This window comes from Azospirillum sp. NS33, from assembly GCF_059703765.1.
Window position 1 is genome coordinate 388,953 of record NZ_BAAKJB010000001.1, and the last position, 55,384, is coordinate 444,336.

54 protein-coding genes (2 of these 54 only partly in view) are annotated in these 55,384 nt (G+C 72.4%); 20 read left to right on the top strand and 34 right to left on the bottom strand.

All coding sequences use genetic code 11. The features are described from left to right. The 3 genes in view from AC6H2I_RS01805 to dnaQ are tightly spaced (at most 7 nt apart) and all read left to right on the top strand, a layout consistent with a single transcriptional unit that may run on beyond the window. Positions 1-312, top strand: the 3' portion of a protein-coding gene (locus AC6H2I_RS01805) for a shikimate dehydrogenase (RefSeq protein ID WP_497498840.1). It extends 528 nt beyond the left edge of the window; the window shows 312 of its 840 coding nt (coding positions 529-840); the start codon falls outside the window, past its left edge; it ends in the stop codon at positions 310-312. A gap of 7 nt (positions 313-319) precedes the next feature. Continuing rightward, the gene (coaE, locus tag AC6H2I_RS01810) at positions 320-964 is read left to right on the top strand and encodes a dephospho-CoA kinase (RefSeq protein WP_497498841.1); all 645 of its coding nucleotides are present in this window, start codon (positions 320-322) and stop codon (positions 962-964) included. Beyond that, on the top strand, positions 957-1,637 hold the full coding sequence (gene dnaQ, locus AC6H2I_RS01815; RefSeq protein ID WP_497498842.1) for a DNA polymerase III subunit epsilon: 681 nt from the start codon (positions 957-959) through the stop codon (positions 1,635-1,637). The genes coaE and dnaQ overlap by 8 nt, the downstream gene beginning before the upstream one ends. A gap of 33 nt (positions 1,638-1,670) precedes the next feature. Here the strand turns inward: dnaQ and AC6H2I_RS01820 are convergent, their stop codons facing one another. The 3 genes from AC6H2I_RS01820 to AC6H2I_RS01830 are packed head-to-tail and all read right to left on the bottom strand — an operon-like array spanning position 1,671 to position 5,182. Continuing rightward, positions 1,671-2,648: a quinone oxidoreductase family protein gene (locus tag AC6H2I_RS01820; protein ID WP_497498843.1), complete on the bottom strand. Its 978-nt coding sequence runs from the start codon at positions 2,646-2,648 to the stop codon at positions 1,671-1,673. Positions 2,649-2,694: 46 nt separating this feature from the next. Then, on the bottom strand, positions 2,695-3,159 hold the full coding sequence (locus tag AC6H2I_RS01825; protein ID WP_497498844.1) for a methylated-DNA--[protein]-cysteine S-methyltransferase: 465 nt from the start codon (positions 3,157-3,159) through the stop codon (positions 2,695-2,697). A gap of 4 nt (positions 3,160-3,163) precedes the next feature. Then, positions 3,164-5,182, bottom strand: a complete 2,019-nt coding sequence (locus AC6H2I_RS01830) for a thioredoxin domain-containing protein (RefSeq protein WP_497498845.1) — start codon at positions 5,180-5,182, stop codon at positions 3,164-3,166. 219 nt (positions 5,183-5,401) lie between these two features. On the opposite strand from AC6H2I_RS01830, the gene AC6H2I_RS01835 reads away from it, so the two are divergent. From AC6H2I_RS01835 to AC6H2I_RS01865, 7 genes are all read left to right on the top strand, one after another. After that, positions 5,402-5,653, top strand: a complete 252-nt coding sequence (locus AC6H2I_RS01835; RefSeq protein ID WP_497498846.1) for a DUF6489 family protein — start codon at positions 5,402-5,404, stop codon at positions 5,651-5,653. Further along, positions 5,650-6,009, top strand: coding sequence for a (2Fe-2S) ferredoxin domain-containing protein (locus AC6H2I_RS01840; RefSeq protein ID WP_497498847.1), 360 nt, complete (start codon positions 5,650-5,652; stop codon positions 6,007-6,009). The genes AC6H2I_RS01835 and AC6H2I_RS01840 overlap by 4 nt, the downstream gene beginning before the upstream one ends. A 19-nt stretch (positions 6,010-6,028) precedes the next feature. After that, entirely contained in the window at positions 6,029-7,354 is a 1,326-nt protein-coding gene (gene mnmE, locus AC6H2I_RS01845; RefSeq protein ID WP_497498848.1) for a tRNA uridine-5-carboxymethylaminomethyl(34) synthesis GTPase MnmE, read from the top strand. An 88-nt stretch (positions 7,355-7,442) separates the two neighbouring features. Further along, on the top strand, positions 7,443-9,311 hold the full coding sequence (gene mnmG / locus AC6H2I_RS01850; protein ID WP_497498849.1) for a tRNA uridine-5-carboxymethylaminomethyl(34) synthesis enzyme MnmG: 1,869 nt from the start codon (positions 7,443-7,445) through the stop codon (positions 9,309-9,311). Then, on the top strand, positions 9,311-9,928 hold the full coding sequence (gene rsmG / locus AC6H2I_RS01855; RefSeq protein WP_497498850.1) for a 16S rRNA (guanine(527)-N(7))-methyltransferase RsmG: 618 nt from the start codon (positions 9,311-9,313) through the stop codon (positions 9,926-9,928). The genes mnmG and rsmG overlap by 1 nt, the downstream gene beginning before the upstream one ends. Before the next feature lie 55 nt (positions 9,929-9,983). Next, positions 9,984-10,763: a ParA family protein gene (locus tag AC6H2I_RS01860; protein WP_497498851.1), complete on the top strand. Its 780-nt coding sequence runs from the start codon at positions 9,984-9,986 to the stop codon at positions 10,761-10,763. Then, complete coding sequence (locus AC6H2I_RS01865; RefSeq protein ID WP_497498852.1) at positions 10,763-11,692, top strand: ParB/RepB/Spo0J family partition protein; 930 nt, start codon at positions 10,763-10,765, stop codon at positions 11,690-11,692. Before AC6H2I_RS01860 ends, AC6H2I_RS01865 begins: the two co-directional genes overlap by 1 nt. Positions 11,693-11,749: 57 nt before the next feature. Here the strand turns inward: AC6H2I_RS01865 and holA are convergent, their stop codons facing one another. The 7 genes from holA to AC6H2I_RS01900 form a co-directional block, all read right to left on the bottom strand. Then, entirely contained in the window at positions 11,750-12,772 is a 1,023-nt protein-coding gene (holA, locus tag AC6H2I_RS01870) for a DNA polymerase III subunit delta (RefSeq protein WP_497498853.1), read from the bottom strand. A gap of 19 nt (positions 12,773-12,791) precedes the next feature. Beyond that, positions 12,792-13,310, bottom strand: a complete 519-nt coding sequence (lptE, locus tag AC6H2I_RS01875) for an LPS assembly lipoprotein LptE (protein WP_497498854.1) — start codon at positions 13,308-13,310, stop codon at positions 12,792-12,794. After that, positions 13,297-15,867, bottom strand: a complete 2,571-nt coding sequence (gene leuS, locus AC6H2I_RS01880; protein WP_497498855.1) for a leucine--tRNA ligase — start codon at positions 15,865-15,867, stop codon at positions 13,297-13,299. Before leuS ends, lptE begins: the two co-directional genes overlap by 14 nt. A 68-nt stretch (positions 15,868-15,935) precedes the next feature. Next, positions 15,936-16,472: a DUF3576 domain-containing protein gene (locus AC6H2I_RS01885; RefSeq protein WP_497498856.1), complete on the bottom strand. Its 537-nt coding sequence runs from the start codon at positions 16,470-16,472 to the stop codon at positions 15,936-15,938. Between the two features lie 114 nt (positions 16,473-16,586). Continuing rightward, positions 16,587-17,090 (bottom strand): invasion associated locus B family protein, encoded by a 504-nt coding sequence (locus tag AC6H2I_RS01890; protein WP_497498857.1) that lies wholly within the window; start codon positions 17,088-17,090, stop codon positions 16,587-16,589. A gap of 171 nt (positions 17,091-17,261) precedes the next feature. Continuing rightward, complete coding sequence (locus AC6H2I_RS01895; RefSeq protein WP_497498858.1) at positions 17,262-18,323, bottom strand: porin; 1,062 nt, start codon at positions 18,321-18,323, stop codon at positions 17,262-17,264. 493 nt (positions 18,324-18,816) lie between these two features. Continuing rightward, positions 18,817-19,884 carry a porin gene (locus tag AC6H2I_RS01900; protein WP_497498859.1) on the bottom strand — a complete coding sequence of 356 codons (1,068 nt, stop codon included), beginning with the start codon at positions 19,882-19,884 and terminating at the stop codon, positions 18,817-18,819. Between the two features lie 332 nt (positions 19,885-20,216). Here AC6H2I_RS01900 and AC6H2I_RS01905 point away from each other — a divergent pair, with 332 nt between their 5' ends. Continuing rightward, on the top strand, positions 20,217-20,918 hold the full coding sequence (locus AC6H2I_RS01905) for a YggS family pyridoxal phosphate-dependent enzyme (RefSeq protein WP_497498860.1): 702 nt from the start codon (positions 20,217-20,219) through the stop codon (positions 20,916-20,918). A gap of 1 nt (position 20,919) precedes the next feature. Here AC6H2I_RS01905 and AC6H2I_RS01910 read toward each other — a convergent pair whose 3' ends face one another. The 3 genes from AC6H2I_RS01910 to ribA form a co-directional block, all read right to left on the bottom strand. Continuing rightward, the gene (locus AC6H2I_RS01910) at positions 20,920-21,462 is read right to left on the bottom strand and encodes a L,D-transpeptidase family protein (RefSeq protein ID WP_497498861.1); all 543 of its coding nucleotides are present in this window, start codon (positions 21,460-21,462) and stop codon (positions 20,920-20,922) included. Then, positions 21,462-22,496: a hypothetical protein gene (locus tag AC6H2I_RS01915; protein ID WP_497498862.1), complete on the bottom strand. Its 1,035-nt coding sequence runs from the start codon at positions 22,494-22,496 to the stop codon at positions 21,462-21,464. The genes AC6H2I_RS01910 and AC6H2I_RS01915 overlap by 1 nt, the downstream gene beginning before the upstream one ends. 210 nt (positions 22,497-22,706) lie before the next feature. Further along, positions 22,707-23,849 carry a GTP cyclohydrolase II gene (gene ribA / locus AC6H2I_RS01920; protein ID WP_497498863.1) on the bottom strand — a complete coding sequence of 381 codons (1,143 nt, stop codon included), beginning with the start codon at positions 23,847-23,849 and terminating at the stop codon, positions 22,707-22,709. 238 nt (positions 23,850-24,087) lie between these two features. Here ribA and AC6H2I_RS01925 point away from each other — a divergent pair, with 238 nt between their 5' ends. The 5 genes from AC6H2I_RS01925 (at position 24,088) to AC6H2I_RS01945 (ending at position 28,255) form a co-directional block, all read left to right on the top strand. Then, a complete protein-coding gene (locus AC6H2I_RS01925; RefSeq protein ID WP_497498864.1) occupies positions 24,088-24,969 on the top strand; it encodes a RibD family protein in 882 nt (293 codons plus the stop codon). A 7-nt stretch (positions 24,970-24,976) separates the two neighbouring features. Beyond that, the gene (locus tag AC6H2I_RS01930) at positions 24,977-25,963 is read left to right on the top strand and encodes a zinc-dependent alcohol dehydrogenase (RefSeq protein WP_497498865.1); all 987 of its coding nucleotides are present in this window, start codon (positions 24,977-24,979) and stop codon (positions 25,961-25,963) included. A gap of 40 nt (positions 25,964-26,003) precedes the next feature. After that, entirely contained in the window at positions 26,004-26,408 is a 405-nt protein-coding gene (locus AC6H2I_RS01935) for a 6-pyruvoyl trahydropterin synthase family protein (protein WP_497498866.1), read from the top strand. After that, the gene (locus tag AC6H2I_RS01940) at positions 26,405-27,475 is read left to right on the top strand and encodes a glycosyltransferase family 4 protein (protein ID WP_497498867.1); all 1,071 of its coding nucleotides are present in this window, start codon (positions 26,405-26,407) and stop codon (positions 27,473-27,475) included. The genes AC6H2I_RS01935 and AC6H2I_RS01940 overlap by 4 nt, the downstream gene beginning before the upstream one ends. Before the next feature lie 90 nt (positions 27,476-27,565). Further along, positions 27,566-28,255: a response regulator transcription factor gene (locus tag AC6H2I_RS01945; protein WP_497498868.1), complete on the top strand. Its 690-nt coding sequence runs from the start codon at positions 27,566-27,568 to the stop codon at positions 28,253-28,255. A 30-nt stretch (positions 28,256-28,285) separates the two neighbouring features. On the opposite strand, the gene AC6H2I_RS01950 is transcribed toward AC6H2I_RS01945, so the two are convergent. Continuing rightward, positions 28,286-29,011, bottom strand: coding sequence for a hypothetical protein (locus AC6H2I_RS01950; protein WP_497498869.1), 726 nt, complete (start codon positions 29,009-29,011; stop codon positions 28,286-28,288). 183 nt (positions 29,012-29,194) lie between these two features. On the opposite strand from AC6H2I_RS01950, the gene AC6H2I_RS01955 reads away from it, so the two are divergent. Beyond that, the gene (locus AC6H2I_RS01955; protein WP_497498870.1) at positions 29,195-30,067 is read left to right on the top strand and encodes an MBL fold metallo-hydrolase; all 873 of its coding nucleotides are present in this window, start codon (positions 29,195-29,197) and stop codon (positions 30,065-30,067) included. A 208-nt stretch (positions 30,068-30,275) separates the two neighbouring features. After that, on the top strand, positions 30,276-30,773 hold the full coding sequence (locus tag AC6H2I_RS01960; protein ID WP_497498871.1) for a YcbK family protein: 498 nt from the start codon (positions 30,276-30,278) through the stop codon (positions 30,771-30,773). Here AC6H2I_RS01960 and AC6H2I_RS01965 read toward each other — a convergent pair. Further along, positions 30,770-31,300, bottom strand: coding sequence for a hypothetical protein (locus AC6H2I_RS01965; protein ID WP_497498872.1), 531 nt, complete (start codon positions 31,298-31,300; stop codon positions 30,770-30,772). The two genes, AC6H2I_RS01960 and AC6H2I_RS01965, sit on opposite strands and share 4 nt — an antisense overlap. 16 nt (positions 31,301-31,316) lie before the next feature. Then, positions 31,317-32,111 carry an exodeoxyribonuclease III gene (gene xth / locus AC6H2I_RS01970; RefSeq protein WP_497498873.1) on the bottom strand — a complete coding sequence of 265 codons (795 nt, stop codon included), beginning with the start codon at positions 32,109-32,111 and terminating at the stop codon, positions 31,317-31,319. Positions 32,112-32,670: 559 nt separating this feature from the next. On the opposite strand from xth, the gene AC6H2I_RS01975 reads away from it, so the two are divergent. After that, complete coding sequence (locus tag AC6H2I_RS01975; RefSeq protein ID WP_497498874.1) at positions 32,671-33,096, top strand: MarR family winged helix-turn-helix transcriptional regulator; 426 nt, start codon at positions 32,671-32,673, stop codon at positions 33,094-33,096. Between the two features lie 42 nt (positions 33,097-33,138). Here AC6H2I_RS01975 and AC6H2I_RS01980 read toward each other — a convergent pair whose 3' ends face one another. The 18 genes from AC6H2I_RS01980 to AC6H2I_RS02065 form a co-directional block, all read right to left on the bottom strand. Then, positions 33,139-33,900: a gamma-glutamyl-gamma-aminobutyrate hydrolase family protein gene (locus AC6H2I_RS01980; protein WP_497498875.1), complete on the bottom strand. Its 762-nt coding sequence runs from the start codon at positions 33,898-33,900 to the stop codon at positions 33,139-33,141. 140 nt (positions 33,901-34,040) lie between these two features. Continuing rightward, positions 34,041-34,652 (bottom strand): HdeD family acid-resistance protein, encoded by a 612-nt coding sequence (locus tag AC6H2I_RS01985; protein ID WP_497498876.1) that lies wholly within the window; start codon positions 34,650-34,652, stop codon positions 34,041-34,043. 91 nt (positions 34,653-34,743) lie between these two features. Next, the gene (locus tag AC6H2I_RS01990) at positions 34,744-35,382 is read right to left on the bottom strand and encodes a LolA family protein (RefSeq protein ID WP_497498877.1); all 639 of its coding nucleotides are present in this window, start codon (positions 35,380-35,382) and stop codon (positions 34,744-34,746) included. Positions 35,383-35,643: 261 nt separating this feature from the next. Then, positions 35,644-37,773 (bottom strand): polyribonucleotide nucleotidyltransferase, encoded by a 2,130-nt coding sequence (gene pnp, locus AC6H2I_RS01995; RefSeq protein WP_497498878.1) that lies wholly within the window; start codon positions 37,771-37,773, stop codon positions 35,644-35,646. Between the two features lie 334 nt (positions 37,774-38,107). After that, positions 38,108-38,377 (bottom strand): 30S ribosomal protein S15, encoded by a 270-nt coding sequence (gene rpsO / locus AC6H2I_RS02000; protein WP_497498879.1) that lies wholly within the window; start codon positions 38,375-38,377, stop codon positions 38,108-38,110. Positions 38,378-38,394: 17 nt separating this feature from the next. Next, complete coding sequence (truB, locus tag AC6H2I_RS02005) at positions 38,395-39,333, bottom strand: tRNA pseudouridine(55) synthase TruB (RefSeq protein WP_497498880.1); 939 nt, start codon at positions 39,331-39,333, stop codon at positions 38,395-38,397. After that, positions 39,323-39,907 (bottom strand): 30S ribosome-binding factor RbfA, encoded by a 585-nt coding sequence (gene rbfA, locus AC6H2I_RS02010; protein ID WP_497498881.1) that lies wholly within the window; start codon positions 39,905-39,907, stop codon positions 39,323-39,325. Before rbfA ends, truB begins: the two co-directional genes overlap by 11 nt. 206 nt (positions 39,908-40,113) lie before the next feature. Next, the gene (infB, locus tag AC6H2I_RS02015; protein ID WP_497498882.1) at positions 40,114-42,855 is read right to left on the bottom strand and encodes a translation initiation factor IF-2; all 2,742 of its coding nucleotides are present in this window, start codon (positions 42,853-42,855) and stop codon (positions 40,114-40,116) included. A 21-nt stretch (positions 42,856-42,876) separates the two neighbouring features. Further along, positions 42,877-43,590 carry an RNA-binding protein gene (locus tag AC6H2I_RS02020; RefSeq protein WP_497498883.1) on the bottom strand — a complete coding sequence of 238 codons (714 nt, stop codon included), beginning with the start codon at positions 43,588-43,590 and terminating at the stop codon, positions 42,877-42,879. A 54-nt stretch (positions 43,591-43,644) separates the two neighbouring features. Next, positions 43,645-45,177 (bottom strand): transcription termination factor NusA, encoded by a 1,533-nt coding sequence (nusA, locus tag AC6H2I_RS02025; protein WP_497498884.1) that lies wholly within the window; start codon positions 45,175-45,177, stop codon positions 43,645-43,647. A 59-nt stretch (positions 45,178-45,236) separates the two neighbouring features. After that, positions 45,237-45,722, bottom strand: a complete 486-nt coding sequence (rimP, locus tag AC6H2I_RS02030; protein ID WP_497498885.1) for a ribosome maturation factor RimP — start codon at positions 45,720-45,722, stop codon at positions 45,237-45,239. Between the two features lie 171 nt (positions 45,723-45,893). After that, the gene (gene trmB / locus AC6H2I_RS02035; protein WP_497498886.1) at positions 45,894-46,691 is read right to left on the bottom strand and encodes a tRNA (guanine(46)-N(7))-methyltransferase TrmB; all 798 of its coding nucleotides are present in this window, start codon (positions 46,689-46,691) and stop codon (positions 45,894-45,896) included. Between the two features lie 87 nt (positions 46,692-46,778). Beyond that, positions 46,779-47,948 carry a methionine adenosyltransferase gene (gene metK, locus AC6H2I_RS02040; RefSeq protein ID WP_497498887.1) on the bottom strand — a complete coding sequence of 390 codons (1,170 nt, stop codon included), beginning with the start codon at positions 47,946-47,948 and terminating at the stop codon, positions 46,779-46,781. A gap of 200 nt (positions 47,949-48,148) precedes the next feature. Further along, positions 48,149-48,616: a helix-turn-helix domain-containing protein gene (locus AC6H2I_RS02045; RefSeq protein ID WP_497498888.1), complete on the bottom strand. Its 468-nt coding sequence runs from the start codon at positions 48,614-48,616 to the stop codon at positions 48,149-48,151. Positions 48,617-48,695: 79 nt separating this feature from the next. Continuing rightward, a complete protein-coding gene (gene lnt / locus AC6H2I_RS02050; RefSeq protein WP_497498889.1) occupies positions 48,696-50,315 on the bottom strand; it encodes an apolipoprotein N-acyltransferase in 1,620 nt (539 codons plus the stop codon). Positions 50,316-50,412: 97 nt separating this feature from the next. After that, on the bottom strand, positions 50,413-53,076 hold the full coding sequence (gene mutS, locus AC6H2I_RS02055; protein ID WP_497499007.1) for a DNA mismatch repair protein MutS: 2,664 nt from the start codon (positions 53,074-53,076) through the stop codon (positions 50,413-50,415). Positions 53,077-53,193: 117 nt separating this feature from the next. Beyond that, on the bottom strand, positions 53,194-54,405 hold the full coding sequence (locus tag AC6H2I_RS02060) for an MFS transporter (RefSeq protein ID WP_497498890.1): 1,212 nt from the start codon (positions 54,403-54,405) through the stop codon (positions 53,194-53,196). After that, on the bottom strand, positions 54,405-54,950 hold the full coding sequence (locus AC6H2I_RS02065; RefSeq protein WP_497498891.1) for a TetR/AcrR family transcriptional regulator: 546 nt from the start codon (positions 54,948-54,950) through the stop codon (positions 54,405-54,407). Before AC6H2I_RS02065 ends, AC6H2I_RS02060 begins: the two co-directional genes overlap by 1 nt. Positions 54,951-55,179: 229 nt before the next feature. On the opposite strand from AC6H2I_RS02065, the gene AC6H2I_RS02070 reads away from it, so the two are divergent. Next, positions 55,180-55,384: the 5' portion of a hypothetical protein gene (locus tag AC6H2I_RS02070; RefSeq protein ID WP_497498892.1), read on the top strand. 296 nt of this gene lie beyond the right edge of the window; only the first 205 of its 501 coding nucleotides appear in the window; it begins with the start codon at positions 55,180-55,182; its stop codon lies beyond the right edge, outside the window.

The window sequence follows — 55,384 nt, forward strand, 5'->3', positions numbered from 1 at the left end:
GTGGCCGATTGGGTTTCACGTGAAACGGCGCTGGAGGGCGCGGCCCTGGTGGTCAACACCACGACCCAGGGGATGGCGGGGCAACCGCCGCTCGATCTCGACCTGCGCGCCCTGCTCCCGACGGCGGTGGTAACCGACATCGTCTACACGCCGCTGGAGACGCCTTTGCTGGCGGCGGCCCGGGCCGCCGGTCATCCGGTGGTCGACGGGCTGGGCATGCTGCTGCACCAGGCGCGACCCGGCTTCGCCGCCTGGTTCGGGCAGGAGCCGGAGGTGGACGAGGCGTTGCGGCGGGCGGTCCTGACGGGGTGAGGCGGCGATGATCGTCCTCGGCCTGACCGGGTCCATCGGCATGGGCAAGAGCACGGCGGCGCGGATGCTCGAGGGGATGGGCGTGCCGGTCTGCGATTCCGACGCGGCCGTCCACCGCCTGTTGGACCGTGGCGGCGGCGCGGTGGCGGCCATCGACGCGGCGTTTCCCGGCGTCGTCCGGGGCGGCGCGGTGGACCGCCGCGCCCTGGGCGCCGCGGTGTTCGGCGACGGAGCGGCGCTGCGCCGGCTCGAGGCCATCCTCCACCCCAAGGTGCGCGGCGCCCAGGAACGGTTCCTGGCCCACGCCGCGCGCCGCGGTGTCGCCGTCGCCGCGTTGGACATACCGCTGCTGTTCGAGACCGGCGGCGAGCGCCGGGTCGACCGCACCATCGTCCTCTCCGCCCCGCCTTTCGTGCAGCGGGCCCGCGTCCTGGCCAGGCCGGGCATGACGCCGGCCCGCTTCGCGGCTATCCTGGCCCGCCAGATGCCGGACGCGGAGAAGCGGCGGCGCGCCGACCACGTGGTTCCCACCGGGGCCGGACGGCGCCGCACCCGGATGGCGCTGGCGGCGATCCTTGCCGACGTGAAACAGCGGCGCGGCCGTCATTGGCCGCCGCCGGGCTACCTGCCGGGGAAAGCGACCCATGCGTGAGATCGTTCTGGACACCGAGACGACCGGCTTCAAGCCCGAGGAGGGGCACCGCATCGTCGAGATCGGCTGCGTGGAGCTGGTGAACCACGTCCAGACCGGGGAGAAATTCCACGTCTACCTCAACCCGCAGCGCGACATGCCGGCGGAGGCCGCGGCGGTGCACGGGCTGACCGAGGAGTTCCTGGCCGACAAGCCGCTGTTCACCGAGGTGGTGGGCGATTTTCTGGGCTTCGTCGGCGACGCGCCTCTGGTCATCCACAACGCCGCCTTCGACATGGCGTTCCTGAACGCCGAGCTGACACGGGCCGGCTTCGGGGTGCTGGCTGGCGGCCGGGCGGTCGACACGCTGGCGATGGCGAAGCAGCGCTTTCCCGGCTCGCCGGCGACCCTCGACGCGCTGTGCAAGCGGTTCGGCGTCGACAACTCCGGCCGGTCCTACCATGGCGCCCTGCTCGACGCCCAGCTCCTGGCCGAGGTGTACCTGGAGCTGCGGGGCGGCCGCCAGGCGGGGCTGGCCCTCGCGGCCGGCCCGCTGGGCCCGGAGAGCGCCGCGGCGGTGCGGATCGCCCGCCCGCGCCGCGCGCCGCGCCCGCACGCCCCCAGCGCCGAGGAGCTGGCCGCGCATGACGAGCTTCTCGGCGCCCTGAAGGCGCCGGTCTGGCTCGCCGAATAGGCGGCGTCCGGGGGGCGGCGTCCGCGGGGCCGCTCAGGGAATCAGCACGGTGGATCCCGTGGTGCGGCGGGCCTCCAGGGCGCGATGGGCCTCGGCGGCGTCGCGCAGGGGGAAGGTCTGGCGCACGGCGATGGTCACGGCGCCGGTGTGCACCACCTCGAACAGGTCGGCGGCGCTGGCCATCAGCTCCTCGCGCTTGGCGGTGTAGGAGAAGATGGTCGGCCGGGTCACGTAGAGCGAGCCCTTGGCGGCGAGCACCTGGAGATCGAGGGGCGGCACCGGGCCGGAGGCGGCACCGAACAGCACCATCAGCCCGCGCGGCCGCAGGCAGTCAAGGCTGTCCATGAAGGTGGTCCGCCCGACCCCGTCATAGACCACCGGCACGCCGGCGCCGTCCGTCAGCGCCTTGACCCGCTCCACGAAGCTGTCCCGGGTGTACACGACGGGATGGTCGCAGCCGTTGGCCCGCGCCAGCTCGGCCTTCTCGTCGGAGCCGACGGTGCCGATCACGGTGGCGCCGAGGTGTTTGGCCCACTGGCACAGGATCAGGCCGACGCCGCCCGCGGCGGCGTGGACCAGCACCGTCTCCCCGGCCTCGACGCGGTGCGTCGAGCGCAGCAACGCCTGCGCCGTCATGCCTTGCAGCAGCATGCCCGCGGCCTGCTCGTCGGAGATCCAGCTGGGCAGCGGGATCAGCCGGTCGGCCGGCAGGAGGCGCGCCTCTGCGTAGGAGCCCATGGGGCCGGGGGCGTAGCCGACGCGATCGCCGGGCACCAGCGTGGTGACGCCGGGGCCGACCGCCTCGACCACCCCGGCGCCTTCGACGCCGGGCACGGCGGGCATGGACGGCAGCGCGTAGACGCCGCCGCGGTGGTAGGTGTCGATGTAGTTCAGGCCGACGGCGGTGTGGCGCAGGCGGACCTCGCCCGGGCCGGGCTCGCCGACGGAGACCTCCTCCCAGCGCAGGACCTCGGGTCCCCCGTGCTCGTGGATGCGGATGGCGTGAACCATGAGAGTGTCCCCCCCGTTCGGGCGTGGCGGTTCGTGTCAGGGTCGCTCAGGCCGGGCCCAAGGCCGCGGCGCGCTCATGGTCGAGCAGCCAGGCCTTGGTGTCCAGGCCGCCGTGGCCGGAGTAGCCGCCGGGGCCCGCCCCGGCGACCACGCGATGGCACGGGACGATGATCGGCAGCGGGTTGCGTCCGCAGGCCGTCCCCACGGCCCGTGCGGCCGTCCCCAGGGCGCGGGCGAGATCGCCGTAGCGGGCGACGGTGCCGAAGGGGATGCCGTGCATGGCCTCCCAGACGCGGCGCTGGAACGGCGTTCCCCGCGGGGCGAGGGGCACGGTGAACATCCGCAGGGTGCCGGCGAAATAGGCCGCGAGCTGGGCCGCGGCGGCGTCCAGCGCGGCGTCTCCCCCGCCCCCGCGGGATGCCCCGGGACACCAGTCCAGCGCCACCAGGGACCCGTTGGTGGCGGTGAGGAGCAGGGGGCCCAGCGGGCTGTCGACGACGAGGGTCGGCATCGGCTCACGTCCCGCGCAGCAGGGCGAGGAGGCCGTCGGCGTCGGTGATCGGTGGCGAGCACGCGGTGCCGGAGCACACATAGGCGGTCGCCCGCCCGTCCAGCATCCCTTTGCCGTGGGCCGGGTGGGCGGCCGGCAGGCCGGCATCCGGCGCGACCACCTGGAGGATGCGGTTGGGCAGGCTGGTTCCCAGCACGGCACGCCGCAGCGCGGCGAGACCGGCGTCGCCGGGAACCCCGGTCAGCACGACCTGCACCGGGTCCTGGAGCAGCTCGCTGGCGTTCAGCAGGGTCGGCAGCGGAAAGAAGTTCCGCGCGAGCTCCCCGGCGAAGGCGCCGACCACGGCGTCGGCCCGCGCCCGGCGGGTGTCGTCCCCGGTCAGGTGCCAGAGCCGGGCGAGCACCGCGACCATGGCGCCGTTGCCGCTGGGCACCGCGCTGTCATGGGCGTGCTTGGCCCGGACGATGAGGTTTTCGGCGTCGTCGGCGGTGAGGAAGTAGCCACCGGCGGCGGCGTCCCAGTGGTGGCGGTCGAGCGCGTCGACCCAGCTCTGGGCGGCGGCGAGGTACGCGGTCTCCCCCGTCGCCTCGGCCAGCGCCAGGGCCGCGCGGGCCATCTGCGCGTGGTCGTCGAGGGTGCCCGGGTGCTTGAGCTGGCCGGCCCGCCAGCTGTGGCCGAGGCGGCCGTCGACCGTCATGGTCTGGGCCACGAAGGCGAAGGCCCGCCGGGCCGCGTCCAGCCAGGACGGCTCGTCGAACACGGCGGCCGCCTCCGCCAGGCTGGCGATCATCATGCCGTTCCAGTCGGCCAGCACCTTGTCGTCCCACCCCGGGCGCACCCGCCCGGCGCGGTGCCGGAACAGGACGTCGCGCTGGGCGGCGAGCGCCGTTTCGGCGTCGTCGTCGCCCAGCGTCATGGTGTCGAGCCGGTTGAGGATGGTGGCGCCCTCGAAGTTGCCCAGGGGGGTGACGCCGTAGACGGCCTTGAAGGAGGCCGCGCCGTCGCCGAGGAGGCGGTCGATCTCGGCCTCGGTCCAGACGTAGAAGCGGCCCTCCTCCCCTTCGCTGTCGGCGTCGAGGGTGCTGGCGAAGCCGCCGCCGTCCGCCACCATCTCGCGCAGCACCCACCCGACGGTCTCGCGCACCCGGGCCTCCAGCAGCGGGGCGCGGGTCTCCTGCCAGACCAGGGTCATCAGCTCGAGGAGCTGGGCGTTGTCGTAGAGCATCTTCTCGAAATGCGGGACCAGCCAGCGGTCGTCCACCGAGTAGCGGGCGAAGCCGCCGCCGAGATGGTCGTAGAGTCCGCCTTGCGCCATGTTGGTCAGGGTGGTCAGGACCGCCTCGCGGAATGGCTCGCGGCCGGTGCGGCGCCAGGCGCGCCACAGGAGCGTCAGCATGGCGACCTGGGGGAATTTCGGGGCGCCGCCGATGCCGCCGTGCCGCGGGTCGACCTCCTGGGCCAAGCGCTCGGCGACCTGGTCGAGGACGGCGCGGTCGATGCCCTCCCCGGGTCGGCTCTCGCCGAGCTTCGCCAGGGCCTCGCCGAGCGCGCTGACGTTGCGGTGCACCTTGTCGGGCTCGCTGCGGTAGGTGTCCGCCACGCCGCGCAGCACGTCCACCAGCCCCGGCCGGCCGTAGCGTGCCGTCGGCGGGAAATAGGTCCCACCCCAGAACGGCGCGGCGTCCGGGGTCAGGAACATGGTGAGCGGCCAGCCGCCGGGTTGGCCCAGCATGGACAGCGCGCTCTGGTAGATGTGATCGATCTCGGGGCGCTCCTCGCGGTCGACCTTCACATTGACGAAGAGGTCGTTCATGACACCGGCCACCTCCGGATTCTCGAAGCTTTCATGGGCCATCACGTGGCACCAGTGGCAGGCGGCGTAGCCGATCGACAGCAGGACGGGCTTCCCCTCGGCCCGGGCCCGCGCGAAGGCGTCGGGGCCCCAGGGCATCCAGTGGACGGGGTTGTCGCGGTGCTGGAGCAGATAGGGGCTCGTCTCCCGGCCGAGAAGGTTGGCGGTCATGGCGGGCATCCCTGTGCAGGTCTGGAGGAGGATGGCGGCGCGGTGCCTGGGGCGGACCGCCGATCCGCCAATAAGGTGGCGCGGCGCTGCGGTTTGCGCCAGGGGAACCTATCTGTATACTGTGCGGGCGCGCGGTCGCGCGCACGACCCCCGGACAATACGGCGAACAGATGCCCGCCCCGGCCGCACCCGGGGCGGGCGCGGTGGAGGGGACGCCCCATGAAGATCACCATCGATGTCGACTGCACCCCCGAGGAGGCCCGGACCTTTCTCGGCCTGCCGGACGTGAGGCCGATGCAGGAGGCGCTGATGCGGGAGGTGCAGAACCGGACCATGGCCGGCCTCAACGCCATGGATCCCGAAACCATGATGAAGACGTGGCTGCCCGCCGGCATCCAGGGAGTCGAACAGCTTCAGAAGATGTTTTGGACCCAGATGGCGGCGGCCATGGGCAAGGATGGAAAGAAGTGAGCGATCCGAAGCCGTATTTCGAAGCCCATGTGTTCTGCTGCACCAACCGGCGGCCCGATGGCCACCGCCGGGGCAGCTGCGCGGCCCGTGGGGCCGAGAAGCTGCGCGACTACATGAAGGTGCGGGCGCGTGAGCTGGGACTGGATGGCCGCGTGCGCGTGAACGCGGCCGGCTGCCTCGACCGCTGCGAGTTGGGGCCGACCCTCGTCGTCTATCCCGAGGGCGTCTGGTACACCTACCGGTCGCCGGCCGACGTCGATGCGATCCTCCAGACCCATCTGGTCGAAGGCCGCCGGGTGGACCGGCTGATGCTCGCGCCGGAGCAGCGGGAGCTGCGGCCGGACCAGATGGGATGAGGGGCGCTGCCCCGCGACGATGATGGACACCATCTTCGCTCTCGCCACCGCCCCCGGCCGCTCCGGTGTGGCGGTGGTTCGCGTTTCGGGTCCTGGCGCCGGCGTGGCGCTGGCCGCCCTGACGGGCCGGCCCCTGCCCCGCGCGCGCGAGGCGACGCTGCGCCGTCTTCGGCACCCGGTGGGCGGCGAGCGCCTCGACGAGGCGCTGGTGCTGTGGTTCGCGGCACCCCGCAGCTTCACCGGGGAGGACGTGGTGGAGCTTCACCTTCACGGCGGCCGGGCGGTGATCGCGGGGGTGATCGACGCGCTGGCGGCGTGTCCCGGCCTGCGGCCGGCGGAGCCCGGCGAGTTCACGCGGCGCGGCTTCGAGAACGGCAAGCTCGACCTCACCGCGGCCGAAGGACTGATCGATCTGATCGACGCGGAGACGGCGGCCCAGCGCCGCCAGGCGCTGCGGCAGATGGCCGGCGAGCTCGCCCGCCTGTGCGAGGCGTGGCGCGGCAGGCTGGTCCGTGCCCTGGCCCACATGGAGGCCGACATCGACTTCCCCGAGGAGGACCTTCCGGACGGGGTGTCGGCGGCGGTGCGGCCGGCCTTGGCGGCCCTGGCGGCGGAGATCGGCGCCCAGCTCGACGACGGAGGCCGGGGCGAACGCCTGCGCGAGGGACTCCACGTCGCCATCGTCGGCGCCCCGAACGCCGGCAAATCGAGCCTGCTGAACGCCCTCGCCCGGCGGGACGCGGCCATCGTCTCGGAGCGGGCGGGGACGACCCGCGACGTGATCGAGGTGCATCTCGACGTCGCCGGGTATCCGGTCATCCTGGCCGACACCGCCGGGTTGCGCGACACCGGCGACGAGGTCGAGGAGGAAGGGGTGCGGCGCGCCCTCGGACGGGCGGCGGCGGCCGACGTCAAGATCGCGGTGTTCGACGCCGGGCGTGGCGCCGACCTCGATGCCGCGACGTTGGCCCTGGTCGACGCGGCGGCGATCCCGGTGGTCAACAAGATCGACGTGGCGGCCGCGCCCGCCACGATCGCCGGCCGCCCGGTGTCCGCGGTGTCGGCGCGCACTGGGGCCGGCCTGGCCGAGCTGGAGCGGCGGCTCGGCGAGGAGGCGGCGGCGCGTCTGACGGGGGCCGGCGCTCCGGTGCTCACCCGCGCCCGCCACCGGGCGGCGCTGCTGGAGTGCCAGCTCGGCCTGCGCCGGGCGCTCGACGCCGATCTTCCCGAGCTGGCGGCCGAGGACGTCCGGCTGGCCGCCCGGGCGCTGGGCCGCATCACCGGCCGGGTCGGGGTGGAGGACGTGCTGGACGTGATCTTCCGCGACTTCTGCATCGGCAAGTGAGGCGGTCCTGTTTCACGTGAAACATCGGACCGCGGGGTCGGCGCCAAGCCCCTTGGCAGGGCGTCGGCCGTCGCTTAGATTGCCGCCCATGCGGATCTTCGATGTCATTGTGGTCGGCGGCGGTCACGCCGGCTGTGAAGCGGCGGCGGCGGCCGCGCGCATGGGCGCGCGCACGCTGCTGCTGACCCATTCCCTCGCCACCATCGGCGAGATGTCGTGCAACCCGGCGATCGGCGGGCTCGCCAAAGGGCACCTGGTCCGGGAGATCGATGCCCTGGACGGCGTCATGGGGCGGGTCATCGACCGCGCCGGCATCCAGTTCCGCGTCCTCAACCGCAGCAAGGGCCCGGCGGTCCGCGGGCCGCGCGCCCAGGCGGATCGGGCGCGCTACCGCGCCGCCATGCAGGCCGCCCTGGCCGAGCAGCCGAACCTCTGGCTCGCCGCCGACGGGGCGGAGGACCTGGCGCTGGACGACGCCGGCCGGATCACGGGGGTGGTCACCGCCACCGGCGAGACGCTGCGCGCCGGTGCCGTCGTGCTCACCACCGGCACCTTCCTGCGCGGCATGATCCACATCGGCGACGAGACCACTCCCGCCGGCCGCGTCGGCGAGGCGCCGGCGGTCGGCCTCGCCCGCACCCTGGACCGGCTCGGCTTTCCCCTTGGCCGGCTCAAGACCGGCACCCCGCCGCGGCTCGACGGCCGCACCATCGACTGGGCGGCGCTGGAGTCCCAGCCCGGGGACGAGCCGCCGCCGCCGTTCTCGTACCTGACGGAGCGGATCGAAACGCCGCAGGTGGCCTGCGCGATCACCTGGACCACGCCGCAGGCCCACGCCCTCATCCGTGCCAACCTCCATCGGGCGCCCCTGTACTCTGGCCAGATCCAGGGGGTCGGACCGCGCTACTGCCCGTCCATCGAGGACAAGGTGGTGCGGTTCGCCGACAAGGAGCGCCATCAGGTGTTCCTGGAGCCCGAGGGCCTGGACGACCCGACGGTCTACCCCAACGGCATCTCGACCTCCCTGCCCCGCGACGTCCAGCTGGCGGTTCTCGCCAGCATGCCCGGTCTGGAGCGGGCGGTCATGCTCCGCCCTGGCTACGCCATCGAGTACGACTACGTCGACCCGCGGGAGCTGCGCCCGACGCTGGAGACGCGGCGCGTTCCGCGCCTCTTCCTCGCTGGCCAGATCAACGGGACGACGGGCTATGAGGAGGCGGCGGCCCAGGGCATCATGGCCGGTCTCAACGCCGCCCTGCGGGCCGGTGGCGACGACGACGGGTTCGTCCTCGACCGTGCCGACGCCTACATCGGCGTCCTCATCGACGACCTGATCTCCCACGGGACCAGCGAGCCCTACCGCATGTTCACCTCCCGCGCCGAGTACCGTCTGGTGCTGCGCGCCGACAACGCCGACCAGCGCCTGACGGCCAAGGGCATGGGCGTGGGCTGCGTCGGCGGGCACCGGGAGGCGGTGTACGTGGCCAAGATGGCGGCGCTGGAAGCGGCGCGGGCGGTGGTCGCCGCGCTGCAGGCGACGCCGGCGGAGCTTCTGCGGCACGGCATCGCGGTCAACCAGGATGGCGTGCGGCGCACGGTCGCGGATCTCCTGCGCTACCCGGACGCCAGCGTCGAGCGCCTGTCCCGGGTGTGGCCGGTGCTGGCGGCGATCCCGGCGGCGGTGGCTGAGCAGTTGGAGATCGACGGCAAGTACGCGGGGTACCTCGACCGCCAGGAGGCCGATGTGCGGGCCTTCCGCCGGGACGAGTCGCTCGCCCTGCCGCCTGACCTCGACGTCGACGCGGTGGGCAGCCTCTCGGCGGAGATCCGCTCCAAGCTGCGCAGCGTGCGCCCGGAGACCCTGGGGGCCGCGGCGCGCATTCCCGGCATGACTCCGGCGGCTCTCGTGGCGTTGCTGCGTCACGTGAAGCGGCGGCCGGCGGCGGCGGTGGCGTGATGTCCGGCGCGCTCACGCCCGAGGCGTTTTGTCAGGCCGCCGCTGTTTCACGTGAAACATGCGAGCGCCTCGCCCTCTACGATTCGCTTCTGCGGAAGTGGCAAGCGTCGATCAACCTGGTGGGACGATCGACCCTCGGCGACGTGTGGCGCCGCCATTTCCTCGATTCCGCCCAGATCCTCCCACTGATCCCCGAGGGGACCCGCACCCTAGTCGATCTCGGAAGCGGCGCGGGGTTTCCCGGTCTGGTGCTGGCGATCCTCGGCGTTCCTGACGTCCACCTCGTGGAGAGCGACACGCGCAAGGCCGCCTTCCTGCGGGAGGCGGCGCGGCAGACGGCGGCGCCGGTCACCATCCATGCCCGGCGACTCGAGGCCGTCGTGCCCTTCCCCGCCGAGGTGGTGACCGCGCGGGCTCTGGCGCCGCTCGCCGATCTGTTGGCCTGGAGCGCCCCTTTCCGCACCGAGGAGACCGTCTCGGTGTTCCTCAAGGGTCAAAATCTGGAAGACGAATTGACCCTTGCCACCAAATCTTGGAAGATGCGGGCGGAGCGCTTTGACAGCGCCACAGACCCGCAAGGGACCATCCTGCGCGTGAGTGGCATCGCCCGTGTCTGATACCGCCGTCCAGACCCTGCCCCTGCCCCGCTCACCGGCTTTTCGAGAGGCCACCATGACCGTCCGCGTCATCGCCGTCGCCAACCAGAAGGGCGGCGTGGGCAAGACCACGACCGCCATCAACCTTGCCACCGCCCTGGCGTCGGTCGGCAAGCGCGTGCTGGTCGTCGACCTCGATCCCCAGGGCAACGCGTCGACCGGGCTGGGCATCGCCCGCGCCAGCCGACGGGTCGGCTCCTACGACGTCCTGTTCGACGGGATGCCGCTGGAGAAGGCGGCCGTGCCCTCCGACGTCCCCAACCTGTCGATCGTCACCTCGTCGGTCGACCTGTCCGGCGCCGAGATCGAGCTGGTGGCGGCGCCGAACCGCGAGTTCCGCCTGCGCGAAGCGATCGGCCGCAGTGCCCTGGAATACGACTACGTGCTGATCGACTGCCCCCCCGCCCTCGGCCTGCTGACGCTCAACGCCCTGGTGGCGGCCAACGCCGTCATGGTGCCGCTGCAGTGCGAGTTCTATGCGCTGGAAGGCCTGAGCCATCTGGTGCGCACCATCGAGCGGGTGAAGCGCACCTTCAACCAGGACCTGGACATCCACGGCGTCGTGCTGACCATGTTCGACAAGCGCAACAACCTGTCGGACATGGTGGCGGCGGACGTCCGCGGCTTCTTCGGAGAAAAGGTGTTCGAAACGGTGATTCCCCGCAACGTCAAGGTGTCCGAGGCGCCGTCCCACGGCAAGCCGGTGCTGATCTACGACATGCGCTGCCCGGGTGCCCAGGCCTACATCAACCTGGCGGGCGAGGTTCTGCGGCGCGAAAAGAGGCTGGTGGCGTGATGGACGAGTCGAAGCGCTCCGGCGAGGGCGGTCGCCGCACCAATCTGGGTCGTGGCCTGTCGGCGCTGTTCGGGGAGGAGACCGACGACTACTCCGCCCTCGACAAGGTGCGGCAGTCCAAGCAGGTGCCGATCGAGTTCCTGCGCCCCGGCAAGTACCAGCCCCGCCGGTCGTTCGACGAAACGGCGATCCAGGGCCTGGTGGAGTCGGTGCGGGAGAAGGGCATCCTTCAGCCTTTGCTGGTGCGCCGTCTGCCGGACTCCGCCAACGACTACGAGATCATCGCCGGCGAGCGGCGGTGGCGGGCGGCGCAGATCGTCGGCCTGCACGATGTGCCGGTGGTCATCCGCGACCTCAGCGACCGCGACGCGCTGGAGATCGCCCTCATCGAGAACATCCAGCGGCAGGACCTCACGCCGCTGGAAGAGGCGGAAGGCTACCGCCGTCTGATGGAGGAATTCGAGCACACGCAGGAGGACCTCTCCCGCGCGGTCGGCAAGAGCCGCAGCCATGTGGCCAACATGATGCGGCTGCTCTCGTTGCCCGAACCGATCAAGCAGATGGTCCAGGCCGGGGAGATGACCGCCGGCCACGCCCGCGCCGTGCTCACCGCCGACGATCCGGTCGGGCTGGCGCGCGAGGTGGTCAAACGCGGCCTCAACGTCCGCCAGACGGAAGAGCTGGCACGGCGCAGCGCCGAGGGCGCGCGGAGCAGTGCGGGGGGCGCGCCGGCGAAGGACGTCGACCTCACCAATCTGGAGGAGGAGATCTCCGCCCGCATCGGGCTGCGCGTGGCCATCAGGCCGCAAGGCAAGCGCGGCTCCATCACCATCCACTACCAGTCCCTCGACCAGCTCGACGACGTGTTGCGACGGCTGGGCGAGGACGGCGGGGAAGGCGATCCGGGCGCCGGCGCGCTGGACGGGTGAGGCGGCCCGGTGATCGGCGGCCCCGCGGCCCCGCGGTCAGGGGGGAGGCCGGACGGGTCAGCGGCGGGCCAGCGACGCCACCTGGAACAGGGCGCGTGCGCAGACGGTTTCGTCCGGCATATGGGTGCGTTTGCACTCCGCCTCCGCCTCGACCAGGCGCTCCAGGGCCTGGCGCACCGCCGTCGGCGACCAGCGCCTGGCCTGGTTGGTGAAGCGCCCCCGCATCTTGAAGAAGATCGGCGGCCGCAGCGCGGCGATGGTGGCCTCCAGGGGCCGCCCCCTGGTGGTCTGGGAGCCGACCAGATGCAGCCGCTGGAAGTGGCGCTGGGCGTTGCGCAGGATGGCGACCGGGGAGGTGCCCTCGGCGAACAGCCGGCCGAGGGCCCGGTCGAGCCCGGCGAAATCACCGTCGCCGGCCGCCCACACCGGCTCGTCCATGTCCAGGGCGCCGCTGTCGCCGACGCAGGCCTGGGCGTCCTCCAGGTGGACACGCCGGCCCTCCCCCATGTAGAGCGCCAGCTTCTCCATCTCGCCACGGGCCACCATCCGGTCGCCCACCAGGTTGGCCGAGAGGAAGGCCAGGGCGTCGGGATCGGCGGTCAGCCCGTGGCCACGCAGCAGGTCGGCGATGACCTGGCCGAGCGACGCCTCGTCCTCGACGTAGCACGCGATGGCGGCGCCGGTGTCGGCGTCCTCGAAGGTCAGGCGCAGCTTGGAGCGCGCGCCGAGGTCTCCCGACTCGACCACCACCAGGCTGTCGCCGGGCGGCGGCGCGGCGAGGAAGGCTGCGAAGACGGTGGCGGTGGCATCCTCGGCGTCGCGGATGCGGACCAGGCGGCGCCCGCCGGTCAGGGCGATTGCCGCGGCCTCGTCGGGGAGGCGGGCGGGGTCCTCCACAAGGCCGCGGCCGTAGAGCTCGGCGACCCGGAACGGGTCGCTCAGATCCTCCACCACGGTGCGCGACAGGGTGGTGGCACGGTCGCGCACCAGACCGCTGTCCGGTCCGTACAGCAGGACGGCACGGACCCTGGGATCCGGCCGGCGGAGGAATCCGTCGACGGCGCGGGGCTGCAGCTTCACGGAGCCGCCCTGCCCGGCCTCAGGCGCCGCGCACCAGGACCATCGCGGTCCGCGAGGTGATCTCGTCGGCGACCTGGCGCAGCGCCCGCTCATAGGCGTCGTCGACGGTCGCCAGCGCCGCGAAATGCTCCTCCAGAAGATTGTAAGAGATCAGCGCCCGGGCGCTCGACGTCAGCACCCCCCGGCCGGTCGCCACCTCGATGAGGCGGAATGGCACGGTGACGATGAGCTGGGCGCGCTCCGCCGAGGCGTCCTTGCGGATCGCCAGCTTCTGCTCGTGCGCCTGGATGGTGGCGTCGAGTCGGTAGGGCTGCTGGCCCGCCGCCTCGGTGGCATAGAAGCGGTCGATCAGCAGGTTGCGGAGCTGCTGGCCGCGCCGGTCGGGGATGTTGGCGATGGCGACGCCGGAGAGCTGCGCCGCGGCGCCGCCGGTCGGGCTGTTGTCGCCGTACAGCGGCTGGAAGCCGCAGGCGGAGAGCGCGGCCGCCGACGCCAACGCGCCGCCGGCCACGAGGAAGTTGCGTCTAGATGACGACATTGATCACCCGGTTCGGCACGACGATCACCTTTCGCACGGGCTTGCCGTCGACGGCGCGGACGACATTGTCGTCGGCGAGGGCGGCCTGTTCGGCCAGCGTCGCGTCGGCGTCCCGGGGCAGTTCGAGCTTGGCGCGGAGCTTGCCGTTGACCTGCACGGCCACGGTCACGCTGTCGTCCACGGCCAGGGCGGCATCGGCCTGGGGCCAGGGCTGCTCGGCCAGCAGGGTGGCGTGGCCGAGGCGGGTCCACAGCTCCTCGGCCAGGTGCGGCATCATCGGTGCGACCAGCCGCACCACCGCCTCGTAGCCCTCGCGCAGCACCCAGGGCTCGCCGGCGCCGGCGCCGTCGATCTCGGCCAGGGTGTTGGTCAATTCGCGCACCCGGGCGACCGCCTTGTTGAAGCGGAACTTCTCCAGGTCGTCGCCGACGCCGGCGATGGCCTTGTGGACCGCCTTGCGGGTCGCCACGGCGCGCTCCGACAGGGAGGCGGGGGGCGGGGTGCCCGGGCCGGGCAGGGCCACCGGCGGCTCCACCACCATGCGCCACAGGCGGTTGATGTAGCGCCAGGCACCGTCGATGCCGGCCTCGGTCCACTCCAGGTCGCGCTCGGGCGGGCTGTCGGACAGCATGAAGAGGCGCGCCGCGTCGGCCCCGTAGGTGCCGATGATGTTGGTGGGGTCGACCACGTTCTTCTTGGACTTGGACATCTTCTCGACGCGGCCGACGGTGACCGCGCCGCCGCCCTCGGTCCTCACCAGCGCCCCGGACTCGTCGCGGGCGATGTCGGCCGGCGACAGCCAGGCGCCGGTGGCGGCGTCCTTGTAGGTCTCGTGGTTGACCATGCCCTGGGTGAACAGCCCGGCGAACGGCTCGTCGAGGTCGAGGTAGCCGCACTGCTTCATCGCCCGCGTCCAGAAGCGGGAGTAGAGGAGGTGCAGGACGGCGTGCTCGATGCCGCCGATGTACTGGTCGACCGGCAGCCAGTAGTCCACCGCCGGGCGCTCGAACGCCGTCGCGTCGCTGGTCGGCGAGCAGAAGCGCGCGAAGTACCAGGAGGATTCGATGAAGGTGTCGAAGGTGTCGGTTTCCCGCAGCGCCGGCTGTCCGCAGGACGGGCAGGCCGTGTGCTTCCAGGTCGGGTGGTGGTCCAGCGGGTTGCCCGGCGTGTCGAAGCTCACGTCCTCCGGCAGCACCACCGGCAGGTCGGCCTCGGGCACCGGCACGGCGCCGCAGGCGGCGCAGTGGATCACCGGGATCGGGCAGCCCCAGTAGCGCTGGCGCGACACGCCCCAGTCGCGCAGGCGGAACTGGGTCGTGCGCTCCCCCTGCCCCGCCGCCTCGAGCCGGCGGCCGACCTCCTGCTTGGCCGACTCGACGTCCATGCCGTCGAGGAACCGGGAGTTGCGCAGCACGCCGGGGCCGGTGTAGGCCTCGGTCCCCACCGTGAAGGCGGCGGGGTCCTGGTCCTCGGGCACCACCACCGGCGTCACCGGGAGCCCGTACTTGCGGGCGAAGTCGAGGTCGCGCTGGTCGTGGGCCGGGCAGCCGAAGATGGCGCCCGTGCCGTAGTCCATCAGCACGAAGTTCGCGACATAGACGGGCAGGGTCCACGCTGGATCGAAGGGGTGGGCGACGGTGAGCCCGGTGTCGTAGCCCCGCTTCTCCGCCGTCTCGATGGCCTCCTCGCTGGTGCCCAGGCGGTTGCACTCGGCGACGAACGCGGCCAGCGCGGGGTCGCCGGCGGCCAGCTCGGCGGCCAGCGGGTGGTTGGGCGAGATCGCCGCGAAGGAGGCGCCGAACAGGGTGTCGGGCCGGGTGGTGAAGACCTCCAGCGTCCCGTCGCGCCCGGTGACGGCGAAGCGCAGGCGCACCCCCGTCGATTTGCCGATCCAGTTCTCCTGCATCAGGCGCACCCGCTCCGGCCAGCGGTCGAGCGTGGCGATGCCGGCCAGCAGCTCGTCGGCGTAGGCGGTGATCTTGAGGAACCACTGGGACAGCTTGCGCTTCTCCACCAGCGCCCCGGTGCGCCAGCCGCGGCCGTCGATCACCTGCTCGTTGGCCAGCACCGTGTTGTCCACGGGGTCCCAGTTGACCCACGACTCCTTGCGGTAGGCCAGACCGGCCTTCAGGAAGTCGAGGAACATCCTCTGCTCGTGGCGATAATACGCGACGTCGCAGGTGGCGATCTCCCGGCTCCAGTCGACCGAGAGGCCCATGGTCTTGAGCTGGCCGCGCATGGCGGCGATGTTCTCGCGGGTCCAGGTCGCGGGATGGGTCTTCTTTTCCAGCGCCGCGTTCTCGGCCGGCAGGCCGAAGGCGTCCCAGCCCATGGGATGCAGGACGTTGAACCCGGTCGCCCGCTTGTAGCGGGCGATGACGTCGCCGATGCTGTAGTTGCGCACGTGCCCCATGTGGATGCGCCCCGAGGGATAGGGGAACATCTCGAGCACGTAGTACTTGGGACGCGCGGGGTCCTCGGTGGCCGTGAAGCAGCCGCGGCTCTCCCACGCCGCCTGCCACTTCGCTTCCGTTTCCTTCACATTGTAGCGCGACATGGCGGTCGGCCGGTCCCCTGGTTCCGTTCGCAATGGGTGCTGGGTGGGCGGTGCGCCCGCGCCGTCGGTCAGCGGGCCGCCTGGGTGACGCGGAGCTGGCGGGCGCGGGTCAGGATGGCGTCCTCGAGCGACCGGCCGGTGTCGGCGCCGACGCCGACGTCGCGCCACTCGCTGCCGCTCCGCGCCTGGCGGAACACCGACACCCGCACCCCGTCGGCGCGCAGCTGGCGGTCGAGGATGTAGAGGTTGACCTTGAAGCGCTCGTTCGGCGCGTCGGGCGGGGAATACCAGTCGGTCAGGACCACGCCGCCGAACGGATCGGCCTGGACGATCGGCATGAAGCTCAGGGTGTCCAGCGACGCACGCCACAGATAGCTGTTGACGCCGATGCCCGAGCCTTCCTCGGCACCGCCCTGCCCGCGCGTGCTCGGCCCGAAGATGGTCAGGCCACCGTCGCCGAGCAGACTGCCGTAGCGGTAGATGTTGTCACGCTCCGGCTCGGGTGACTGCACCGCCTCGCCGCTGGAGCTGCAGGCTGCCAGAAGGGCACCCAGGCCGAGAACGGCGGAACGGAGGACTGCGACACGCGGTGAGAGGCCGGTCATGTGGTCACCATTGTGGCCCCGGCCCTGACCGGGGAAATCATCGTCCGGCCGGTATAAAGGAGTGTCATCAATGGCGCAAGCGGTCGCCGTCGGCGCCGGCCGCCGTGGCGGCCCTCACTTGCGGCGCCGCGCCTCCATGGCGGTCAGGGCGGCCGTGAATCCCTTCAGAGACACCGGCGCGCCGACCGTCTCCGTGCCCTCGGCCGGCGTGAAGACGACGGTGAGGGTGGCCCCTTTCTTCAGGGCGGTGACCATGGTGTCGGACAGCGGGAACTGCAGGACGCAGGCCTGGTCCGTGCATCCCGCGAACGGCGCGGAATACACCTCGCCGGTGTCGATCTGGAACCGCACCCCGGCGTCCTGCTTGACCTGCGGCGCCGTTTTGATGGCCATGCGCAGGCTCTTGCTGCGGTCGCCGGCGCCGATCGCCACGCCCAGGACCTCGGCCTTGGTGGTGGCGTCGATGACCACGCTGTTGATCAGGCAGCTGCGCGCCTCGACCGGCCCGCTGTCCTCGCAGACCAGGACCCAGTCCGTGAAGGTCTGGACCTCCTCGGCCGCCGCCGGGGCGGTGGCCAGGGCGAGAAGGAGCAGGGGAACGAGGCGGAGCGTGGGCATGGCGGATGACCTGACCGGGCGGTGAAGGAGCGCCGGCGAGGTCACCATGGCCCGCCCGGACCGGTCAAGACGTTTTCACGATGCCGTGACGGTCACGGCCCGTGCGCAAGAAAAAGGGCGGCGGTTTGCACCGCCGCCCGATTCCGTAGACGCTGCACCGGGTGTCGGCGATCAGAACGACATCCGGGTGCTCAGCAGGACCATGCTGCCGTCGTCGCTGGTGATCGTGCCGGTGGTGCCACCATCGACCTCGAACCAGATGTAGTCCGCGCCGACGCTGAGGCCGGGGGCCACCTCGTAGGCGATGCCGGCGCCCCAGGCGTCCTCTTCGGAGCCCATGGTGCCGTTGATCTTGGCGTACTGGACGGCGACGCCGAACGGGCCGGTCTCGTAGCGGGCGCCGACGTTCCAGGCGTCCTTCCAGATGCCGTCGAACAGGTAGCCCGAGCCCGAGAACTCGTTGAAGTCGACGAAGCCGCCGCCGACGGTGAAGCCGGCGTAGCCCAGCTGCAGGCCGACCTGCCAGGTCGTCTCGTCGCCGTTCGGGTCGTTGCCGTCGTCCATCGCCTTCAGCACGCCGGCGCTGGCGGCGACGCTGACGCCGCTGAACTCACCGGCGTAGCCGATCGTGCCCTCGACGAAGTTGCCGACCTGGCCGGCATCGTCGAGCACCACGGCGTCACCCTCGTTCAGCTCCGGCGTGAAGCTCACGCCCACGGAGAAGCCCGAGAACTCCGGCGAGAAGTAGCTGATCTTCGTGGCGTCGCTGGTGACGTCCGGGAAGAAGGCGTAGCCGTTCTGGAAGTCGAAGAAGCCCGAGGAGAACTTCCAGGCGATGCCGTCGAGCTGGCCGATGCCGACCGTCGGGGCATAGACCGACATGGTGCCGACGGCGCCGTCGTTGTCGCCGAGGACGACGCGGCCCCAGGTGCCGCCGACGTAGATCGAGGCCTCGTCGGTGCGCAGGTTGCGGCCGCTGCTGTTGGCGGCGGTGCCCAGCTCCAGCTCGATCGCCACGCCGTACTCGAGGCCGTTGTCGGCCTTGCCGTCGGCGTCGATGTGGACCTCGACCTCGTTGTCGAAGTCGAACTCGTTGCTGTCGGTGTCGTTGTCGAACCAGCCAGCCTGGAAGTCGACATAGCCACCGAGCTTCACGACCATTTCAGCGGCGGAGACGGGAGCGGCGGCGCTGAGCAGCGCGATGGCCGTACCGGCGAAAAGCGTCTTTTTCATTCTCTCGATCCTCAGACTTGCCAGGTCCCCGCCGCGCACTGCCGCAACCGAGGGATCCCATTGGATGGGTGACGAGGTCACTTTGAATGCGTCCACTTTCCATCGTCCCTCCCCCGGTGATCAACGGCATTTAATGTGTGGGCGGCCGATCACCGCGGTGCGTGGCATATACACCACACCATGTGTCCTGCGCGCACAGTGACTGCGCAGCGTGCACAGGATTTGTCCAGGGGACTGACTAAAAAACGGATCGTTCCGGGCCGAATCCCGTGCGCACCGGCCGATCGCCGCGCGCGGGGAGAGCGGTGCGTCCACCCGGGGCGTCGTGGTGCGACTCGTGCCCGTCCCCGGTGCCCCCGGCGGCGGCGGGGAGCGGTGCCCAGGCACCGGCGGGGATCCCCGGGCCTGCGGGCACAAAAAAACCCCGCCGACGAGCGGCGGGGTCTCTTGCCGGGCCACCCCGAAGGGTGGCCCGGTGCCTTAGACGGACCGATTAGAACGACAGCTTGGTGCCGACCAGGATCGTGTGGCCGTCGATGTCCGAGCCGCCATCGATCTCGATGTTGTACGGGCGGTAGGACGCGCCGACCACCATGCCGGGGGCGACGGTGTAGCCGACGTCCACCGCGATGCTGGTGTAGTCGAAGCCGTCGAACTCGACCGCCGCGTAGGCGATGCTGGCCGAGACCGGGCCGTTGGCGTAGGAGGCGCCGATGTTCCAGCCGCTGTCCGCCATGCCCGAGCCGAGGTGGCCGTTGGTGTTGCCGGCGAAGCTGACGGTCACGTCGTCATAGTCGATGTAGCCGCCGCCCAGCGTGAAGCCGGCGTAGCTCAGGTTCGCACCGAGCTGCCAGTTGGTGAAGTCGTCACGGGTGCCGTTGCCCTGGGCGGACGACACGGTGCCGCTCAGAGCGACGCCGACGCCGCTGAACTCACCCTTGTACTGGACGCCGCCTTCGACCCAGTCCGAGTAGCCCGAGGTCGGCTCGTCGAGCACGACGGCGTCACCCTCGTTGGCTTCCGGAGCGTAGGAGATGCCGGCCTTGAAGCCCGAGAACGACGGGGTGAAGTAGGTGATCTTGGTGGAGTCGCTGCTGTCCACCACCTTCAGCCAGTCGCCCAGGGAGGCCGGATCGCCGTAGCGGTCGCCCTGGTCCGAGAAGCCGGCGCCGGCCACCGGAGCGGCAACGGCCAGCTGGTCGGACGCACCGTCGTCGTCACCCAGCTCGATGCGGCCCCAGGTGCCGGCAACGTAGATGTTGGCTTCGTCGGTGCGGAAATCGCGGCCCGAGCTACCGCTCTGGACGGCGCCACCGGTCTCCAGCTCGATCTTGACACCGTACAGCAGGCCGTTGTCGGCCTTGCCGTCGGCGCGGACGTGAACCTCGACCTCGTTGTCGAAATCGAAGTCGTTGCCGTCGGTCTGGTAGTCGTGATCGAAGAAGCCACCGGTGAAGTTGATGTAACCGCCGAGCTTAACGGTCATCTCCGCCGCCGAAACCGGCTGGGCGAGGACGAGGGCGCCGAGCAGGGCCGTGCTACCGAGTAGAATCTTGTTCATTTCCGTCAACCTCCATTAAAGGCCTGATGGCCGAATAGACCCGTCCGATCCCGTCGTACGCGGCAGCGCCACCGGGGGTCCGGAGAACCCGGTCCGTTAAATACGCCGCCGTGGCGAAACTCTTAAAGGACAAAGTTGCCGGGTGGCCACAAAAGGGGCACCGTGTGGCACGATCGCAACAAGCCCCTTCGCAGGTGCGTCAAGACCATGCGGCGTCTGGTCCGACGCCCCGGCGGGCGCTGGTCGGACGGGGCCGGCGTCGCCATACTGTGCCTTGCGCGCGGGCACCGGCACCGGCCACCGCGGGCGGCTCGACACCAACAGGAACAGCCATGACCGACACCACCGACGGCGCCGTCGCCGCCCACCTCGCGGCGGTGCGCGCCACCATCGCGCAGGCGCAGGCCGAGGCGGGGCGGACCCCCGGCGCGGTGACGCTGGTCGCCGTGTCGAAGACCCATCCGGCCGACCGGGTGGAGGTGGCGATCGCCGCCGGCCAGCGGGTCTTCGGCGAGAACCGCGTCCAGGAGGCCAAGGCCAAGTTCGCGCCCCTGCGCGAGCGGCACCCCGACGTCGAACTCCATCTGCTGGGTCCGCTGCAGACCAACAAGGTCAAGGACGCGGTGGCCCTGTTCGATGCGATCCAGACCGTGGACCGGCCGCGCCTGGCCGAGGCGCTGGCCGCGGAGATGGCGCGCACCGGCCGCCGGCCGCGCTGCCTGATCGAGGTGAACACCGGCGAGGAGGCCCAGAAGGCGGGCATTGCCCCCGGCGACTTCCCCGCCTTTCTGGCGGCGTGCCGCGACACCTGGGGGCTGCCGGTGACCGGCGTCATGGCGATCCCGCCCCAGGACGAGGAGCCGGCCCTTCATTTCGCGCTGCTGGCCGAGCTGGCCCGGCGGCACGGCCTGCCCGAGGTCAGCATGGGGATGAGCGGCGACTACCCCGTGGCCATCCGTTTCGGTGCGACCTGCGTGCGGGTCGGCACCGCCATCTTCGGCCACCGGCCCGCCACCGCACCGGCCGGCCCGTGATCTAGGGCGCCTCGATTCGCAGCGCCGCCCCCGGGCGGCAATCCCGCAGCAGGGCCAGCAGGTCGTCCAGGGCCAGGGCGACGCAGCCCGCGGTGGGCGTGCCGTCGGGGTGCCGGAGGTGGAGGAAGACGGCGCTGCCGAGGCCGGGCACCACCGGCGAGTCGTTGTGGCCGAGGACCACCACGAGGTCATAGACGTGGTCGTCCCGCCACAGCGCCTCGGTCCGTCCCGGGTGGGGCAGGGCGACGGGCCGGTTGTAGGCGGGGTCGCCGGGATCGTCGCACCACCCGTCGTGGCGGCCGATGGGGGCGGTCGCCAGCGCCGTCTCGGGGCGCGCCAGACGGTCGGCGCGCCACAGGACCCGGCGCAGGGGGAAGCGCCCGGCCGGGGTGGCGCCGTCGCCCTCGCGCTTGTCGAGGCGGACGCCGGCGCGCCCGAGGGTGCATGACGCCGATCCGCCGGGCCAGACGAGCCGGCCATCGGCGGTCACCACGATGTCGTCGTCCCCGTCATGGTCGCCGGCGACGCGGCCCGGCTCGGCCATCAGCCCGACACCTCGACGGACGCCGGCGGGCGCTGCGCCGCCGCCTTGCGTGCCTGCTCATACTTGGCGAGGTTGCGCAGCATCACCTCCGACAGCGCCTCCCTGGACACCGGCTGGGGGAAACCCGCCTCCGGCAGGCCGGGCGCCGCCATCGCCGGCGTGGCCGGGCCGGGGCCCGCGGGCACGGCCGGCGGGCCGTTGCCGGCCGCGGGGGGCTGCGCGGCGGCCATGGTGCCGGGCTGCGGGGGTGTCCCCGTCGCACCCACGCCGGTCCCGGCCGCCGCCGCGGCATCGGCCAGGGCCTTCTGGCGGGCGGCCGCCAGGGCGACGGCATGCCGCGCCTGTGCCGTGTTGGCGACGATGGTGTCGCGCGCCGGCATGCGACTCGGGCGGTGTACGCCCGGCGCCGTGGCGAACGGATCGCCGAGGCGCCCGGCCCCGGCCATGGCCGCCGCCTCGCCGGCCAGGCGTGCCGCCGCGTCGGGGCCTGTCCCGCCGCCGCGCGCCGCCGCGGAGTCAGCCGCCCCGCCACCGCCTTTCACGCCGCCCGCCGCGGCCAGGGCGTTGGCCTCCCCTTGCGCCGCGGCGCCGGTGGCGGCGCCGGTGGTGGCGCCCGGGACGGCGGGGCCGCCCTGGCCCGGAGCGGCCGCGACCAGCGTCCCGGGCGGGGTGTCGTCGTCCAGGCCGAGGGCGGTGAGAACGTGGTCGCCCACGTCCTTGCCGGTGCTCTCCTCCACCACGGCGCTGGCCACCGCGGCCACGCCGCCGATGACGCCGCCGAACAGGATGCCGCCCATCACCCGCGCCGGCGCGCCGATGGTGTCGCCGGTGACGGCGCGGTAGACGGTGCCCACCACCGGGATGTGCTGAAGCGGGTTGATGACGTCCAGGAAGTCCCAGAAGGACATGTCGGCCTCGGCCACCGGCTCCGGCCCTTCCCAGTTGCCGTTGGGTGCCGGGAGCGGCCGCGGCGGCGGCGGTGCCACGCGGGGCGCGGCGGCGGCGGTGGCGGTGTCGACGGCCATGGTGGACATTCCTGAGATCCTGGCGTGCGTCCCGGGTCGCGCGGTCGGGGTTCGATGGCCGGCATCACGCAACTCCCGTGCCAGACCGGGGATCCGCCGGATCCGCCGGATCCGCCGGATCCGCCGGATCACCCGGATCGGCCGGGCCGCCCGGCGCCGCCGCCGTGGCCCGGCAACAAGTGCCGGGGGGCCAATCGTGCCTCCCCCCGCCGCCCTCGCTCAGAACATGTGGCCGGTGCGCTCCGCCTTGGTGCGCAGATAGTCTTCGTTGTGGCTGTTGGAGGGGAAGACGTGGGGCACCCGTTCCACCACCTCGATGCCGCAGCGGGCGAGCTGGTGCAGCTTGTCCGGGTTGTTGGTCATCAGGCGGACCGAGGAGAAGCCGAGATGGCGCAGCATCTCCGCCGCCGGCAGGTAGACCCGCTCGTCCGCCTCGAAGCCCAGCATCTCGTTGGCGTCCACGGTGTCGAACCCGCGGTCCTGGATGCGGTAGGCCCTGAGCTTGTTGACGAGGCCGATGCCGCGGCCCTCCTGGGCGAGGTAGAGCAGCACACCGCCGCCGGTCCGGGCGATCTCGACGATGGCGCCGCGGAGCTGCTCGCCGCAGTCGCAGCGCAGCGACCCCAGGAGGTCGCCGGTGAAGCACTCGGAGTGCAGCCGGGTCAGGACCGGCCGGTCCGGCGACGGGTCGCCGATGACGATGGCCAGGAACTCCGGACCGCCGTCGGCCGGCCGGAAGGCGATCACCCGGGCGTCCTCGGCGCCCTCCAGGGGGACCCGCGCCTCGGCCACCCGGCGCAGGGTGCGCACGACGTGCACGCGGTGGTCGGCGACGTCGCGCGCCCGCGCCGCCAGCACGTCGTGGCGGCCGGCCCAGCCGGCGGCGGTGCCGCGCAGCCCGCGCACCGGCACCACCACCGCCGCCGGCAGCAGCCGCGCCACCTTGGCGAGGTCCACCGCCGTGGCCACCGCCGACCCCGGTGGCGCCGGCGCCGCCTGGACCCCGGCGGGCATCGCCGCCGTCGGCTGCTGCTCCGGATCCGCCAGGCGCAGGGCCTCGTCGGCGTGCAGCCCGGCCGTCAGCGTCAGGCCCACCGCGCCGTCGTCGGGCACCCGCAGGCCCAGCATGGCGGCACGACGGCGGGTCACCGCCAGCACCGGTTCGCCGCCGGCCAGCCGCCGCAGGCGCTCCAGGGAGTCCGCCTCCAGCATCTCGACCGCCTGCACGAGCGCGCACGAGCCGTCATCCGCCTCCACCGCCACCGGCTCGCCCCGCCGCAGCGCGGCGAGAACGCGGTCGACGGTGCGCATCGCCGCTTCGTCGACGGGATGGGGGGGATCGGGCTGAAGGTCTGCGTACATCGTCCGGTAACCGAAGTGGGGGCGCCGCTGCCGAAGGCGGCGGCACGGTAGCCGCCGCAAGGGAGAAAAGCAAAACCACAGGATCGGCGCCGCGCCGCGCCGCGCGGCGCCGCCCTGACATGGGGCGGGGCGCGGGCGCTGTCATCCCCACCTCTGCGGCCTCGCCCGCTCGGCCATGGGCCCTCACCCGTTCGGCCGATTCCGGTGGCGGCGCGGCGTGCCCACATGACGGTGCGCCATGACATGCATCGACCGTCCCACGCCGGAGCGGGTGTGGCAAGCCATCCTGTCGCTCCACACCGTTGCACGGGGTGCAACGATAAACGGTCCCGGCGGTCCCGGCGCCGCGGCCGACGGCCTGCTTCGGGTGGACGGCGGCGGCGGCTGGTCGGCGGCGGTGGAGCTGCCGGTGGAGGCGGCCGCGCTGTGCGACCTCTACATGCCCCTGGTGGCCGCCGCCGCCGCCGCCGCCACCGGGCGGTCCTACGCCCTGGCCCATCTCGGGCAGAGTCTGGACGGCTGCGTGGCCACCGCCGCCGGCGCCTCGCGCTGGGTCACCGGACCCGAGGACGTGGCGCACAACCACCGCCTGCGGGCCCTCGCCGACGCCGTCCTGGTGGGGGCGGGAACGGCGGCCGCCGACGACCCGCAGCTCACGGTGCGCCACTGCGCCGGCCGCAACCCCGTGCGCGTCGTCGTCGACCCCGGCCGCCGCCTGCCCGAGTCGCTGGGCCTGTTCGCCGACGGCGCCGCCCCCACCCTCCTGGTGTGCCGCGCCGATGCCGCCCGCCGTGGCGGACCGTGCCACGGCGCCGCCGCGGTGATCGGGCTTGCCGCCGACGGGGAGGGCCGGATCGCCCCGGCGGCGGTGCTGGCGGCGCTGGCGGCGCGCGGCCACCGTGTGGTCGTCGTCGAGGGCGGCGGCATCACCGTCACCCGCTTTCTCCAGGCCGGCGTCCTCGACCGCCTGCAGGTGACCGTGGCGCCGCTGTTCCTGGGCGCCGGCCGGCGCGGCGTGGCCCTTCCCCCGGTCGGCGCCATGGCCGCGGCGCTGCGGCCCGCCGCGCGCCGTTTCGCCTTGGGGGACGACGTCCTGTTCGATTTCCAGCTGCGCGGATGAGGGACCGATGACCGACCGCGCTGACACCGCCGGGGGCACGCCCGTCGCCTTTTGGGTCGCCGCGCCGGGGCGGGGCCGGCTCGGCCCGGCGGCATGGGGTGCCGGGCCGGTGCGGGTGCGCGCGGTCGCCAGCGCGGTCAGCCGCGGCAGCGAGAGCCTGGTGTTCCAGGGCCGGGTGCCGCGGGAGCTGCACGCCCTGATGCGCTGCCCCTTTCAGGAAGGGACGTTTCCGGCGCCGGTGAAGTATGGCTACAGCCTGGTCGGCGTGGTCGAGGAGGGGCCGCCCGCCCTGGCCGGCCGGCTGGTGTTCTGCCTGCACCCCCACCAGGACCGCTTCTGCGTGCCGGCCGAGGCCGTGCTGCCGGTGCCGGCGGGGGTGCCGGCGCGGCGCGCCACGCTGGCCGCCAACCTGGAAACCGCGGTCAACGTGCTGTGGGATGCCCTGCCGCCGGTCGGCGTGCGGGCCAGCGTGGTCGGCGGCGGGGTGGTCGGCTGCCTGGTGGCGTGGCTGCTCGGGCGCCTGCCCGGGGCGGAGGTCGAACTGGTGGACCTGCTGCCGGCCCGCGCCGCCGTCGCGGCCCGCCTGGGGGTCGCCTTCGCCGTTCCCGAGGCGGCGCGCGACGGCCGCGACCTCGTGGTGCACGCCAGCGGCAGCGCGGCGGGCCTGGGCACGGCGCTGCGGCTGGCCGGCGACGAGGCGACGGTGGTCGAGGCGAGCTGGCACGGCGAGGGGCCGGTGTGCGTGCCGCTGGGCGGCGTCTTCCACCCGCGCCGGCTGCGCCTGCTGTCGAGCCAGGTCGGCGCGGTCGCCCCGGCGATGCGGTCCCGGCGCAGCCACCGCGAGCGGCTGGCGTTCGCCCTGTCGCTGCTGACCGACGACGCCCCCGATGCGCTGCTGACCGGCGACTCGCCCTTCGTCGAGCTGCCGGCGGCGATGGCGCGCCTCGCGTCGGGCGGCGACGGCGCCCTGTGCCACACCGTCCGCTACCCTTGACGGTCCATCCTCATCCACCACCACCGGGGAGATCACGGCCATGTTCAGTCTGACGGTGCGCGACCACATCATGATCGCCCACAGCTTCACCGGCGCCGTGTTCGGGCCGGCCCAGCGGGTGCATGGCGCCACCTTCGTCGTCGACCTGGAGTTCCGCCGCCGCGCCCTGGACGGGGATGGCCTGCTGGTGGACATCGGGGCGGCACGCGGGATGCTGCGCGAGGCGCTGGCGCCGCTGGACTACCGCAACCTGGACGAGGTCGAGGACCTGCGCGGACGCAACACCACCACCGAGTTCCTGTGCGGCGAGATCTTCCGGCGGGTCGCCGCGGCGCTGGAGGGCGGCGCGCTCGGCGCCGGCGGTCGCGCCGTGGAGTCCCTGAAGGTCACCCTGCACGAATCCCCGGTGGCGTGGGCCGCCTTCGAGGGGCCGCTGCCGGGGTGACCCTCCGGGCGCTGCACCTGGTGGCGCCGGACGCGTTGGACCGGGTCACCGGCGGCTACCGCTACGACCGGCGCGTCGCCGAGGGGCTGCGCGCGTCGGGATGGCGCGTCACCGTGCACGCCACCGACGCGGCCGGCGCGCCGCACCCGGCCGCCCTGCTGGGCCGGCTGCCCGACGGCGCGAGCGTGCTGATCGACGGGCTGGCGCTGCCCCGCCTCGCCCCGGCGATCGCCGGCGAACAGCGGCGCCTGTGCCTGGTGGCCCTGGTGCACCACCCGCTGTGGCGCGACAGCGGCGGGGACGCCGCGGCCGCCGCCGCGCTGCGCCGGCTCGAGGCGGCGGCGCTGCGCGGCGTGCGCCGGATCCTCGTGCCCAGCCGCTGCACCGCCGGCGAGCTCGCCGCGATGGGCGTCGTGCCGCCCGCCGCGCCGCCGGTCGCGGTGGTGCCCCCCGGGACCGACCGGCGCCCCGCCGCCACCGGCTCCGGCGGACCGGTGCCGTCGCTGCTGACGGTGGGCATGGTGACGCCGCGCAAGGGCCACCATACCCTGATCGTCGCCCTGGCCGCGCTGGCCGCCCTTCCCTGGCGCTTGACGGTGGTGGGCGACGACACGCGCGACCCCCCGCACGCCGCCGCGGTGCGTGACGCGGTGGCGCGCGCCGGGCTGGCCGGCCGGGTGACGCTGACCGGGCCGCTCAGCGATGGCGCGCTGGACGCCCACTTCGCGTGCGCCGACCTCTATGTCCAGGCGTCGGCTCACGAGGGCTACGGCATGGCGGCGGCGGAGGCCCTGGCACGGGGCGTGCCGGTGGTGTCCACCGCGGTCGGGGCCGCGCCCGACTGGGCGGCCTGCGGCGGCGTCGACACGGTGCCGCCGGCCGACCCCGCCACCCTCGCCGCCGCCCTCGCCGCCGCCGTGCGTCCGCTCCTGGAGGACCCCGCCCTGCGCCGCCGCCGCGCCGCCGCGGCGCGCGCCACCGGCGCCGGCCTGCCGTCCTGGGACAGCGCCGTGGCGGGGATCGCGGCGGAGCTCCGCATCGCCGGCGACGCCGGACCGCCACCGTGAGGCCGGCCCGCCGGTGAACCGTGACGAGCGACAAAGGACGCGCGCCATGCTAGCCTTCGGGCGCCCTTCCACGACGGTGACGCGCAGCGCATGGTTCCGGCGAAACGCATTCTGCTGGTCGACGACGACGAGCCCCTGCGCCAGTCCCTGGCCGAACAGCTCCAGCTTCACGAGGAGTTCGAGACGGCCGAGGCGGCCACGGCCGCGGCCGGGCTGGGCGTGGCGCGCGAAGGCGGCTTCTCCGCCGTGCTGCTCGATGTCGGCCTGCCGGACATGGACGGGCGCGACCTGTGCCGCCTGATGCGGCGCGAGGGCGTGCGGTGCCCGATCATCATGCTGACCGCCGCCGGCACCGACGCCGACACCATCCTCGGCCTCGATTCCGGTGCCAACGACTACATCGTGAAGCCGTTCCGGCTCGGCGTCCTGCTGGCCCGTCTGCGCGCCCAGCTCCGCCAGTTCGAACAGAGCGAGGACGCCGTCTTCGCGATCGGCCCCTACTCCTTCCGGCCGGCCGCCAAGCTGCTTCTGGACGAGGGGGTCAACCGCAAGATCCGCCTCACCGAGAAGGAGACGTCGATCCTCAAGTTCCTCTACCGGGCCGGCGGCAAGGTGATCGGCCGCGAGGTCCTGCTGGGGGAGGTCTGGGGGTACAACGCCGGCGTGACCACCCACACCCTGGAGACGCACGTCTACCGGCTGCGCCAGAAGATCGAGCGGGACCCTTCGAATGCGGAGATCCTGGTCACCGAGCCCGGTGGGTACCGTCTGGTCCCCTGACGACCGGCGGCGGTGGTCAGGCTGACCCCGTCAGGGCCGGCTCCAGCGGCTGGCGATGGTGATGGCGCCGCCCAGGGGCGGGCTCCAGCCGGACCACCGCCGCCGCGACCCGTCGGGCCCGCCCCCGCCCCCGGCGCGCGGTCCCTGCGGCCGCCACAGACCGCGGCCCCGCGGCGCCACCGGCAGCAGCCGCACCTTGCGGCCGACGATGGCGAGGCGGCGGCGCCAGTGGGCGACCACCTGGTGCGAGGTGCCGACCCGGCGGGCGATCTCCTGGTCCGACAGGGTGGCGCTGCCCGGGTCCTGGAGATGGTCGAGGATGGCGCGGCGTTTTTCCAACGGGGTGTGCCGGATGGTGCGGCGCTCCAGCGCCTTGCCGACGTCCCAGAGCTTTTCCGCGGTCTCGCGGGCCAGGGCCTTCCAGCGCTCGGTCTCGTCGCGCTGCCGCTCGGCCTCCCCCACCGCCTTGTCGACCTGGCGCTTCAGATCGCCGACCTCGCGCTCCAGGTCGGCGACCTGGCGCCGCAGGCCGAGCACGATATGGTCGGGCGGGGGTGGCTTCACCGGCGGTTGGGCGGCGGTCGGCGGCGGCTCGGGCGCCGACTCCCCGGGCGAGCGGGCGGCCGTGGCGAGATCGCGGAACGTCAGGCCGGCGCGGGCGAGCATGATCCGGGCGGCGCGCAGCGCGGACAACGCCTCGCCCTGATGCTCCGATTCGGCCATCGCGAGAACTTTGGCGAGCTTGTTAGGGTCCATCCGTCGTCCGAGTCCGGCGCTCGCAGTCCGCGGTGGTGAAAGAACGCGGCGCGACCCTACCACATGTTCCGGGCCGCGCCATCCCCGCTTGTCGGGTGCCGGAGCGGATCGGGAGCGGATCGCCGGGGAGCGCCACCTTTTCGCTCGACTCCGCCGCCGCCCACCCGGCACGATGCGCGGACCATGACGGATGCCGCCGTTCCGCACCCCGCGCCCCCGCCCGGCGGCCCGAGTCGCTCCTTCACCGTCCGCTTCTGGGGGGTGCGCGGCAGCATCGCCGCGCCGGGGCCGGACACCGTGCGCTACGGCGGCAACACCTCGTGCCTGGAGGTCCGTTGCGGCGGCACCCGCCTGGTGTTCGATGCGGGCACCGGCCTGCGCGCCCTCGGGGTGGCGCTGGCCCGCGGTGGCCCCGTCGACCTCGACCTGTTCCTCACCCACAGCCATTTCGACCACGTCTGCGGCCTGCCATTCTTCGCGCCCGCCTTCGATCCGTCGAGCCGGCTGCGGGTGTGGAGCGGCCATCTGCCGCCCGGGCAGACCACCCGGTCGGTGGCGTGCCGCATCATGTCCGCCCCCTTCTATCCCGTGCCGGTGGAGACCTTCCGTGCCCGGTGCAGTTTTCACGAATTCACCTGCGGCGGCGCCCTGGTGCCGGCGCCGGACGTGCGCATCCGCACCGCGCCGCTCAACCACCCGAACGGCGCCGTGGGCTACCGGGTCGAGCACGCCGGGCGCAGCCTGTGCTTCGTCACCGACACCGAGCACCCCGCCGAGGGGCGGGATCCCGCCGTTCTCGACCTCGTGCGCGGGGCCGATCTGCTGGTGTACGACAGCACCTACACCGACGAGGAGTACCCGCGGCATGTGGGCTGGGGCCACTCCACCTGGCAGGAGTGCCTGCGCCTGGCCGACGCGGCCGGGGTCGGCCGCGCGGTTCTGTTCCATCACGATCCGGGGCGCGACGACGCCGCCCTGGACGCCATCGCGGCGGCGGCCGGCGCCCGCCGGCCGGGCACGCTGGTCGCCGCGGAGGGCATGGAGCTGGCGGTGTGACCGGCGCGGCGCGCGGTGCCGCCCTGTGGCACAGACGTGACAGCGCTGTGACCGAATGGGGTCTGCCTGCGGCGGAACCGCAAGAACACGCTGCAACGCCCTGTACCCCTTATGATAGGGATGTCCTCAACGACCGGGTGACAGACCGGGGGTGGGCATGCCGCTTTCTCGACGGGCCCTGCTGTGCGCCGCGCTCGCGGCGGCTGCGATGGCCGGATGCGCAACCGATCCGGGTGCCGGGCGGGACGGCGACCGGTCGATCGTCCTGGTCCACCCGCCCAGCGGCGAAACGGTCGCGGTCACCTATTGGCGGCGCGGCGCGTACGACTCCAAGGCGCTGTTCGACATCGGGCTGCTGTTCCGCGACCGGCGGGCCGGGGATTTCCTGCCGGTGGATCCCGCGCTCATCGACCTTCTCGTCGCGGTGCGCGAGCGGCTGGGCCTGCCGGCCGGCGCGCCGATCCACCTGACGTCCGGCTACCGCTCGCCGGTCACCAACGCGTCCCTGGCCCGGGGCAACGCCCGGGTGGCGGAGAACAGCTACCACATCCGGGCCCGCGCCGCCGACATCCGCATCCCCGGCGTCGCCGGCCCCGAGGTCGCCGCGGCCGCGGCGGCTTTGGCCCGTGGCGGCTACGCCTATTACCCCGGCAGCGACCACGTCCACATCGACACCGGGCCGCCGCGCACCTGGCGCGTGCGCTAGCCGGCCGATCCGGAACCGCCACCGCCACCGCCACCGGCGCCCGCACGCTCGGGATCGATCCCCAGGGCCAGCAGGTTGTCGACGGTCGCGGAATCCAGCGCGACCCCATTGGTCCGCGCCGCCGCCGCGGCGCGCCGAACCAGCCCGTCGAAGCCGTCCAGGGTCGATTCGATCCGCAGCCGCCGCCTCCCCGCCCCGACCAGCGTCATCTGCATCCATCCCTGGGTGCGGTCGCGGCGGCTGGCGTAGAAGCGCAGGCGCAGCCCGGTCAGCGCGCCCCACGGCAGCGCCGCACCGAGCGGGCCCTCGGCGCGCACCCCGGCCTCGTCGGCGACGATCCGGGTGAGCTGGCGGTGTGCCGTGCGGATGCCGAACACCGCGAACAGGGCCAGGCACAGCGCGAGCGGAACGGCCAGCCACGGGGCGGGGGCGCCCAGCGCCAGGGGAAGCCCCGTCATGAGCACCCCGGCGGCGGCCCGGGCGTAGTCGCCGGCAAGGCTGGCGGCGGGATAGCGCAGCGCACGCACGGGGACCGACGCCCGGTCAGGTCGCCAGGTCCACCAGGACCGGGACATGGTCCGACGGCTTGGGTTCCCAGCCGCGGGCCGCGCGCAGCACCGCGTGCCCGGTCAGCGCGCCGCGCAACGCCGGCGTCACCCACACGTGGTCGAGCCGCCGGCCCCGATCGGAGGCCGCCCAGTCCTTCGCGCGGTAGCTCCACCACGTGTACAGCTTTTCCGTGTCGGGAACGAAATGGCGGACGGCGTCGATCCAGCCGACGGAGTCCTGCATCGCCGTCAGCTTCTCCACCTCGACCGGGGTGTGCGAGACGACGTCGAGCAACTCCTTGTGGCTCCACACGTCGTTGACCAGGGGCGCGATGTTCAGGTCGCCCACCAGCACCATGGCCCGGTCGCCGGCGCGGTGGCTGGCCAGCCATTCGGTCATTTCGTCGACGAAACGCAGCTTGTGGGCGAATTTCGGGTTCTGGACCGGGTCCGGAACATCGCCGCCGGAGGGGATGTAGACGCTGTGCAGCTCGATCCCGCCGGGCAGGGTGGCCAGCACGTGGCGGCAATCCTCCTTGCCGCACCAGTGCTGGACGGCGCAGGCCTCCAGCGGCACCCGGGATAGGATGGCCACGCCGTTGTAGCCCTTCATCCCGTGCACGTGGGCATGGACGAACCCGCGGTCCGCCAGGGCCTTGAGGGGGAAGTCCCGGTCCACGACCTTGGTTTCCTGAAGGCAGACGACGTCGGGGGCGTGGTCGTCGATCAGCTTCAGGAGCAACTCCAGCCGCAGCCGGACGGAGTTGATGTTCCAGGTGACGATCCGCATCGCCGGGTTACCGCCCGGCGAGGCGCCGGGCGCCTCCTCGCGGATCGGATGGTCCGGCGGGCCGGGGGCGCGGCGGGGGAACGACGGCGGCCAACTCGGCCATGGGGGGCACTCCGGTTGCGATGTCCGAGCCCAAGACCTACCGGGGTGCGCGGCGCTTGCCAAGAGCGGCGCGGCGATGCGCGGGGCGCCGGTCCGCGCACGCTCGGAACAAAAGCGCCCGGTCTGGGGGAGACCGGGCGCCGGAAGCTCCCAGGTGGAGCCCGCGCGATGGCAGGGGAAACCGTCGCGGCGGGCGATCGTCGTCACAAGGGGCGACGGTCACTTCGTTCGAATCAGGTGGTCAGCTTTTTGCCGGCGGACCAATGCAACGAAGGAATATGTGTTATGCGAATCGCCTTGCCTGTGCTGTTCTAGCTGACAAATCCGCGGCGGCGCAGCATTTTAGCCGGGGAATGTCCCATGTCCATGAAACTTTGATGGTTTACCGGTGAACGACTCCGACCGTTCCTCGCCCGCCGACCGGCGGTCTCGCGGGCGAACCGGCAAGAACGGCAAGATGGGCTTGGGCCCGCTGCCGGGCCTTGTCGGCTACAATCTTCGCAAGGCACAGGTGGCGCTGTTCCAGAGCTTCCAGAACGCCGTGTCGCCGCACGACATCACGCCCGGCCAGTTCGGCGTGCTGATCATGATCAAGGAGAACGAGGGGCTCAGTCAGTCCGATCTCGGCGCTGCGGTGGGCATCGACCGTTCCACCATGGTCGCCGTGATCGACCGGCTGGAATCGCGCGGCCTGGTGATCCGGGCGCCGTCGCCCAACGACCGGCGCTCCTACGCGTTGCGCCTGTCCGACGAGGGCGACCGTCTGCTCGACGAGTTGATTCCGCGGGTCCAGGCCCATGACGACGCGATGGTCAAGGACCTCTCCGACGACGAGAAGGCCCGGTTCATCGACTTCCTGCAGCGGGTCGCCCGTTCCACCTGACGGTGGGGGGCGCCGCGGCGGCGGACCGCAACGGGCCGGCGATCACCGCCGGGCCGCGCGCTCGCGCGCGGCGGTGCCGAACGCCGCGAACAGCGCCGACGACAGCGCGTCGTCCTGAAAGCGCCACTCCGGGTGCCACTGCACCGCGACCGCGAAGGCGGGCGCGGCCGGCAGCCGCATGGCCTCGACGAGGCCGTCCGGGGCCGTCGCCTCGACCGTGAAGCCCGGCGCGATCCGGTCGATCCCCTGGCCGTGCAACGAGTTCACCATGACCTGCCCGGCGCCGGCGAGGGCCGAGAGCAGGCCGCCGGGGGTGAGGCGGACCGGGTGCGACGGGCCGTACTGCACCTCCGCCAGGTCGGAGTCCGGCTCGCGGTGGTCGTTCAGACCGGCGACCTCGTGGACCCGCTGGTGCAGCGTCCCGCCGAAGGCGACGTTCACCTCCTGCAGGCCGCGGCAGATCCCCAGGACGGGCACTCCCGCGGCGACCGCGGCGCGGATCAGCGGCAGGGTGGTGGCGTCGCGCTCCGCGTCGTGCAGGGTGCCCGCGGCGCTGGGCGCGCCGCCGTAGTGGCGGGGCTCCACGTTCGACTTGCTGCCGGTGACGAGCAGCCCGTCGAGACGGGCGACGAGATCCTCCAGGTCGAGGGCCGGGCCCAGCGCCGGGATCAGCAGGGGAAGTCCGCCGGCGCCGTCCGAGACGGCGCGGACGTATTTGTCGCCGGCGACGTGGAAGGGGTGAGGGCCCATCATGCGGGCGCACGCGGGAACGCCGATCAGCGGTTTCGGTGCGGAGCGCGGCATCAATCCCTCGCGGTGCGTCGTTGCGACGCACTATGCCGCACGCGCCGCCGTCGCGGAAGAGGGCCGGCGACGGCACACCCATGCGACCGCGGCATGCGGCCGAGCCGGCCATACCCGCCGTTGCGGCGGCCGGCGCGCCGTCACCGGGCGGAGGCCGGCGCCGCCCCGCCGGGCCCCTCCACGTGGCGCTGGCGCAGCCGCAGGGCGGTCATCAGGGTGAGCGTCCCGAAGACGATGGCGTAGGCGGCGATGCCCCAGACGATCGCCAGCAGCCCCAGCGTCGGCACGACCCAGAAGGCGGTGCCGAAGAGGATCGACACCGCTCCGGCGGCGCCCCAGATCCATCGGCCATGGCTGTCGCGCATCTGGAAGGCGCTCAGCAGCTCGGCCAGGCCGGTGATGGTGGCCCACACCGCGACCAGCCAGACCAGGGCGAAGACGCCCGCCATCGGCCACAGCACCGCCACGACCGCGGCGGCGAGGCTGACCGTCCCTTCCAGGACCAGAAGGTGCCAGCGGTGGTCGCGGCGCGCGGCGCGCAGCCCGGCCACCAGGGCGAAGACGCCGTCGACCGCCAGCCACGCGGCCAGCAGCATGGCCAGGGTGGCGACGGTGGCGCCGGGCATCACGGCGGCGATGAGGCCGAGGGCAACGGCCACACCCCCCCGCAACGCCATGGCCCACCAGTTGCGGGCCAGTCCGTCGTTCATCCCCTGAACCCGGACGGGATCGTCCACGACTCGGCTGATCATAGCGGTTCTCCCTCGTCTCTGGCTGCGGGGGCGGACCCCCACGAGCGTCAACAGGGCGGAACGCGAATGGTCATGGTCGCGGTAGGGCTATTCAATTGGCGAAACCGTCGCCTTCGGGCTTGCGGAAGTAGAAGAGGTCGCGATCGAGGGGCACCCCGAAACGCGGGTTGAGCAGACCGACCTGGGTGACCAGGCCCTGGGCGTCCAGCACCCTCCACTGGCGCAGCGACAGCGGCTGGTCCTCGAACACGAGGGTCAGCACGCCCTTGCCGGGGTCCTGGCTTTCCACCAGCGACACCTCCAGCACGCCCGGCGCCCGCAGGACGTCGACGACGGTGACGTCGTCCGACAGCCGGATGTCCTTGCGCAGGATGAAGTCGGCCAGGGTCGAGCCGATCGGCGTGTTGGACTGCTGCTTCATCTCGCTGTCCCAATAGAACAGCATCAGCCCGTCGGCGACGATGAAGTCCTTGACCGGCGGGTCGTACTCCAGCCGCATGCGGCCGGGACGCGAGAGGTAGAAGGTGCCGGTGACCTGCCGCCCGTCCGGGTTCACCTGGACGAACCGGGACTGCAGCGTGCCGACCTCGTTGAGGTAGCGTTCGATGCGGTCGAGCGCGGCGCGGTCCTCGGCGCCGAGCGCCGGCGGCTGAGGCGCGGCCGTCGCGGGTGGCGGAGGGCCCGCGAGCAGCGGGAGGAGGACGGCGGCGGCGAGGAGGATGCGGAACACGGCGTCTGCCAGGTGGCTGGAACGGTCGATGGCGTGCAGCGGAAATGGGAAGCCGGCGGCGTGGTTCCAAGGCCACTCTCGGGGGCACCGATTCCGTGCACCGGGAGGAGGCGGGACCGGCCCGCCCCGTCGTCCGTCCCGAGCGCTCCGCCCGCGGCCGGCCGGCCGCGGGCGGCGCGGCGCGCGGCTCCCCCTCCCCCCATCCGCACCGGGCCCGGGGAGGGGAGGGGAAGGACGCGGAAGAAGCGGAAGCGGACGGGCCTACTGGGCCGCGTCGCCGTCGCTCTTCTTGGTCAGGTCCTCGCCGGTGGCCTGGTCGACCTGCTTCATCGACAGCTTGACCTTGCCGCGGTCGTCGAAGCCGATGACCTTGACCTTCACCTCGTCACCCTGCTTGACCACGTCCGCCACCTTGCCGACCCGCTGCTGGGCGAGTTCGGAGATGTGCACCAGGCCGTCGCGCGAGCCGAGGAAGTTCACGAAGGCGCCGAAATCGACCACCTTCACGACCTTGCCGGTGTAGACCACGTTCATCTCCGGCTCGGCGACGATGCCCTTGATCCAGTCGATCGCGGCCTGGGCGGCCTTGGTGTCGACCGCGGCCACCTTCACCGTGCCGTCGTCCTCGATGTCGATCTTGGCGCCGGTCTGCTCGACGATCTCGCGGATCACCTTGCCGCCGGAGCCGATGACGTCGCGGATCTTCTCCTTGGGGATGTTGATGACGGTGATGCGCGGCGCGTTCTCGTTGACGGCGTCGCGGGCACCGCCGATGGCCTTGGCCATCTCGCCCAGGATGTGCAGGCGCCCGTCATGGGCCTGGCCAAGCGCGATCTTCATGATCTCCTCGGTGATCGAGGTGATCTTGATGTCCATCTGCAGCGCGGTCACGCCGGCCTCGGTGCCCGCCACCTTGAAGTCCATGTCGCCGAGATGGTCCTCGTCGCCCAGGATGTCGGAGAGCACGGCGAAGTCGCCGCCCTCCTTGATCAGGCCCATGGCGATGCCGGCCACCGGACGCGGCAGCGGCACGCCGGCGTCCATCATGGACAGCGACGAGCCGCACACCGTCGCCATCGACGACGAGCCGTTGGACTCCGTCACCTCCGACACCACGCGCAGGGTGTAGGGGAACTCCTCCTTCGTCGGCAGCAGCGGGTGGATGGCGCGCCACGCCAGCTTGCCGTGACCGATCTCGCGGCGGCCCGGCGAGCCCATGCGGCCGGCCTCGCCCACCGAATAGGGAGGAAAGTTGTAGTGGAGCATGAAGTGCTCCCGGTACTCGCCCTCGAGCGCGTCGATGATCTGCTCGTCCTGGCTGGTGCCCAGCGTGGTCACCACCAGCGCCTGGGTCTCGCCGCGGGTGAACAGGGCCGAGCCGTGGGCGCGCGGCAGCACGCCGACCTCCGACACGATGGGACGCACCGTCTTGGTGTCGCGGCCGTCGATGCGCTTGCCGGTCTTCAGAACGGCGCCGCGCAGGATGTCGCTCTCCAGCGCCTTGAACTGGGCGGCGATCGCGCCGGCGTCGAGCTCCTCGGCCAGCAGCGTCTCCATGGCCTTCTGCTTGGCCGCGGACAGCTTTTCGTGGCGGGTCTGCTTCACCGTCTCGGTGTAGGCGGCCTCCACGTCGGCGCCGATCACGGCGCGCAGACGGCCCTGCACGGCGGCGGCGTCATAGGCCGGCGGCGGGACGTCCCACGGCTCCTTGGCGCACTGCTCGGCCAGGTCGATGATGAGGTCGATGACCGGCTGGAAGTTCTTGTGCCCGAACATGACGGCGCCGAGCATGATCTCCTCGGACAGCTCCTTGGCCTCCGATTCGACCATCAGCACGCCCTCGCGGGTGCCGGCGACCATCAGGTCCAGAGCCGAGCCGTCGATGATGTCCATGGTCGGATTCAGCACGTACTGGCCGTCGACGTAGCCGACGCGCGCGGCGCCGATCGGGCCGAGGAACGGCACGCCGGAGATCGTCAGCGCCGCCGAGGTGCCGACCATGGCGACGACGTCGGCGTCGGTCTCAAGGTCGTGGCTCAGAACCGTGCAGATCACCTGGGTCTCGTTGCGGAACCCCTTGGCGAACAGCGGGCGGATCGGCCGGTCGATGAGGCGGCTGACCAGCGTCTCCTTCTCCGTCGGGCGTCCCTCCCGCTTGAAGAAGCCACCGGGGATCTTGCCCGCGGCGAAGGTCTTCTCCTGGTAGTTGACCGTCAGCGGGAAGAAATCGATGCCGGGCTTCGGCTGCTTGGCCGCGACCACGGTGCACAGCACCGTCGTCTCGCCATAGGTGGCGAGAACGGCGCCATCGGCCTGGCGCGCGATCTTGCCGGTCTCCAGCGTCAGCTTGCGCCCGCCCCAATCGATTTCTTTGCGGAAAACGTTGAACATTCGGCTGCTTCCTTCCATCCGACACCCGCCCCACCCGGATTGGCGGAACGGGTCGGGGGCGGCACTCCGGCCTGGCCCCCGTGAAACCTCCGGGGCGCGGCGGAGGCCGCGTCCCCATGAAACGCGGGTGCGCGGCCATGGCGGCCGGGCACCCCTGAAACATCAAGGGCCGGCCGCGGAGTCCGCGCACCGGCCCCGGAACGGGAGCGTGCCGATCAAACGAAAAACCCGCCCCGTCATGCGCGCCGTTCCCCGTGGCACCCATGGGTGCTGGGGGACGGCGGCAGGACGGAACGGGTTCACGGCAACCAAACCTTGCGCGACGATGACGACGTCAGCGGCGCAGCCCCAGACGCTCGATCAGGGTGGCGTAGCGGCCATGGTCGTTCTTCTTGAGATAGTCGAGAAGACGGCGACGCTGGCCGACCATCACGAGAAGGCCACGACGGGAGTGGAAATCCTTCTTGTGGGTCTGAAGGTGCTCCGTCAGGTTGCGGATGCGCTCCGACAGAATGGCCACCTGCACCTCGGGCGAGCCGGTGTCGGCCTCGGCCCGGGCGTACTCCTTGATCAGCTCCTGCTTGCGCTCGGCAGTGATCGACATCGAGGTCTCCTGTGGAATCAGAGGTTGAGAACGCGCACCGGACGGACCTCCGCCCCCTCGACACGGGCCAACGCCACCGGCTTTCCGCCGAAAAGCGCAAGAAGGGCGCCATCCTCCCCAACGCCGCCGTGGAGCGCTGTCAGACGCTCGCGATCGGGCCGGGAAAGAAGCACCACCGATTGGCCGTGTCTCAGTCGGTGCGCTTCGGCTTCCGTCAAGGCCAGGGCCGGGATGTCGTCCAGCGCGGTCTCGATCGGCAGCAGAAGTCGTTCGACGGGCGCACCATGCTCCAACGTCAAGAGTTCGTCCAGGGAAATCGCCCCCTCCACGGTGAAGGGGCCGACCCTGGTGCGGCGCAGGGTGGCCACGTGCCCGACCGTTCCCAGCGCCTCGGCGAGGTCGCGGGCCAGCGACCGGACATAGGTGCCCTTGCCGCAATCCACCTCGAACTCGGCATGGTCGGCGTCGGGGGTGCCGACCAGGGCGAAGCGGTCGATGCGCACCGGCCGCGCCGCCAGGTCGACGGCGTCGCCCTCGCGGGCGATGGCGTAGGCGCGCTCTCCGTCCACCTTGAGGGCGCAGAACTGCGGCGGCACCTGCTCGATGGTGCCAAGGAACCGGGGCAGGGCGGCGGCGATCGCCGCCGCGTCGGGGCGGTGGTCGCTGGTCTGGATCACCTCGCCCTCGCGGTCGTCGGTGGTGCGGCGCACCCCCCAACGCACCGAAAAGCGGTAGGTCTTGGCCCCATCCATGACGTAGGACACGGTCTTGGTGGCCTCGCCCAGGGCGATCGGCAGGACGCCGGTGGCGAACGGGTCGAGGGTCCCGCCATGCCCCGCTTTTTCCGCATTCAGCGCCCCGCGCACCCGGCTCAACGCCTGGGTGGAGGTCAGGCCCTCGGGCTTGTCCAGCACCAGCCAGCCATGGATCGGCCGGCCCTTGCGCCTACGCGCCACGGCGGCCGTCCCCGTCGGGAGCGGCCTCGTCCGCCCCGTCGCCGCCCTCGAGCGGATCGTCGAGCGGGTCGTCGGACTCCTGGTCGTACTCGAATTCCTCCGCCGCCTCGTCCTCGTCCCCGTCGTCCTCCTGCTCGTCCCCGTCGTCGTCCCCGTCGCCGTTGACGCGGTCGGGCAGGAGGTCGCGGGCCACCGCCGGGCTGTGCAGAATGGTGCCGATGCGCCCGGCGTACTCGAACGAGGTGTCGGCCTCGAAGCCCAGGGTCGGCGCGTGGCGCAGGTTCACCCCGCGGGCGACCTGGCCGCGCAGGAACGGGGCCGCCCGCCGCAGGGCACCCAGCGCCTCCTCCATCGGACCGCCACCAAGGGGGGTGACGAAGGCGGTGGCGTTCTTCAGGTCTGGGCTGATGCGCACCTCGGTCACGGTGACGTTCAGCCCGGCCAGCTCGGGGTCGTGGAAGTCGCCCCGCTGCAGGATCTCCGCCAGCGTGTGGCGCACTTCCTCACCGATCCGCAGCTGCCGCTGAGTCGGGGGTTTGCCGGCGCGCGTGGCGCCGCGATGCTTGCTCGCCATGGTCCTTGCTTTCGTATCTGCCGCCGACCGGAAACACCGGTGGCGGGCCCGAGGTTCGGCGCCGCCGGTGCCGCCCCACCACGGGGCGGCCCTCCGGACGCGGTTGTGCCGGGCGCCGCCGGCCCGCGTCCCGTCGGCGACGGGACACAGGCCGGTGGAGCCCGGCGCGACGGCGCCGTCCTCGGCGGAAGACGCGGCGTCGGGCGTCAGAGCGCCCGCGCCACCTCCTCGATTTCGAAGGCCTCGATGATGTCGCCGGCCTCGATGTTGTCGTAGTTCTCGAAGGCCATGCCGCACTCGTATCCCTCGCGCACGTCGCGGACTTCGTCCTTGAAGCGCTTGAGGGTCTTCAGCGTGCCCTCGTGGATCACCACGTTGTCGCGCAGCAGGCGCACCCCCGCACCGCGCTTGACGGTGCCCTGGGTGACCATGCAGCCCGCCACCTTGCCGACGCGGGTGATGTTGAACACCTCGCGGATCTCGGCGTAGCCGATGAAGCGCTCCCGCAGGGTCGGCGTCAGCATGCCGGTCAGCGCCGCCTTCACGTCGTCGATCACGTTGTAGATGATCGAGTAGTAGCGGATCTCGACGCTGTCGCGCTTTGCCAGGTCGCGGGCCTGCGGGTTGGCGCGGACGTTGAAGCCGATGATCATCGCGTTGGACGCGTTCGCCAGCGTGACGTCGGATTCGTTGATGGCGCCCACGGACGCGTGGAGCACCCGCACCTTGACCTCGGTGTTCTCCGCCGTGAGCTTCTCCAGCGAGCTGGAGATGGCCTCGATGGAGCCCTGCACGTCGCCCTTGATGACGACCGGCAGCTCCTTGGCCTCGCCGGCCTGGATGCGGTTGAACATGTCCTGGAGCGAGCCGCGGGCGGTCGCCGCGTTGGCCGCTTCGCGCTTCTTGCGCTGGCGGAACTCGGCGATCTCGCGGGCCCGCGCCTCGGTGTCGACGACGGTGAAGTCGTCGCCGGCCATCGGCGTGCCGTTGAGACCCAACACCTCCACCGGCGTGGCCGGCCCGGCGTCCATGACGTTCTGGCCACGGTCGTTGACCAGCGCGCGCACCCGGCCCCACTCGGCGCCGGTGACGAAGACGTCGCCCACCTTCAACGTGCCACGCTGCACCAGAACGGTGGCGACCGAGCCGCGGCCGCGCTCCAGCTTGGCCTCGACCACCACGCCCTCGGCGGTGCGGCCGGGGTTGGCCTTCAGCTCCAGGATCTCGGCCTGCAGGAGGATGGCCTCCTCCAGCTTCTCCAGGTTCATCTTGGCCTTGGCCGACACCGGCACGTCGAGCACGTCGCCGCCCATGTCCTCGACCACCAGCTCGTACTGCAGAAGCTCCTGGCGGACGCGGTCCGGGTTGGCGTCGGGCAGGTCGATCTTGTTGATCGCCACGATGATCGGCACCTTGGCCGCCTTCGCGTGGTGGATCGCCTCGATGGTCTGCGGCATGACGCCGTCGTTGGCGGCCACCACCAGCACCACCACGTCGGTGACGTTGGCGCCGCGCGCGCGCATCTCGGTGAAGGCGGCGTGGCCCGGCGTGTCGATGAAGGTGATCTTCGCGCCGGAGTGGAGCTGAACCTGGTAGGCACCGATGTGCTGGGTGATGCCGCCGGCCTCGCCCGAGACCACGTCGGTCTGGCGGAGCGAGTCCAGCAGCGAGGTCTTGCCGTGGTCGACGTGGCCCATGATGGTCACCACCGGCGGACGCGACACCAGCTGCTCGGCCACATCCTCCTCGCCGCGCATGCCCAGCTCCACATCGGCCTCCGAAACGCGGCGCACGCGGTGGCCGAACTCGTTGATGAGAAGCTCGGCGGTGTCGGCGTCGATGGTCTGGTTGATGGTCGCCATCACCCCCATGCGCATCAGCGCCTTGATCACGTCGGCCCCGCGCTCGGCCATGCGGTTGGCCAGCTCCTGCACGGTGATGACCTCGGGCAGGACGACGTCGCGGGTGACCTTCTGGGTGTCCTGGCGCATCAGCATGCGCTGACGCTCGCGTTCCCGGGCACGGCGCACCGCCGCGAGGCTGCGGCCGCGGCCGCCCTCGTCGTCGTTGAGCGCCTGGGTCACCGTCATCTTGCCGCCGCGGCGGCGGTCGGCGCCGGCCGGCGCCGGCTTGCGCGGGGCCGGTGCCGGTGCCTTGCTGGCGGTCTTGCCACCGCCACGCCCACCACGGCCGCGCCCGTCATCCTCGTCGGGCGTGGCGGCGGGTGCGGCGAAGCGGGGACCCGGCGCGCCGGGCGCCGCAGGACGCACCGCGGCCGGTTCGGCGGTGCGCGGTGCACCGGCGGCCGGGCGCCGCGGCTCGTCGTCGCGGCGGCGCGGCTCGTCGGCCTTGCGGGCGTCCTCGGCCTCCTTGCGCTTGGCCTCCTCGTCTTTGCGGCGGCGCTCGGCCTCGTCCTCCTTGCGCTTCTCATCCTCCTGGATGCGGCGCAGCTCCTCCATTTCCCGCTGGCGCAGGGTCTCGGCGTCGAGAACCTCCGGCTCCTCGGGCTCCACCACCTCGGGAAGCGTCGCCGCGAGCGCGGCCGCCTCCTCGCGGGCAATGGCGTCCTCCTCCTCCTGGATGCGCCGCTGCTCCTCCTCGTGCACGGCGCCGCGCAACGCCCGCATACGGGCGTCACGCTCCTCCTTGGTCAGCTGGCGCACACCGCCGCCGCCGCCGCGCGCCGGACGGCCACCGCCGCCGCCGCCGCGGATCGGCAGGCCCTGGGCGGCCTGGCGCGCGGCGGCACCGCCGTCGGCCACGCCGGGCAGGGCGCCCTTCTCCACGGTTCGCTTGCGCTTGACCTCGACGGTCACGGTTTTCGACCGGCCATGGGAAAAGCTTTGCCGGACCGTGGTGTCGACCGGCTTCTTCAGCTCCAGTTTCCCCTTGCCGGAGCCGGAGAGGTGCAAGACTTTCTTTTGGTCCTGGTCGTTGCTATCGGTCATCGGTTCCGGAATGTTGGATCGTTAGTTGCCACGGCCGCCCGGCCCCGCGCCGGCGACGGAAGGAACGACGGCCGGGTCGGCGATGCCGCGCAGCCGTGCCGCGTCGCGAGCCAGCCCATCGGCCAGCTTGCCGCGGGCGACCACGGCGTGCACCGCGTGTTCCCGTCCAAGCGCCGCAGCAAGCGCTGCGGAATTGAAGAGGTCAACCACCGGCAGGGCCGGGGCCAACGCATGGATTTTGCCGCGCTGGTCGGGCGACCCGTCGCTGGCCTCGAGAAGGAGGCCAGGCGGGATGCCGGGACGGCCGATGCGGCCGCCTTTCAGCGCCTCGCGGACTTTTTCGAAGCCGGTCACGGCCTGCCCGGCGCGGCGCGCCAGACCTATGGTGTCGAGACAGCGGCGTTCCAGAAGAGCGACCAGCCGGGCCGTGAGATCGGCAGGCGGGCGGGCGGCGCGACGCGCCGCCTTGGCGAATATGTTGCGGGCGAGCGCTTTTTCAAGCAGCGGCCGCTCGGCGGTCACCCACAAGCCACGGCCGGGCAGGCGCTCCTCCAGATCCGGCACGACCTCCCCGTCCGGCGCGACCGCGAAGCGGATCATGCCGTCCTTGGGCCCGACCGTGCCCGTGACGATGCAGCGGCGCTGCGGACCCCGTTCCTGATCGGCGGGGTCCACGGCCGTGCCCGTCTCCGGGTGCCGGGTGTCCGTGTCGGTCGCGTCGTTCAGCCCTGCCATCCGCTCGGTGTTGCCTCCGAAGATCTGATGTGTCCCGGTCCGTGGACACGGGCGTCAGCCCTGTGCCGCCGGCTCGCCGCCGGCGGCATCGGGTGCGTTCTCGCCGCCCTCGCTCTCGAACCAGTGAGCGCGCGCGGCCATGATGATGGTGTTCGCCTCCTCCTCGGAGGGTGCGTCCTTGCCCAGGATGTCGCGCAGCTCGTCACCGGCCAGGTCGGCCAGGTCGTCGATGGTCTTGACGCCGTTCTCGCCCAGCCTGACCAGCTGGGTGGGGGTGGCGCCGGTGAGCTCGGCGACCTCGTCGGTGACGCCCAGCTCCTGCCGGCGGGCGGTCATGATCTCGTCCTGCTCGGCCAGGAAGTGGAGCGCGCGCTGCTTCAGCTCGTTGGCGACGTCCTCGTCGAAGCCCTCGATCTCGGCGAGTTCCTCGGTGTCGACGAAGGCGATCTCCTCCACCGTGGTGAAGCCCTCGGCCACCAGGAGATGGGCGATCACGTCGTCGACGTCGAGTCCGTCGATGAACAGCTGGGAACGGGTGCGGAACTCCTCGGAGCGGCGCTCCGACTCCTCCTGCTCCGTCATGATGTCGATGTCCCAGCCCGTCAGCATGGTGGCGAGCCGGACGTTCTGGCCGCGCCGGCCGATGGCCAGCGACAGCTGGTCGTCGGGAACCACCACCTCGATGCGGCCGCCCTCCTCGTCGATCACCACCTTGGCGACCTCGGCGGGGGCCAGCGCGTTGACGACGAAGGTCGCCGGCTCCTGGGACCAGGGAATGATGTCGATCTTCTCGCCCTGCAGCTCGCCGACCACCGCCTGGACGCGGCTGCCGCGCATGCCGACGCAGGCGCCGACCGGGTCGATGGAGCTGTCCTTGGACACCACGGCGATCTTGGCCCGGCTGCCGGGGTCGCGGGCGACCGCCTTGATCTCGATGATGCCGTCGTAGATCTCCGGCACCTCCTGGTCGAACAGCTTGGCCATGAACATGGGGTGGGTGCGCGACAGGAAGATCTGCGGCCCCCGCGCCTCCTCGCGCACGTCGTAGATGTAGGCGCGCACGCGGTCGCCGTTCTTGAAGTGCTCACGCGGCAGCAGCTCGTCCCGGCGCAGGATCGCCTCGGCGCGGCCCAGGTCGACGGTGACGTTGCCGTACTCGACGCGCTTGACCAGGCCGTTCACGACCTCGCTGATGCGGTCCTTGTACTCGGTGAACTGGCGCTTGCGCTCGGCGTCGCGGACCTTCTGGACGATCACCTGCTTGGCCGTCTGGGCGGCGATGCGGCCGAAATCGATGGGCGGCAGGGGATCGATCAGGAACTCGCCGACGGCAACGCCCGGGCGCTTGCGCTGGGCGTAGGCCAGGGTCACCTGGGTGGCCTCGTTCTCGACCTCGTCGACCACCTCCAGGTAGCGGGCGAGCTGGATCTCCCCGGTCTTGCGGTCGATGCGGGCGCGGATGTCGTGCTCGTGGCCATACTTCGAGCGGCCAGCCTTCTGGATCGCCTGCTCCATCGCCTCCAGGACCTCGTCCCGGTCGATGTTCTTTTCGCGGGCGACCGCGTCAGCGACTTGCAGCAGTTCCATCCGTCACTCTTTCCCGAACATGTTCTTCTGGTACCCTGGAACCCGCTCCGCCGGCGGCGTCAGGCGTGCGGACCGCTGGCACGGATCAGGTCGTCCGTGATCACCAGCTTGGCCCGCTGGATGTTGTCGAAGGCGATGCCGGCCGGCCCGTGCTCGGTCTCGATCCGCACCTCGTCGCCGGCGACGCCGCGCAGCCGCCCCTTGAAGCGCTTGCGCCCATCGATGGCGATGCGGGCCTCCAGCTTGGCTTCGAATCCGGCGAACCGCTCGAAGTCCTTGAGCCGGGTGAGCGGCCGGTCGAGGCCGGGCGAGCTGACCTCCAGCGTGTAGGCACCGGCGATCGGATCCTCCACGTCGAGCAGCGCGGAGACGCCGCGGCTGATGTCGGCGCAATCCTCCACGGTCATCGGCGTGCCGTCGGCACGCTCGGCCATGATCTGAAGGATGGGATTCTGCGTCCCCGACAGCTGCACCCGCACGACCTCGTACCCCATGGCTTCGATCGAGGGGGTGACAATCTGTTCGATCCGACCGGTTGCGTCCATTCCACCAAGCCTGGCCCCGGAGCCGTTCCGGGGATTGCATACGCCAATAAACAAGAAGGTGGGCCAAAAAGCCCACCCGCAAAGCGCCTCGCCGGCCCGTTTTCACGGGCCGCCAAGTCGTATGGGATCTGGCGTGTGACTATAGACGTTCCGCCGCCGGCTGCAAGGGAATTATCCCCGGCCGCCGGGCGGCGCGACCATGGGGGGCGATGCGGCGGCCGACGCGGCGGCCGAACCGGTTGCCGAACCGGTTGCCGAGGCGGCGGTCCGCGGCCGGCGCACGAAGCGCAGGAAGGCGGGGCGGCGGCCCGCGGCGATCGCCTTCTCCTCGTAACGGGTGGGCGGCCAGTCGTCGGGGCGGACGCGCCAGTCCGCGGGCCGGCGCGCCGTCCACTCGAAGGCGGGGTGGCGCACGGTGTGCTCCAGCATCCAGCGCACCAGCCCCGCGTCGTCGCTGGCCAGCCGCAGCTCGGCGCCGTCCTTGAGCACGCGGGCCAGGGCGGCCAGGTTGGCCGGGCCGATGAAGCGGCGCTCCCAATGGCGCTTCTTGGGCCAGGGGTCGGCGAACAGCACGAAGCAGCGGCCGACGCTGGCGTCGGGCAGGGCGTCGAGCAGGGGGCGGGCGTCGTCGGGCAGGATCCGCACGTTGTCGAGCCCGGCGTCGTCGGCCAGGGTCAGCAGGCTGGCGACGCCGTTGACGAAGGGCTCGCAGCCGATCAGGCCGACGTCGCGGTGGTGCTCGGCCTGCCAGGCCAGGTGATGGCCGCCGCCGAATCCGACCTCCAGCCAGACGTCGCGCAGGGGCCGGTCGAACAGGGCGAAGGGATCGAGCGTCGCGCCGGGGGCCGGCACCGGGATCTCCAGACGCGGCAGCAGGGTGTCCAGCAGTTCGGTGCGCCGCCGGCGCAGCGGGCGTCCCTTGCGGCGTCCGTAGAGGCGGCGGCCGGTGTCATCGGAGCGGTCGGTCATGGCGGGGAGGGGGCCTGAAAAACGAAAGCAGGGGCCGTGAGGCCCCTGCCGGTGGTCGGGTGCGGGAACGCCGGCCGGCGGGGCCGGTCAGAAGAAGGCGGCGCGCAGGTCGCCGGCCAGGTCGGTCCTCTCCCAGGAGAAGCCGCCGTCGACCTCGGCGTCGCGGCCGAAATGGCCGTAGGCCGCGGTGCGCGCGTAGATCGGCTTGTTGAGGCCGAGATGGGTGCGGATGCCCCGCGGGCTCAGGTTCATGAGCTGCTGGAGCACGTCCGACAGGCGGTCCTCGTCGACCTGGCCGGTGCCATGGGTGTCGATGTAGACCGACAGCGGCTTCGACACGCCGATGGCGTAGGACAGCTGGATGGTGCAGCGGTCGGCCAGCTCGGCCGCCACCACGTTCTTGGCGAGGTAGCGGGCGGCGTAGGCGGCGGAGCGGTCGACCTTCGTCGGGTCCTTGCCCGAAAAGGCGCCGCCGCCGTGGGGCGCGGCACCGCCGTAGGTGTCGACGATGATCTTGCGCCCGGTCAGTCCGGCGTCGCCGTCCGGGCCGCCGATGACGAAGCGGCCCGTGGGGTTGACGTAGAAGAGGTCCTCGCCGCACATCCAGCCCTCGGGCAGGCAGTTGACGACGTGCGGCCGCACGATCTCGCGCACCGCGTCCTGGTCGACCCCGTCGCCGTGCTGCGTCGACACCACCACCGAGGTGGCGCCCACCGGCTGGCCGTCGACGTATCGCAGGGTCACCTGGCTCTTGGCGTCCGGACCCAGGATCGGCGAGGCGCCGGAGTGGCGCGCCTCGGCCAGCGACTTGAGGATGGCGTGGGCGTAGTAGATCGGCGCCGGCATCAGGGCCGGGGTCTCGCGGCAGGCGTAGCCGAACATGATGCCCTGGTCGCCCGCACCCTCGTCCTTGTTGCCGGCGGCGTCGACGCCGATGGCGATGTCGGCGGACTGGGCGTGGACCAGGCACTTGACGTCCATCGTCTCCCAGTGGAACCCGTCCTGCTCGTAGCCGATGTCCTTCACGGCGTGGCGCGCCACCTCGACCAGCATGTCGGGGGTGATGCTCTCCGGACCCCGCACCTCGCCCGCCAGGACGATCTGGTTGGTGGTGGCCAGCGTCTCGACGGCGACGCGGGCCTGCGGCTCGTGCGACAGGTAGAGGTCGACGATGGCATCGGAGATGCGGTCGCACACCTTGTCCGGATGACCTTCGGACACGGACTCGCTGGTGAAGACATAGTTTTTCTTGGCCACGGGAAACCTCGGCTGTTCCAAGGGGAGCATTCGACACGATCGGTGTGCGCCGTACCGTCCATCGAATGCGGTATTTGACAAGGTTTTCCGGTCGGGTCAAGCGAAGTCGCGCGGCGCGTGGCAGCACCCTGGTCGCAACGAAGACGGGCGCGTCCCGCAGGGGACGCGCCCGATTCGTCACGCCGCCGTGGGCCGCCGCGTCACTCCGCGGTTTCGGTCCCGGCGTTGGCCACGGCCTTGGTCAGCTCAAACAACCGCTTGCGCACCGACGGATCGGTGATGCGGTAGTAGGCGCGCACCAGCTCCAGCGTCTCGCGCTTGGCCATGGGGTCGGGCTCGTAGACGCCGACGGGCTCATCGTTCTCGCCGTCCTCGATGGGCGCGTCGTTGGCGCTGGCCGGCATGTCGTCGAAGAAGAACGACACCGGCACATCAAGCACAGTGCTGAGCTTGTAGAGGCGGGAGGCGCCGATGCGGTTGGCGCCCCGCTCGTACTTCTGCACCTGCTGGAACGTCAGACCGATCGCCTCGCCCAGCTTCTCCTGGCTCATGCCGAGGAGCGTCCGGCGGAGCCGGACACGGGAGCCGACGTGGACGTCGATCGGATTCGGCTTACCGGTCTTGGGCCGACCCGAAACACCCCGGCGGCCACGCGCTGCTGTCTGCATGCCAATTTCCCTGAAAACGTGTGACAACCCTTGTAGTGCATATCCTTGTATGCAGTCAAGTGCACCCGGCTGGGAGCTGTCATGTTCCCGATTGCAGGGATAATGGGTTGCGACCATGGTTGTGTCGAGAGAGTATCCCAAGCCCCAGACAACTCAGTAGCAGTACCCCGAACCCGAGATCGCCGAACCGGCCGTAGGGCGTCGGGTCCGCCAGCGCGGCGGGCAGGTCGGCGTCGAGGACGCCGCGCGTGCCGAGTGGCAGGCGCGCCGTCACCCGCCCATAGGGATCGACGACGCCGGAGATGCCGGTGTTGGCGTTGCGGACCAGCGGCACCCCTTCCTCCACGGCGCGCACCCGGGCGATGGCGAAATGCTGGTGGGGGCCGGCGGTGAGGCCGTACCACGCGTCGTTGGTGAGGTTCAGCAGCCACCACGGGCGGTCGGCGGGGTCCGCGACGGCGGCGGGGAAGATGACTTCGTAGCAGATCAGCGGGCTGACCGGCGGCAGCCCGGGCAGGCGCAGCGAGCGCGGGCCGGGGCCGGCCGAGAACTCCGCCCCGTTGCCGGCGATGGCGCCGACCGGCAGGTAGCGGCGCAGCGGCATGTACTCGCCGAACGGGACGAGGTGGAACTTGTCGTAGGCGGCGACGACGGCGCCGCTGCCATCGACCGCCACCAGGGCGTTGTAGAACCGGCGCCCGCCGTCCGCCGCCGCCTCCGCCCGCGGCGCTCCGGTGATGACCAGGCCGCCGGGCGGCACCACGGCGGCGACCGCGCCGCGGCGTGCCGCGTCGTTGGCCAGGAAGAAGGGAACCGCGGTTTCCGGCCAGATGATGTGGGTCGGCGCCGCGCCGCCGGAGGGCGGGGGCAGCGCCGAGAGGGCGAGGTGGCGCTGGAAATTGGTCTCGCGCTCCGCCGGGTCCCATTTCAGGCGCTGGTCCACCGCGGCCTGGACGAGGCGCAGCCGCACCCCCGGCACCGTGTCGCCGGCACCGGCGCCAAGGCGCAGGGCGCCCCAGGCGGCGATGCCGGCGAACAGCGCCAGCCCGGCCGCCACGGCGACCGCGGCGCGGCGCGGCCGGGCCGCCGGGTCGCCCAGGGCCGCCGGCAGGGCGGCGACCGCGACGGTGAGCAGGCTCAACCCGTAGATGCCGACCACCGAGGCGCCCTGCAGCACCGGCAGCACCCCGACCCAGCCGTAGCCGGTGAGGTTCCAGGGAAATCCGGTGAAGGCATGGCCGCGCAGCCACTCCGCCGCCGCCCACGCCGCGGCGAACAGCAGCGGCCGCGCCACGCCCCGTGCCGGCACCGACCAGGCCGCGAGCGCCGCGGCGCCGGTGAACAGGGACAGCAGCATCGGCAGGCCGGCCGCCGCCAGCGGCAGCGCCCACCAGAAGCGGTCGATGTCGGTGAACAGCGCGACGCTGACCCAGTAGAGGCCGAGGAGATGGTGGCCGAAGCCGAAGCACCAGCCCACCGCGAAGGCGCCGCGCCGGCTGCGCACGCCCTCCAGCAGCCACAGCAGCCCGGGGAAGGCCACCAGCAGCACCGGCACGGCGTTGGCCGGGGGCAGGGCGAAGGCGGCCAGCCCGCCGAGGGCCGCGGCCGCGGCCAGGCGCCGCCACCCGCTCAACCGCGCCAACCCGGCGGCCGCGCGGCGCAGCGGGTTCTGGTGACTGATCGCGTCGGCGGTGTGCACGCGGGGGTCCCTCCGCAACGGTTGGGTGGTGGCGCCGGGCATCAGATGGGGGGAACGTGGTGGTGTTGCGACACCGCGTGGCCGGCGCGCCGCGCGGTCACGGCGCCAGCAGCCCGCGCAGGCGGTAGAGCTCCTCCAGGGCGCGGCGCGGCGTCAGGTCGTCGAGGTCGAGGGTCCGCAGGGCCTGCTCCAGCGGCGACGGGCCGGTCCCGGTCGGCTCCGCCGCCCCCGCCCCCGCCGTGGCGACGGGCGGCGCGGGCGGGCGCTTCAGGGCGGCGCTGAACAGCGGCAGGTCGTCGGCGAGGCGGAGGATGGCGGCGTTCTGCTCGCCCGATTCCAGGATCTTCAGCACCTCGCCGGCGCGGCCCACCACCGCGTCGGGCAGGCCGGCCAGCTTGGCCACGTGGATGCCGTAGCTGCGGTCGGCGGCGCCCGCCGCGACCTCGTGCAGGAACACCACGTCGCCTTGCCACTCCTTGATCCGCATGGTGTGGCACGACAGCGCCGGCAGCTTGGCCGCCAGCATGGTCAGCTCGTGGTAGTGGGTGGCGAACAGGGCGCGGCAGCGGTTGACGTCGTGCAGGTGCTCCACGCAGGCCCAGGCGATGGACAGACCGTCGAAGGTTGCGGTGCCGCGGCCGATCTCGTCGAGGATCACCAGGGCGCGGCCCCCGGACTGGTTCAGGATCGCCGCGGTCTCCACCATCTCCACCATGAAGGTGGAACGGCCGCGGGCCAGGTCGTCGGCGGCGCCGACCCGGCTGAACAGGCGGTCGACCACGCCGATGCGGGCGTGCTCGGCGGGCACGAAGCTGCCGATCTGGGCGAGGATGGCGATCAGCGCGTTCTGGCGCAGGAAGGTCGACTTGCCCGCCATGTTGGGGCCGGTCAGCAGCCACAGCCGGTTGTCCGGCGCGAGGTCGCAGTCGTTGGCGACGAAGGGGCCGCCGCTGGCGGCGTCCAGCACCGCCTCCACCACCGGGTGGCGGCCGCCACGGATCGCAAAGGCCAGGCTGTCGTCCACCTGGGGCCGGGTGTAGCGCCGTTCCGCCGCCAGCTCGGCCAGGGCCAGGGCCACGTCCAGCGCGGCCAGCGCGCGGGCCGCCGCGGCCACCGCCTCGGCCTGGTCGATGACCGCCCGCACGAGGTGGTCGAACAGCTCCTGCTCGACCGCCAGGGCGCGGTCCGCCGCCTCGGAGATGCGGCGCTCCAGGTCCGACAGCTCCACCGTGCCGAAGCGCACCGCGTTGGCCATGGTCTGGCGGTGCAGGAAGGTTTCCCGTGCCGCCGCCGACATCAGCTTGTCGGCGTGCGCCGCGCCGACCTCGATGTGGTAGCCCAGCACGTTGTTGTGTTTGATCTTGAGGTTCGCGACCCCGGCGATGCCGGCGTACTTCGTCTGCAGGCCGGCGATCAGCCGGCGGCTCTCGTCGCGCAGGGTCAGCAGCTCGTCGAGCGCCACCGAATAGCCCGGCGCGATGAAGCCGCCGTCGCGCGCCAGGAGCGGCAGCGTCGAGGCGAGCGCCTCGCCCAGCAGCGCCACCAGCGCGGTGTGCTCTCCCAGGCCGCGGGCCACCCGCTGCAGCCCGTCGGGCAGCGGGGTCGTGGCGCCGCCCAGCAGCAGCGCCCGCGCCTCGCCGGCGCAGGCCAGCGCCTCGCGCACCGCGGCGAGGTCGCGGGGGCCGCCGCGGCCCAGGGTCAGCCGGCTCAACGACCGCTCCAGGTCGGGGCAGCGGCCGAGCACGGCGCGCAGGTCGAGGCGCTGCCGCTCCTCGGCGACGGCGAACGCCACCATGTCGAGGCGCCGGGCGATGGCCGGCGGTTCGGTCAGCGGGGCGGCGAGATGGCCGGCCAGCAGGCGCGCGCCGGCCCCGGTGACCGTGCGGTCGATGGTGGCCAGCAGGCTGCCGCGGCGCTCGCCGGTGAGGGTGCGGGTCAGCTCCAGGTTGCGCCGGGTGGCGGCGTCGATCTCCAGCACCGCACCCGGCATCACGCGGCGCGGCGGCGCCAGCCGCGGCACCCGGCCCTTCTGGGTCAGCTCCACATAGGCGACCAGCGCCCCGGCCGCCGCCACCTCGGCCCGGCCGAAACCGCCGAAGGCGTCGAGCGTGCCGACCCCGTAGAGGGCGTGCAGGCGCTGGCGGCCGTTCTCGCTGTCGAAGCGGGGGTTGGGCAGCACCGCCATGCGGCGTTTCCACTCCCCCCACAGCTCGAACAGCTCGGGCGCCTGGGCCAGCCGTTCGGGCACCAGCAGCTCCTGCGGGTCCAGGCGGCCGAGCGCGGCGGCCAGCCCGGCGCGCGTCAGCGGCTGCACCGCCAATTCGCCGGTCGACAGCTCCAGCCAGGCCAGGGCCACCGCGCCGCCGGTCTCGGCCACCGCCGCCAGCCAGTTGGAGGACCGCGCGTCGAGCAGGGACTCCTCGGTCAGCGTGCCCGGGGTGACGATCCGCACCACGCCCCGCTTCACCACCGACTTCGCGCCGCGCTTCTTCGCCTCGGCCGGGTCCTCCATCTGCTCGCAGATGGCGACGCGGAAGCCCTGGCGGATCAGGCGCTCCAGGTAGGATTCGTGGCTGTGCACCGGGACGCCGCACATCGGGATGTCGGCGCCCAGGTGCTGGCCGCGCTTGGTCAGCGCGATGTCCAGCGCCTGGGCCGCGGCCACGGCGTCGTCGAAGAACATCTCGTAGAAATCGCCCATCCGGTAGAACAGCAGGCAGTCGGGATGGGCCCGCTTGATCTCCAGGAACTGCGCCATCATCGGCGTGGCGCCGTCGGGTATGGCGGCCTCGGCCGGGAGGGCGGGGGTGGCGTCGGGTGCGAGTGCGTCGGACACGGGGGGCGGCGACCAGCAGCGGTTCGGGGAAGGGCGGCCCCGTCATATAGCACCCTCGCGCCGGCGGCGCACCGCCGGCGCGCCACCCCCCGGCTCCGGCGCCGGCGTCCGGTCGCGCGCCGCCCCCCGCGGCCACCATGCCGCACTTGCCGTCACCGCCGCGAAGGACAGAAGCGCCGCCACGCTCCCGGCCGCGTCCCAGAGCCATCCGAACAGCGGCGCACCCGCCGTCTGCCCGAGCGCGACCGTCAGGAAGGGAAGGCCGAGGCCGAAATCCGGGTGGTCGGGAAACAGCGTGATCCCCCACAACAGGAACGCACCGGTCGACACGATGTAGGCCACGCCGAACAGCCCCATGACGGCGAAGGCGCCCGTCGGCGCAAGGGCCGCCGCGGCCAGGCCGGTCAGCGCCAGCGCCATGGCGCACAGGGCGGAGCGGTGGACCGGACCGATGCCGAAGCGGGTGGTGAGAAGGCCGGTGCCCGCTCCGGCGAGGCCGGCTGCGCCGAGAACGATCCAGGCCAGGGCGATGGCCCCATCGGCCATCCCGAGATCATCGCGCAGGATGTTGGCCCCGAAGGTCCAGATCGCGGTGCTGGCGGCACCCATCAGGAACGCGCTGGCGCAAAGCCCCGCAACGCCCGGGCGGGCCCACGCGGCGCCGGACAGGGCGCCGGACAGGACCGCCGAAGGCCGTCCGCGGGGGCTCGGCGGCACGGCGAACCACAGCCAGATCGTGACCGCCGCGCCGGTCGCCGCGAAGAGGCCGTAAAGGCCGCGCCAGTCCCCGGCGACGGTGGCTGCGGCGACACCGGAGAGGATGATCCCGGCGGCCGTGCCGGCATTGATCGCGCCGTTCGCCGCCGGGCGGGCGCCGTCGTCGAGGCATCGCGCCACCGCGGCGGCCAGCGGCGGCGACGTCAGCCCCGTGCTCAGCCCCGCCAGTGCGATCGCGGGGCCGAGGCTCCAGCCCGACGACGCGACGGTGACCAGCGCCAGGCCGCCCGTCGCGGTCACACCGGCCAGCGCGGCGATGCGGCGGTCGCCGAGCCGCGGGCCCGCCAGGAACGCGGCGATGATGCCAAGGCAATAGGCTGCGAACGCGCCGCCCCCGATCCAGCCGGCCGCCGCCGCGCTCAACGAGAGGTCTTGGCGCAGATCCGGGAGCAGGAGCCCGTACGCGAAGCGGGCCAGACCATAGGTCAGCGCGGTGAGGGCAAACGCGGCGGCGACGAGATTGACCCGCCCGCCCATCACGCCCGGCCTCGGGCCAGGCTCACGAGAGCCTCGGCCCCGCGCTTGGCCGCGGCGACGACGGACACCCCGGACACGCTCGCCGCCGCCATGGCGCCCTCGAAAAGGACCCACACCTGGGTGGTGAGTTCGGCATCGGCATGGCCCAGCGCCGCCTCGACGCGTCGGGCGATCTCGCCTTCGAAGGCCCGCTTCTGGCGCTGCACGAGGCCGACGACGTCCGCGCTGGCTCCGGCGTATTCGCCGCGCGCGCGCAGCAGCATGCAGCCCTGCGCCCCGTGCTCGGCCAGCCAGTGCTGCAGCGCGTCGAACAGCTCGCCAATAGGGTCGGCGCCGTCGCGGTGGGCCTCCAGCCGGTCCATGAAGGCGCGGTGCCGGCGGTCCAGCACCGCGAGCACCAGCCCGTCGCGCGAGCCGAAGTGCTTGTAGAGCGTCCGCGTCGACGCGCCGCAGACGGCGAGGATGCCGTCGATGCCGATGCCTCGGAAGCCCTCCGCTTCGAACGCGAGAGTCGCTCCGGCGATCAGGGTGGTGCGCTTGTCCATGGCAGCGCATGTAAAGCGATCGTTTTACATGTCAATGGCGGCCGGCCGGCCAGCGTCGGGGACGGGTGCCCCGAACCGTGGAATGGCTGCCCCGAAACCGTGGGATGGGAACCGTCGTTCATGTTGCCGCAGGGGGCGATCACCGGCCCGTCCGCCGTGTTAAGCTGGGCGTCGCCCGAGCGCCGGCACCGCAACGCCGGCCGGAGCCAACGCGAAAAGGAGAGGAGCCGTGGCGCAGGACACCGACACCCCCCGCCAGGTGCGCGAAGTGGTCGCGCTGTTCGACCGGCGTGCCGATTTCGACCGCGCGGTCGACGCCGTGGTCGCGGCGGGCTTCCCGCGCGAAGACCTCAGCGTGCTCGCCTCGCACACCTCGCTGGACGCCGCCGACCCGCCGACCCCGCCACGCGACGAGGCGCTGCTGGGCCTGGTGG

Bases quoted from the DNA above. Each gene is read 5' to 3' on its own strand.
- AC6H2I_RS01890 (WP_497498857.1), bottom strand. From the start codon at position 17,090: ATGCCCACGCTCCGCCTCGTTCCCCTGCTCCTTCTCGCCCTGGCCACC.
- AC6H2I_RS01905 (WP_497498860.1), top strand. From the start codon at position 20,217: ATGACCGACACCACCGACGGCGCCGTCGCCGCCCACCTCGCGGCGGTG.
- AC6H2I_RS02045 (WP_497498888.1), bottom strand. From the start codon at position 48,616: ATGCAGACAGCAGCGCGTGGCCGCCGGGGTGTTTCGGGTCGGCCCAAG.
- AC6H2I_RS01830 (WP_497498845.1), bottom strand. From the start codon at position 5,182: ATGACCGCCAACCTTCTCGGCCGGGAGACGAGCCCCTATCTGCTCCAG.
- mutS (WP_497499007.1), bottom strand. From the start codon at position 53,076: ATGATGGCGCAGTTCCTGGAGATCAAGCGGGCCCATCCCGACTGCCTG.
- coaE (WP_497498841.1), top strand. From the start codon at position 320: ATGATCGTCCTCGGCCTGACCGGGTCCATCGGCATGGGCAAGAGCACG.
- AC6H2I_RS02020 (WP_497498883.1), bottom strand. From the start codon at position 43,590: ATGGCAGGGCTGAACGACGCGACCGACACGGACACCCGGCACCCGGAG.
- rimP (WP_497498885.1), bottom strand. From the start codon at position 45,722: ATGGACGCAACCGGTCGGATCGAACAGATTGTCACCCCCTCGATCGAA.
- trmB (WP_497498886.1), bottom strand. From the start codon at position 46,691: ATGACCGACCGCTCCGATGACACCGGCCGCCGCCTCTACGGACGCCGC.
- AC6H2I_RS01950 (WP_497498869.1), bottom strand. From the start codon at position 29,011: ATGGACCCTAACAAGCTCGCCAAAGTTCTCGCGATGGCCGAATCGGAG.
- rpsO (WP_497498879.1), bottom strand. From the start codon at position 38,377: ATGTCGATCACTGCCGAGCGCAAGCAGGAGCTGATCAAGGAGTACGCC.
- AC6H2I_RS01835 (WP_497498846.1), top strand. From the start codon at position 5,402: ATGAAGATCACCATCGATGTCGACTGCACCCCCGAGGAGGCCCGGACC.
- AC6H2I_RS01860 (WP_497498851.1), top strand. From the start codon at position 9,984: ATGACCGTCCGCGTCATCGCCGTCGCCAACCAGAAGGGCGGCGTGGGC.
- AC6H2I_RS01820 (WP_497498843.1), bottom strand. From the start codon at position 2,648: ATGGTTCACGCCATCCGCATCCACGAGCACGGGGGACCCGAGGTCCTG.
- lptE (WP_497498854.1), bottom strand. From the start codon at position 13,310: ATGTCGTCATCTAGACGCAACTTCCTCGTGGCCGGCGGCGCGTTGGCG.
- AC6H2I_RS01885 (WP_497498856.1), bottom strand. From the start codon at position 16,472: ATGACCGGCCTCTCACCGCGTGTCGCAGTCCTCCGTTCCGCCGTTCTC.
- AC6H2I_RS01985 (WP_497498876.1), bottom strand. From the start codon at position 34,652: ATGATCAGCCGAGTCGTGGACGATCCCGTCCGGGTTCAGGGGATGAAC.
- AC6H2I_RS01915 (WP_497498862.1), bottom strand. From the start codon at position 22,496: ATGTCCACCATGGCCGTCGACACCGCCACCGCCGCCGCCGCGCCCCGC.
- AC6H2I_RS01945 (WP_497498868.1), top strand. From the start codon at position 27,566: ATGGTTCCGGCGAAACGCATTCTGCTGGTCGACGACGACGAGCCCCTG.
- rsmG (WP_497498850.1), top strand. From the start codon at position 9,311: ATGTCCGGCGCGCTCACGCCCGAGGCGTTTTGTCAGGCCGCCGCTGTT.
- ribA (WP_497498863.1), bottom strand. From the start codon at position 23,849: ATGTACGCAGACCTTCAGCCCGATCCCCCCCATCCCGTCGACGAAGCG.
- xth (WP_497498873.1), bottom strand. From the start codon at position 32,111: ATGCGGATCGTCACCTGGAACATCAACTCCGTCCGGCTGCGGCTGGAG.
- AC6H2I_RS01980 (WP_497498875.1), bottom strand. From the start codon at position 33,900: ATGCCGCGCTCCGCACCGAAACCGCTGATCGGCGTTCCCGCGTGCGCC.
- infB (WP_497498882.1), bottom strand. From the start codon at position 42,855: ATGACCGATAGCAACGACCAGGACCAAAAGAAAGTCTTGCACCTCTCC.
- AC6H2I_RS01955 (WP_497498870.1), top strand. From the start codon at position 29,195: ATGACGGATGCCGCCGTTCCGCACCCCGCGCCCCCGCCCGGCGGCCCG.
- AC6H2I_RS01975 (WP_497498874.1), top strand. From the start codon at position 32,671: ATGGGCTTGGGCCCGCTGCCGGGCCTTGTCGGCTACAATCTTCGCAAG.
- nusA (WP_497498884.1), bottom strand. From the start codon at position 45,177: ATGGAACTGCTGCAAGTCGCTGACGCGGTCGCCCGCGAAAAGAACATC.
- leuS (WP_497498855.1), bottom strand. From the start codon at position 15,867: ATGTCGCGCTACAATGTGAAGGAAACGGAAGCGAAGTGGCAGGCGGCG.
- AC6H2I_RS01825 (WP_497498844.1), bottom strand. From the start codon at position 3,159: ATGCCGACCCTCGTCGTCGACAGCCCGCTGGGCCCCCTGCTCCTCACC.
- AC6H2I_RS01930 (WP_497498865.1), top strand. From the start codon at position 24,977: ATGACCGACCGCGCTGACACCGCCGGGGGCACGCCCGTCGCCTTTTGG.
- AC6H2I_RS01960 (WP_497498871.1), top strand. From the start codon at position 30,276: ATGGCCGGATGCGCAACCGATCCGGGTGCCGGGCGGGACGGCGACCGG.
- AC6H2I_RS01865 (WP_497498852.1), top strand. From the start codon at position 10,763: ATGGACGAGTCGAAGCGCTCCGGCGAGGGCGGTCGCCGCACCAATCTG.
- pnp (WP_497498878.1), bottom strand. From the start codon at position 37,773: ATGTTCAACGTTTTCCGCAAAGAAATCGATTGGGGCGGGCGCAAGCTG.
- rbfA (WP_497498881.1), bottom strand. From the start codon at position 39,907: ATGGCGAGCAAGCATCGCGGCGCCACGCGCGCCGGCAAACCCCCGACT.
- mnmE (WP_497498848.1), top strand. From the start codon at position 6,029: ATGATGGACACCATCTTCGCTCTCGCCACCGCCCCCGGCCGCTCCGGT.
- AC6H2I_RS02065 (WP_497498891.1), bottom strand. From the start codon at position 54,950: ATGGACAAGCGCACCACCCTGATCGCCGGAGCGACTCTCGCGTTCGAA.
- AC6H2I_RS01910 (WP_497498861.1), bottom strand. From the start codon at position 21,462: ATGGCCGAGCCGGGCCGCGTCGCCGGCGACCATGACGGGGACGACGAC.
- AC6H2I_RS01925 (WP_497498864.1), top strand. From the start codon at position 24,088: ATGACATGCATCGACCGTCCCACGCCGGAGCGGGTGTGGCAAGCCATC.
- mnmG (WP_497498849.1), top strand. From the start codon at position 7,443: ATGCGGATCTTCGATGTCATTGTGGTCGGCGGCGGTCACGCCGGCTGT.
- dnaQ (WP_497498842.1), top strand. From the start codon at position 957: ATGCGTGAGATCGTTCTGGACACCGAGACGACCGGCTTCAAGCCCGAG.
- AC6H2I_RS01895 (WP_497498858.1), bottom strand. From the start codon at position 18,323: ATGAAAAAGACGCTTTTCGCCGGTACGGCCATCGCGCTGCTCAGCGCC.
- AC6H2I_RS02060 (WP_497498890.1), bottom strand. From the start codon at position 54,405: ATGGGCGGGCGGGTCAATCTCGTCGCCGCCGCGTTTGCCCTCACCGCG.
- AC6H2I_RS01900 (WP_497498859.1), bottom strand. From the start codon at position 19,884: ATGAACAAGATTCTACTCGGTAGCACGGCCCTGCTCGGCGCCCTCGTC.
- AC6H2I_RS01935 (WP_497498866.1), top strand. From the start codon at position 26,004: ATGTTCAGTCTGACGGTGCGCGACCACATCATGATCGCCCACAGCTTC.